This window comes from Rhodococcus sp. 05-2256-B1, from assembly GCF_002258465.1.
Lineage (GTDB): Bacteria > Actinomycetota > Actinomycetes > Mycobacteriales > Mycobacteriaceae > Rhodococcoides > Rhodococcoides fascians.
This window is the reverse complement of the sequence record NZ_NOZA01000038.1, coordinates 1-56,947: the sequence shown is the minus strand read 5'-3', so window position 1 is coordinate 56,947 and position 56,947 is coordinate 1. Positions and strand designations below refer to the sequence as shown.

The window sequence follows — 56,947 nt, the reverse complement described above, 5'->3', positions numbered from 1 at the left end:
GACGACCTGCCGGCAGCTCGCGCGTTCTACGCGGACACCCTCGGTCTGGAGGTGACCGAGAACGAGATGGGGATGCTCGAACTTCACCTGGGAGCGGCGACGGTACTCATCTATCCCCGGCCCGGTCACGTGCCGGCGCAGTACACCATCCTCAACTTCCCGGTGGTCGACATCGAGGCCGCAGTCGATGCATTGATCGCCAAAGGGGTGGTGTTCCACCAGTATCCGGACATGGGCACCGACGAGAAGGGGATCTTCCGGCACGGCGGACCGCTCATCGCCTGGTTCACCGATCCGGCGGGCAACGTGTTGTCGGTGCTGCAGGACTGAACTCGACCGCTCAGGCAGCCGGGGTTCCTTCCGCCAAAGCCGTTGTCGCGGAACGTCGTACGCCCCGGGGATCGACCCACTCGATGACGGCGACATCACCGGGGTGACGTCCGATGAGGGCCTGGGCCAGATCCGACGACGAACCGACACCGGCACCGTCGAAGGCGACGATCACATCGTCGCCGGACAGTCCGATTGCCGAGGCCGGAGAATCGGTAGCCACCGTCACCACCTCGGCACCCATCGCCGGCTTGTTGTCGAACACGGACACATCTCGCACCGACACCCCGAAATACGGGGTCGGGCCCACATGAACCGTCCCGCCGGACTGCCCCGCGACGACCTGGTCGAGCACGGCAGCAGCCTCCGAGATCGGAACCGCATACGCCTCGGGTGCCTGCGGGGGCCTGCTCTCGGAGCCGGTGCGCGCCTCGTCCGAGAGGCCCGCTGTATTGACGCCCACCACACGACCCCAGGCATCGAACAGTGGGCCACCCGAATCACCCGCTCGCACATCGGCATCGACTCGAATCATCCGATCCAGAGTGTTCCGCGAACCGTCCACCGAACTACGGGTACGCACCTGCTGATCCAGAGCCGTCACCGCACCCGGGGCAGGCACCAGAACACCTGCGCCAGCGGCATTCCCGACGGCAGTGACCGCATCCCCCACCTCGGGAGGTGAGTCCGAAGCGAACTCGACCACCGGCAGGTCGGCCGCGGAAATCAACTGCATGACCGCCAGATCACGAGATTTGTCGTAACCGAGCACGGTGGCGTCGTAGATCAGTCCGTTGCCCATGTGCACGGCGCTGATCTCGGTCGCGTTTTCGACGACGTGGAAGTTGGTGAGCACTAGGCCGTCCGGGGCGACGACGAAGCCGGTACCTGCGACGCCGGAGTAGCCGGCCGTGGCGGAGATCGTGACGACGGTGGGGTTCACTCGCGCCGAGAGGTCCTCGAGAGTGAGCGGGGGCGGCTCAACGACGGGGACAGGCGTGACCTCGGGGGCCTGCAGCTGGACGTCGGTGCCGACAATTCCGGGACTCAGCACTCCGGGACTCAGCGGCGTGGCGAGGAACCAGACACCGGCGGCGACCAGCGTCAGTACCCACGCTCGCCCACCCGACTGCATGAAAATCGATTATGGTCCGATGCCGAGCACCGTGCCAGTCAGTCTGCGATCACGGCTCGGGGAACGTCGGCGCGCAGTGTGAAGTCGGTGACGAATTCGCCGTCCTCGGGGCCGTATCGATTCTTGATGTCGTAGCTCTCGACGTCGAACGCGTCGAGGGACGGCGAATGGGTGGTGACGGCCATCGAGCCACCGTCGACGTCGAACTGGAGCAGGCGTTGGAAGCCGGTGCTGCGTTCGCCGTCGACCTCGAAGTACTGATAGTCGGCCAGCAGCTGCACGACGGAGCGGTCGGTCTCTCCCACGTGCTCGTCCACGACCGCGACCTGGCCGTCGACGTGCCCGGACAGGACGAGGAAGACGGTCTCGTGTGGAACGACCAGTCGATTCCAGATCTGCTGGCCGGAGCTCGACCCGATGTCGCCGAACCCCATCAGTTTCTTCTCGCCGAGTTCGTCGAGGTAGTAGTGCGTGCCGATGACGACATTGCGGTCGGGGTTCTCGTCGAGAACTCGTTCGGCCCACTGCATGACCTTTTCCGGCGGGTTGTAGCCGATGTACAGCATCAAGAATTTGGCACCCGCGATGTCGACAAGGTCGTAGTGCGCCGAATTGTCCTCGTCGGTGAACGAACCGCCCCAATAGGGTTGATCCCGATAACGCTGAGGGCCGAAGTACTCGTTGTAGAGCGCGTGGTTCTTCTCGTGCTCTCCGGGAACCAATTTGCCCGCGACGTTCCAGATGTTGTCGTGGTTACCGGGCAGAACGCCGTGGGCGATGCCGGCATCCTCGAGGATCTGCATCGATTCGCTGGCGGCCTCGAACTCCTTGCGCGCCTGAGTATCCGGACGCCCCGGGCTGATCCAGCTCTGAATCAGGTCGCCGGTGTGCATGCTGTAGTCGATCTTCAGCTCGTCGGCGTTGTCGGCGGTCCACTGCGTCATCTCCGAATACACACCGGGATCGTCGCGGGCTATGTACTGCGTGTCGGTGATGTGCTGGAGCGCGAAATCGTACGTGCTCGGATCGGCGAAGCTGCTGTCGGGGCGCGCGTTGGTCTCGGCGAACGAACGATCCGCTCGGGGACTGTCGATGACCAGTACTTCGACAGTGCCTCTCTCGGTGGAGATCTCGGCACTCAATTCCACCGAACCGCCGGGCGCAACCGGGTCGGCCGTCGCAATGGCCGGACCCCACGTGTTGCCCGACTCGTTCCACACATGCAACGCCAGATCGTTCGTGTTCACCGATCTGCCCGACCATGTCAGTGTCGCCGTGTCCGTACCGGGCGCGAACGTAGCGGTGTAGCGGAGGTAGGGGTATTCGTCCCACCCCGAGGTACGCATCTCCGTCGTCGACGACTCGACTCCGACCTCGTGAGTCGGCGGATTCGGTGCGTCTGCGACACCCGCGACCATGGACGTGGTGATCGCTGCGGGAACCGTCGTCAATCCGATCCCCGGTACCGCAGCCGCCTGGCGAGGCGTCGGCTGGTCGCGGCGCTCGGCAGCCGCATCGGCACCGGTGAGGGCGAGCAGCACACAGGTCAGCGCCAGGGAGCCGAATGCCGATGGGCGCTTCATGCCATCGAGGCTACCGATACCAGCGCCGGAGCCGCGGAAACCGCTGAGCTGCCCGGCTACAGTCGGCTCATGTCCGCGCAGCTTCGCCCTCGGGTTCTGATCGGTATCTCCGGCTGGACGTACGCGCCGTGGCGAGGGGATTTCTACCCGAGCGGTCTCGCGCATCGCAAGGAGCTCGGGTACGCGTCCGAGCACCTGACGTCGATCGAGATCAACGGCACGTTCTACGCGATGCAGAAGCCGTCGAGCTTCACCAAGTGGCACGACGAGACTCCCGACGACTTCGTGTTCTCCATCAAGGGTGGGCGGTACGTCACGCACATCAAGCGGCTCGTCGGTGTCGAGTCGGCATTGGCGAATTTCTTCGCCACCGGGGTCCTCACCCTCGGTGACAAGCTGGGGCCCTTCTTGTGGCAACTCCCACCGAATCTCGAGTTCGACGCGCAGAAGATGACGGACTTCTGCGCCCTGTTGCCCAGAACTGTTTCTGCTGCAGTAACTCTGGCGGAGTCGCGGGACGACAAACTGGCCGAGGATCGAGTGCTGTTGCCGGCTGCGTCGTCTCGGCCACTGCGGCACTGTATCGAAGCCAGGCATGCAAGCTTCGCCTCCGACGAGGCAGTGGAACTGTTGCGCGAGAACGATATTGCGATCGTGGTTGCCGACACCGCCGGAAAGTACCCGTACATCGACACCCCCACAGCGGATTTCATGTATGCCCGACTGCACGGAGACGAAGAGTTGTACGCCAGCGGCTACACCGACGACGCTCTCGATCGATGGGCCACCAAGATCTCCGAGTGGACGTCGGCGGGCCGGGACGTCTTCGTGTACTTCGACAACGACATCAAGGGCTACGCACCCTTCGATGCCATGAAACTCATCGAGCGCGTCGGTAGCTGAGTATTCGTCTCTCTAGGATCGAAGCTAGAGGAGCGAATACTCGTGTAGCTACTGACTCGATGCAGGTAGAGCCTCTGCGACACGTGAAAGGCTGCGCGCCGCCGCGAGAATTGTCTCCACCTTGTCCGCCAAGGCGTCGCCCTCGAATGTCTCCACGCGGCCACCGACGCTGATCGACGCGACGACCACCCCGTCGCGTCCGAGAATCGGTGCGCCCACCGCCGCGACGCCGGCCAGGTAGTCGGAGTTGCTCAGCGCGTATCCCTGCGTTCGGATCCGGTCGAGATGATCCATCAACTGGTCGGGTGACGTCAGTGTTCGGCTCGTGTATGCAGCAAGCTCTCCGCCGAGCCAGCGGTCGCGAATGCGAGCGGAGAACGCGAGCATCGCCATCGGCCCGGCCGTCGCGTGATACGGAAGAACGGATCCAATCGAAATGCCCGCTACCACAAGGGGATTGCTGCCCTCGTGGCGGTCGATGCACACCGCGCCCTCGTCAGCGGGAACCATCAGATAGGCGGTGTCGCCGAACTTTTGGGCGATGTCCGACAGATACGGCTGGGCGGCACCGCGGATGTCGAGCTGTGTCAACGCGGACGATCCGATCTCGAACATCGGCATGGCGATCCGGTACGAACCCTCCGCTGTTCTGTCCACCCAGCCGGCATGGATCAACGTCGTCATCAGACGATGCACGGTCGTCTTGTTCATTCGACTCGCCGTCGTCAGGTCGTTGAGCGTCCACACAGGATGCGTCGTGTCGAAATGGTCGAGCAGAGCGCATGCCTTCACGACGGCACCGACGATGTCGCGGCCGGCCTGGGCGTCGGACTCGGTGGGAACTGCCACGAGTTGTTCCTTCCGGTCGGGTGGAGCGTCGTCGCCATCCTACGAACCGACGCGCGATGCGCTATCGATCCACGGGTATTGACTTGTGATCCGAGCCACTCTAAATTCGGAAGGCGTTCCGCAATACGAAACGGAGAGTGCTCGTGACGATGACTTTGAGAGGCCTGACCGAACAAGGCCTGGTGTATGCGCCCGGCGTCTGGGACGGGTTGACGGCCAAGCTGGCCGAGCAGGCGGGCTTCTCGGCGCTGTGCGCGTCCGGCTTCGCCGTATCGGCTGCGCTCGGACTGCCCGACGCCGAGCTGTACACCATGACCGAGAACCTGCAGGCCGTCCGGACCATTCGCGAGGCATCGTCTCTGCCCCTCGTCGCGGACATCGACACCGGCTACGGAAACGCCGTCAACGCCGCGCGCACCGCGACGCGGTTCGCCGAGGCCGGCGTCCAGGGTGTGTTCATGGAGGACCAGCTGTCGCCGAAGAAATGCCCGATCTGCGTCGGCGAGCCGGTGGACTTGATCTCCGTCGAGGAGGCGTCGGGCAAGGTTCGGGCGGTGCGTGATTCCATGCCGGACGACGTTCTGCTCATCGCACGCACCGACGCACGTGGCGACGAGGCGATCATGCGCGCACAGGCCTACGTCGACGCCGGAGCCGACATGATCATGCCGGTGACGAAGACGTTCGAGACCGTCGAGCAGTGGGAGAACTGTCACCGAGCGGTCGGGGTTCCGCTGATGGCCACGCTCACCGCGTCGACCTGGACCGAGCGGGAGTTCACTCCGGAGGTTCTGGCACAGATCGGAGTGCGGCTGGCCCTGCTGCCCACTCAGGTGCTGATGGCCGCAACCGGTGCCGCACGCGAGACTCTGCGTCGCCTGGCCGCAGGCGAAGCTCCCGCCGACGTCAGTGCCGACGCGCTGCAGCACCACGAGTTCGTGGACCTCATCGGTTTTCCCGAAGTCGAAGCGCAGCAGCGTAAGTACCTTCCTGCGGAGGCGAATCGATGACATCGGCCGCGTTCACGATGGTCGAGAAGATCCTCGGTAGGACCTGTGGCGGTGATCCAGTGCGTGCCGGTGAGAACCACGCGGTTCGACCGGCTCGGATGATCGCGTACGACTTCCCCGGGTACACCGATGTGATGTTCCGGCAGATGCGCGACGACTTCGGTATCACCTCACTCGAGGACCCGTCTCGGTACGTCGTCTTCATCGATCACATGTTGACCAAGCGCAACGACCGGGAACAAGAAGTACACCAGGTCACTCGAGACTGGTGCGAGTACTACGGAATCGAGCTGCACGGGGGCCGCGGCATCGGGCACCAACTCACCGCCGAACTCGGCCTGGCCATCCCCGGTGACTTCCTCGTCCACTTCGACGGCCACATCAGCGGAATCGGGGCGTTCGGTGCGCTGGGCTGGGGTATCCGCCGCGATCTGATCGAGGCATGGGTGACCGGCCAACTCTACGTGGACATTCCAGCGACCACGCGGTTCGACCTGTACGGAGAATTCGCGCCGGGAGTGGACAGCCGCGATCTGGTGCACACCATCATCGACCTCGTCGGGGCCGACGGGTGCGCACACCAGGTGATGGAATTCGGTGGCCCCGGTGCCCGGTCGATGAAAATCGATCACCGGCAGGGGTTGTGCGGCATGGCGATGTTCACCGGAGCCGTGTCCGCGATATTCGAACCGGACGAGACCTCACTCGCCTACGCCAACGATGTTGCGCGACAGTCGTTCACACCGGTCCACCCTGACTCCGATGCGACCTACGCAGCCCGGCACACCATCGACCTCGCCCAGATCGTGCCGCAGGTCGTGCAGCCCGGCTCGGCGCGTGCAGCCAACACCCACACAGCAGCCGAACTCGCCGGCACTCCGATCACCAAGGCGTTCATCGGATCCTGTGCCAGTGGACGAATCGAGGATCTGCGGGCCGCGGCACTCGTGCTCGACGGACGCACCGTGGCTCCCGGTGTGGAGCTCAATGTCGTGCCCACGTCGCAGAAGGTGCACGATCAGGCCGAGCAAGAGGGGCTGCTCGACGTACTGCGCGCGGCGGGTGCGCACATTGCAGTGTCGAGCTGCGACTTCTGTTTCGGCTATCAGAAGCCGTTGGCGGCGGGCGAGAATTGCATATCCACCGGCGTGCTCAACATCTCCGGCCGGATGGGTAGCTCGGACGCCAACATCTACATGGGTTCTCCGTACACCGTCGCCGCCAGCGCGCTGGCCGGCACGATCCAGCAGGTGGGCTCGTGAGCGCCTACCCGCCCCCGCCCGACGTCATCTCCGGCCGAGTTGCCTGGGTCTTCGGCGACGACTTCGACATCGATCTCGTTGTCGGCGTTGCGAATATCAAGTCGTACGATCCCGAACACCTGAGGTCGGTCTGCATGACCGCATACGATCCGGGTTTCGTCGATCGTGTTCGGCCGGGCGACATCATCGTCGGCGGCCGCAACTTCGGGTACGGTCACCCGCACTATCCGCCGATGGTGGCTCTGCGCAACGCCGGTATCCAGGCCATCGTGGCCGAGTCGTTCTCGCCGGGATTCTGGCGCGGAGAGACATTCAACGGAGTACCCCTCATCACCATTCCGGAAGTCTCCGGCGCGGTCGTCACCGGTGATGCCGTCGAACTCGATTGGCGACGAGCAGCATTGACCACTGCCGATGGTCGATCGATGGTGGGCAGTGCGCCCAGCCCTCGTACTGTCGCAGTCATCGAGGCCGGCGGATCGTACGAACTACTTCTGGCCGAACACCGAAGCAAGCAACCACTCACAGGACAGGGAACAGCGCGATGACGAACGTCGACCAGCCTTCTGCGGTCACCAGCGCACCGAAAGCCGACACCACCACCGCGCGCCGTGCCGCGCTCGCCGGTGGCGTCGGCACGCTCATCGAGTATTACGACTTCGCCGTCTACGGATTTCTCGCCGTAGTCATTGCGCCACTGTTCTTTCCGTCCACGAGCCCCGGCGTGTCCATCCTCGCGACCCTGGCAGTATTCGGCGTCGCATACGTTGCACGTCCGCTCGGAGGCATCTTCTTCGGCCGCCTCGGCGACAGAAAGGGCCGTCGGCAGGCTCTGGTCGTGACAGTGGTCTGTATGGGTATCGCGTGTGGAGTCCTGGGAATGCTGCCCACGCACTCGAGTGTGGGCGTGCTGGCACCGATTCTGCTCGTCATCATCCGACTCGCCCAAGGATTCTCTGCAGGAGGTGAAATCGGCGGTGCAGCAACCTATATCGCAGAGTCTGCACCGCCGAACCGTCGCGGCTTCTTCGGATCGTTCACGCCGATCGGTTCCACCCTCGGGTTTGCGGTCGCCGCAGCCGTCGTCGGAGTGGTCGCCCTCATCACCACCGACGACCAGATGTCGTCGTGGGGCTGGCGCATTCCGTTTCTGCTTGCACTTCCCCTCGCTCTGGTCTGTCTGCGAGTGCGGCTGAAGCTCGAAGACAGCCCGGAGTTCGAGGAAATGGCGGCGAAGAACGAGGTCGCGAAGAGCCCGTTGAGCGATGTCGTGAAGAAGCAGCCGTGGTCGGTGTTGCGCGTCGTGGGCATCGCCATCGCCATGAACGGATCCGGCTACATCGGTCTCACGTACTTCAGCGTGTACCTGATCAACGACCTCGGATTCTCCAAGGACTCGGTCTACTGGACATCGGCGATCGCAATTGCGTTGGCCTGTGCGACCTTCCCGCTCAGCGGCATGCTCACCGACAGATTCGGTCGCAAACCGGTACTGCTCAGCGGCTACGTTGCGTATGTCGTCATTGCGTTGCCGGTGTTCATGATCCTCGGTGCGACGTCGTCGATCATCGTGGTGGGCTGTGTGTACTTCGTCTACATGGTTCTCAACGGAGTCGTGCAGGTACCCGCCTTCCCACTGTTCACCGAGCTGTTCCCTCGGGCGGTTCGATACACCGGAGTGTCGTTGGGCTTCAACATCGGCACCATCGCCGCAGGCGGAACGGCACCGTACGTCGCCGCTCAACTGGTGGAGTCGACCGGTAACGCCATGTCACCCGCCTACTGGGTCATGGGTGTCTGCGTGATCGGCGTACTCACGGTGCTGACCATCAAGGAAACCGGACGCGAGAAACTCCCGGTGTAGTGCGGCGTAGATGCCGGCCGTAGTTCGGGACTCGCCCCACCACGTGCGCTCGACGTGGTGGGGCGTCCCGCGTGTGTGCGGTCGAGGGACGCAGCCGACCGGGGTGACAAACGCGAGCGCACTTGCCAGATGCGCGCAGAATAGCGACGTGATCGGTGTCTAATTTGTGCGCGTCTGGCAAACGCGCGCGCGTTTGCGGAAATGGGGGCCGCTACCCCAGTATTCCGCACTCTTGCGTCAAAGCTAGATATGGATAGGCAGCGCTACGGAGCGCAGAGTCGACGCACGGCGGCTTCGATTTTCGACGCCCGACGCTGAATTTCGGCGTCGTCGGCAGGCTCGCATTGCAGGCTCGGCGCGGTCATCCACGCCGAGGTGATGCCGAACATCATGGTGATCAGATCCTCGACGGTGAAGGCGTCGGAGATCAGTCCGTCTCGCTGGGCGTCGGCCATGGCCCTGTGTCGCTCGGCGATGACAGAGTGGATGTCGTCGGTGCCCGAGGTCGCCATACCGCCCTGAAGCTGAGTCCACAGCAGGAGGCGGTGTTCCTCGGGATGCGCAGCGAGGTGCAGGTATTCGCGCGCTGCGTATCCGCCGAGGTCGTCGACGGCAAAGGGCACTTCGTCGATGAACCGCGCGAACCCGTCCTCGACGACGGCCCGGAACAGGGCTTCCTTGTCCCCGAAGTAGGCGTACAGACGTTCTTTGCTGGCCTTGGCCGCGGCCGCGATCCGATCGACGCGGGCCCCGGCCAGCCCGTGTACCGAGAACTCGTCCCGGGCGGCGACGACGATGCGGGCGCGGGTCGCACTGGCGTCAGGTTTCATGGCGGTCACCATACCCCCAACCAACTAGTTCGTTTGACTATTGGCTCTGGGTCGCCTACCTTTTTGCTCGGGACATTTTTCGTGCCCAGAATCAACGAGTACGAGTGGGGTAGAAACATGTCGCAGCTCTCCGAGCGCGAAGCGCCGGATCTGAATCCGAACTACGAGCGCCGATGGCTGGTGCTGTGCATCGTCGCCATCACGCAGCTCACGATCGTGCTCGACGGCACGATCGTCAACATTGCGCTGCCGCAGGCTCAGCTGGACCTGGGCATCAGCGACAGCAGCCGCGCCTGGGTCATCACCGCCTACGCGTTGTCGTTCGGCGCACTGCTGCTGCTCGGCGGACGCATCGCCGACTACTGGGGACGCAAGCGCTCGTTCATCGTCGGCATGGCAGGCTTCGCCGTTGCCTCCGCTATCGGCGGACTCGCTCAGGAAGGCTGGCAGCTGTTCATCGCGCGCGCCGGCCAGGGTGTGTTCGCTGCGCTGCTCGCCCCGGCAGCACTGGCCATCCTGACGGTGACGTTCACCGACACCAAGGAACGCGCCAAAGCGTTCGGCGTCTTCGGCGCCATTGCCGGTGGCGGCGCAGCGGTCGGCCTACTCCTCGGCGGAGTGCTCACCGAATACGCGAACTGGCGCTGGTGCCTGCTGGTGAACATCCCGGTCGCAGTGTTCGCTATCGCCGCAGCGGTGCCGCTGGTGAAGGAGAGCAAGGCTCACGGAGACACCCGCTACGACCTGCCCGGCGCGATCCTCGTCGCTCTCGGTCTGGCATCGCTGGTCTACGGCTTCACCGAGGCCGAAGACGGCTGGGCGACGGTACCCACCATCTCGTTCATCGCGCTCGGCCTCGCTCTGCTGGCCGCGTTCGTCGTCGTCGAGTCCAAGTCCGCCAACCCGCTGCTGCCCTTGAGTGTGTTGCTCGACCGTGACCGCGGTGCTGCGTACATCGGCTCGGCCGTCATCGGCGCTGCTCTACTCGGTGGCACGTTGTACCTCACGTTCTACTTCCAGATCGTGCTGGAGATGAGCCCGGTGATCGCCGGCGTCGCGTCGCTGCCGATGACCGGCGGCATTTTGATCACGGCCGCGCTCGCTTCTGCACTCGTGCCGAAGATCGGACCCAAGCCGCTGATGGCCGTCGGTCCGGTCGTGTCCGCAGTCGGCCTGCTGCTGCTGACCCAGATCGGCGTCGACACCTCGTACTTCACGCACGTCCTGCCGGGCGTCGTACTTCTCGGTCTCGGCCTCGGTCTGCTGATGGTCCCGATGCAGAACGTCGCACTGATCGGCGTTCCCGATCACGACGCAGGTGCCGCATCGGCGTTGATCAACGCCACCCTGCAGGTCGGTGGTGCACTCGGTGCTGCGGTGTTCACCACCGTCTACACCTCGTCCAAAACCTCGTACCTGTCCGAGAATCCGGCACCGACTCCGCCCGCCGGAGTTCCCGCGGAAGCTCTCGCCGGCCAGGAAGTGCCCAGCGACGAGATGTTGGCCGCGCTGCCGGAGCCGATCCGCAACTTCGTGCTCGCGACCATCGACCACGCGTTCTCGGCCGAGGTCTCCGGCTACGCCTGGGCATTCGGTACCGCCGCGATCCTCGTCGCGCTGGTGAGCCCGGTCGTGTTGCTGCTCGTCCGCGCGAAGAAAGACGACCTGCCCGTCGGCGACACCCCGGTACACATCGGATAACGCAGGCACGAACCGAGGACCCCGCTGCTCAGCCGTCGAGCAGCGGGGTTCTGCTCTTCGAAGGCATCGTCAGTCCGGGTCGATCGCTTCGGCCTGCGCGGTGAGCAACATGTGCAGCAGCTCGGGAGGCAATGCCATCGGAGGCATCGCGCCGAGAGTGATGGAGTTGTCGGAATCGCCGTTCAGTTCCTCCACCTCGTCGTGCAGGCTTTCCATCTTCTCGTCCAGTGTGTTGGCCGTCTCGGCGGCCTCGGTCAGTTCCGCCAACAGGGTGGGCGGAATCTGGCCGCGGTACTTGTAGAAGATCTTGTGCTCGAGGCTCGCCCAGAAATCCATGGCAATCGTGCGGATCTGGAGTTCGACCAGGACCGGTTGGACGCGATCGGACATGAACACCGGAATTTCGACGATGAGGTGCAAACTCTTGTAGCCGTTGGCTTTCGGGTTCGCGATGTAATCCTTGACCTCGACGACTCGAACGTCGGTCTGACTACTGAGCATGTCCGCGATGCGGTAGGTGTCGGAGATGAAGCTGCACGTGATGCGGACACCGGCAACGTCGAAGATGTTCTCGCGAATGGCGTCGAGCGTCAGTGCGCACTTCTTGCGCTGAGCCTTGTCGACGATGCTCTCGGGCGTCTTGAGTCGCGACGAGACATGCTCGATGGGGCTGTAGCGGTGGATGTGGGTGAATTCCTGCTTCAGGATGTTGATCTTGGTGATCAGTTCGTCGATTCCGAACTTGTAACTCATCATGAAGCGGGTGAAATCGTGCCTCAGCTGCACCAGGTCGACGACGGCTTCACTGTTGCTCATGCCCCCGATTGTCCACGATCGCCGGACGTGACCGCGCCGCGCGAGAATCGAAGCTGGCGTCGCTGCACGTGGCACCGAGTTCTGGGGTGAACCGCACGAGATTGCACCTCTGGCACTGATGGGTACGGTGATGCCCCCGCTCACACGAGCAAGCACGTGAACCCACCAATACCGAACCGGCGACAAGCGGATGGCCGTTGGTGCAGTGAGTAGGTGCTCGTTCTGCCCACCGATCGCCGACGCGGTAGAGCGACCCGGCAACCGGGTCGGTGTCGCGCTCGTCGGATGCCATCGCGCGCAACCGCCTTCGACACTGTCTACCGCCCGATATGGACCGCCCGAAGTGGCTCCGCTGGCCGCATCGCCAACTCCGGGGGCCCGCTCAGACTAACAGAAATCGAACGTATGTTCTAACGTGGATGTCAAAACCACGTCTTGCGGCCACCGACTGCGCGCCCCATCGAACCGAGCAACGTCAGAACCGCGCCGACGACCACCAGAATGATGCCGATAGTCGTCAAAATTGAAATGCCGGCGAAATAGCCGATGAGGGCGAGGATGATTCCGAGAACGATCATGACTACTCCTGGTGCCAAAGTGAGCCCACTATCGACGAATTGTCGATGGGACCGAACCTACTCGGGCGCGTGGACGATTGCTCACAATTGTCGCTATTTTCCGGCATCCACTTTCGCCGCGAGGAAAGCCTCCGGATCGATCAGATCCGCCTGCCCCACGATCGATCCCAGATCCGCGATGCGCTCGATCCCGGTGAGCACCATCTCCTCCTCGACGGTGCCCTCGGCGTAGCCGTAGTAGCAGGTCGACGTGGTGTGGTTGTGGTCCTTGTCGATGCGGTTGGCGCGGCCCTCGATCTGCCTGATGTCGATGGGTGTCCACCGAGGATCGTGAATCAGCGTCACGCGCGGTGCGAGTGTGGAGACCGTCCCCTCCGGGAGCAGTAACTCGTTGGTGTGCAGGTTGATCGCGCTCGTGGTGGTCGAGACGATGACCGACGCGTCGCCGGTCTGAAAACGGCGGATCGACGCCTCCTGCTCGGGACTGCTCATGCTCCCGTCGACCACGGCGACCTCGAGCCCCTCGTCTCGAAGTGTCTGGGCCAGAGCAGCGACCGACTCGCGGTAGAACATCGAGACGAACACCTGATTGCCTGCCTTGACCCACGTCCGGACTTGATCCGCAGACGCGGGAATGCGCAGGTACGAGCACTTCTGGCGAAATCGCAGCGTCGCCGCACGGGTACTCGGATTCTTCTGCAGCACTCGCTTTCCGCCGACGGCCTTCCAGATCGGCAGGCCGACTTCCTTGCGGTAGTCCACCCACGCCGAGTTGTACAGCCGCTTCTGCGCGGCCGTGAGTTCCTGGCCGAGGGGCTCCCGCGGAGTCGGCGGTGACGGTCGTGAAATCGACCACGGCACAGCGCCTCCCGACAACCAGCCGTGCACAGACGCGATGTCGCGGGCTCGCGTCGTCGCGTCCTCGGGCTCCCACCGCCACGTGGTCAACCCCGTCGTCGCCTTGCCTGCCTTGACGGCGAAGCCGGACTCGATGAGGAACTCCGCCCACTTCATCGTCACGGCATAGCCGAGATACTCGTCGTCACCGAGGATCTCGACGCCGCGGCTGCGTTCCACGGCACGGGCCATGTACGCGAAATGCAGCGGCTGATAGCCGGGAGTGGCAGACATCCACACCACGGATCGAGCCGCCTCCTGATACCGCCAGAGGATCTGCGACTGCTGCGACTCGATGTTCATCAACGCATGCGACTCGTCGGCGATCACCACGTCGATGTCGAACCGCAGCTCTCCCAGCGAGATGGTCCGCTTGTTCTGCGTCCGTTTACGTTTGCCCAGATCGGTCTCGGGGGGAACCGACAGCAGTTTCTTGGTGGACTGATAGGTGATCAGCAACCAACGCTTGCGGTCGGACGGCTCGATGTCGGCCTCGCTGTCTGCAATGGTGCGACGCCACCCCGGCAGCGCACCCTTGGGTGCCACCACCAGAACCGTGCCGATCTCGGCGGCCGACATCTGCCGCACGGCCTCGCACACGGCCAACGTCTTTCCCAGACCCGTCGAATCCATCTGCGCGAAGTACGGGAAGCCGGCGTCGAGCGCGGCCAGATGGCGTCGGACCGATTCGAGTTGGGTGTCGCGAGGCTGCATCGCCCGTTCGCGCACCTCTTCGTCGCGCCAACTGTCGTTCGCGTCGTCCTCGAGCCACCGCTGCAGGCTGTACGGCATCGATTCGTACGGCTGCAGGTACTCGGGCAGTTCGGTTCCGTAATACGCGAACACGCGCGGTCCGGGGTACCAGCGCGCTCCCGCTGCGCCCGCCGCGGACCGATCCTCGAACGGCACGTCCAACACCCACACGCGCTCGCCGGGATCGGGCACCCGAAGATCGGGGGCGGCGGACTTGCGGGGCGACGTCTTGCGCGGGGCTGCTCTCTTGCGAGGTGCGGCCTTCTTCGGGGCAGCTTTCTTCGCCGCAGGCTCACCGTTCTTCGCGGCCGCGAACTTTCGCGCAGCGCTGCTCTGCCCGGCCTTGACGGTGCGGGCAGTGGTGGATCGGGCAGTGCGTTTACGAGGTGGCATCGGATCCAGTCTGTCGTACGGTGTGCACGAACACCGTAAAGGAGCCCTGTGACATACCCGAACGACCCGCGCGCCGTAGTTCTCGTCCACGACCGGGACCCGTCCCTGGCGCGTCGCGATATCGGCACCCTCGCCGCCGAATTGCGCACCAGGGGTTTCCTGTTGGACGTGCATTCCTTCGACCACAGTCCCGATGTCGCACCACCGACGCTGTCCGACGCGCAGGTGGTCGTGGTCATGGGCTCACCCGACGCCGCGTACGACGACACGCTGACCTGGCTCGCGCCGGAGATCGCGTACGTGCAGCAGGCGATCGATGCGCAGGTCCCGGTTCTGGGTGTGTGCTTCGGCGGCCAGTTGCTTGCTCGCGTGCTCGGCGGATCCGTCCGCAAGTCCGAGTACCCAGAGTACGGATTCGTCGACGTCGAGACCTCCGATACCGAGCTCGTCGCCTCGGGCCCGTGGATGGAATTCCACGGCGACACGTTCGTCGCGCCGCCGGAGGCCACGGTCATCGCCCGCAACGCGGCTGCGCAGCAGGCCTTCGTCTGCGGCCCGCACCTCGGGTTGCAGTTCCACCCCGAGATAGACCTCGACACCTACGATGCATGGGCGGCGGCGTGGCAGCGCGACGGCGTCGAACACGCGGTGGACGTGCACCAGATCAGGCAAGACATTGCCGACTCCGAAGCAGCAGCTCGCAATCGGTGTTCGGCCCTGCTGGACGCATTTCTCGCCCGATCCTCGGCGGTGCCCCGGTAGGGTCGAACGATGACCGAGGCCAGGCCCAGCAACTTCAGCGATCACCAACTCGGCATCTACGCCGCGGGGATGTTCGCTCAGCAGACACCGTCGATCACCACCAACCTGGCAAGGCTGGAGGACCAGGCTGCCGAGAAGCTCTCGCCTGAGGCGCTCGGCTACATCGTCGCCAGCGCGGGCAGTGGCTCGACGGCGCGGGCGAACCGGGCCGCCTTCGACAGGTGGGCCATCACGCCGCGGATGCTGCGCAGCTCGGCCTCGCGTGATCATGCGTGCACCGTGCTCGGCACCGACATGCCTGCACCGCTGCTGATCGCTCCGGTGGGTATTCAGACTCTCGCCCATCCCGACGGTGAACTCGCGACGGTTCGCGCGGTTGCGGAACTCGGTGTGCCGTACATACATTCGACGCAGGCATCGCATTCCTTCGAGCAGATCGCCGAGGCGGGCGGAGATGCGCCGCGCTGGTATCAGTTGTACTGGCCGACGGACGAATCGGTACTGCTGAGCTTCCTGCAGCGCGCGAAGGACACCGGATTCACCACGCTGGTGCTGACGCTCGACACCACGTTGCTGGGCTGGCGGCCCGCCGATCTCGACCGCGGGTACCTCCCATTCTTGGCGAACCTCGGCATCGAGAACTATCTGAGCGATCCGGCGTTCCAAGCCGGACTCGCTCAGCCCGTCGAGGAGAATCCCGTTGCGGCCGCCATGCATTGGGCGCAGATGTTCCCCAATCCCGGCCTGTCGTGGAAGAACCTGGCGTTCCTGCGCGAGCATTGGGACGGTCCCATCGTGCTCAAGGGCATCTGCACCGTCGGCGACGCCCGAGAAGCGGCCGCCCACGGAGTCGACGGCATCGTGGTCTCCAACCACGGTGGACGTCAGATCGACGGTGCCAGGCCGTCTCTCGACGCATTGCCGTCCATCGTCGAGGCTGTGGGCGACGAACTGACGATCCTGTTCGACTCCGGTGTGCGCACCGGTGCCGACATGGCCAAGGCGCTGGCGCTCGGTGCCGATGCGGTTCTCCTCGGCCGCCCGTTCCTGTACGGTCTCGCCCTCGGCGGGCAGGAGGGTGTTGCGCACGTATTGCGTTGCCTGCTGGCCGAATTCGACTTGGTGACCAGCCTGTCCGGCCATACCGGCGCGGGCGAGCTCGGTCGCGACTCGATCGAGGCGTCCTGATGGAGTGGACGAAGCATGCCATCTGGTGGCACCTGTACCCGCTCGGCTTCACCGGCGCTCCGGTGCACGGATGGGACGGTGAATCCCAATCGGATCTGCACCGGCTGAACAGAATCGAGAAGTGGCTCGACTACGCAGTCGAGCTCGGTGCCTCGGGCATCGCCCTGGGGCCGATCTTCGAGTCGGAGAAGCACGGCTACGACACTGTCGACTACTACCACGTCGACGGTCGGCTCGGCACCGACGAGGATATCGATTCGCTGATCGCTGCGGCGCATTCCCGCGGTCTGAAAGTGATGTTCGACGGCGTCTTCAACCATGTGGCGCAGAGCTTTCCGAAGTTCCGTGAGGCCCTGGCCGAGGGCCCGGATTCCGAGGCCGCGGAGTGGTTCCACCTCGACTGGTCCGGCGACGAGCCGACGCATCGCAACTTCGAGGGCCACGACGAACTGGTCGCGCTCAACCACGAGAGCCCGCACGTGCAGCAGTACGTGGTGGACGTGCTGTCGCACTGGCTCGAACGCGGCGTCGACGCCTGGCGGCTCGACGCGGCCTACGCGGTACCGCCGCGCTTCTGGGCCGCGGTGCTGCCGAAGGTTCGTGAGAAGCATTCGGACGCATACTTTCTGGGCGAAGTCATCCACGGTGACTACGACCGGATCGTCTCGGCCTCCACGTTGGACTCGGTGACGCAGTACGAACTGTGGAAAGCGATCTGGAGTGGGCTGAGCGAGCTCAACTTCTTCGAGCTCTCGCACGCGTTGGAGCGTCACAACGGCTGGCTCGACGCCTTCGTGCCCGCCACGTTCGTCGGTAATCATGACGTCAATCGCATCGCCAGCGTCATCGAGGACGAGCGACATCTGCTGCACGCGTTGGTGGTTCTGTTCACCGTGGGCGGGATGCCGATGATCTACTACGGCGACGAACAGGCCTTCCGCGGTATCAAGGAAGATCGCGTCGGCGGTGACGACGAGGTCCGTCCCGAATACCCCGACACCTCCGAGGATCTGGCACCGTACGGCTGGCCCGTCTACCGAGTGCATCAGGAGCTGATCGCAGTTCGGCGCCGCAATCCGTGGTTGTACTCCGCACGCACCGAGACACTCGAGCTCACCAACACCGCGCTGCTCTACCGCGTGTACGCGGACGACAATTCCATGACGGTGGCGCTCAACCTCGGCGACGAGGGCATCGACTACCCGGCCCAGGGCAGCGAAGTACTGGCCGGTGAGGCGCACCTGAACGACGGACGGGTAAGCGTTCCTCCCCACGGCTGGGCTGTCATCGGCTGATCGCTGCATATGGTTGTGTTCGGCTGTCTACGTCGAGCGCAAGAAAGCAGTAGAGAGACCTACAGGTACAGTCGACCGCGACACGGGGTGCCCGTCAGGGCTGAGATCACACCCGTCGAACCTGATCTGGTTAGGACCAGCGAAGGGAATGTCGTGATGTCTCGGTATTTCCTGTCCCTCGTGACGGTCCCGACCTCGAACGAGAGGCGTAGCGCATGAGACTCGACGAGCAGACAGTGTTGATCACCGGCGGTGGACGCGGGCTGGGAGCATCGATCGCCGCGGCGTTCGCCGGCCAGGGTGCACGCGTGGTGATCGACTACCGCACCAGCAAAGATGCCGCCGAGGCGTTGGCGGACAGGCTCGGCGACCGTGCATTTGCTGTTCAGGGCGACGTGACCGACGAGAGCGCGGTGGCCTCGGTGTTCGACTCGGCCCGTGCGCATTTCGGCGCCCCGATCACCACCGTCGTCAACAACGCACTGGCCGATTTCTCGTTCGACGGGGATGCTCGACCGAAGGCCGACACCATCACCTGGGATCGGTTCGACGCTCAGCTACGAGGCAGCGTTCGCGCGGCACTGCTCACCACGCAGGCGGCCCTGCCGGGAATGCGTGAGGCGGGCTTCGGCCGAATCATCAACGTGGGCACCAACTTGTTCCAGAACCCAGTGGTGCCGTACCACGACTACACCGCCTCCAAGGCCGCACTGCTCTCGCTGACCCGCACTCTGTCCGCCGATCTGGGCGCAGACAACATCACCGTCAACATGGTCTCGGGTGGACTGCTGCGCACCACCGATGCCAGCGCCGCGACCCCGGCCGAGGTGTTCGACTTCATCGCGGCCTCGACCCCGCTGCAACGCGTCACCACGCCCGAGGAGTTCGCCGACGCTCTGCTGTTCTTCGCCTCGCCGTGGGCGCGGTCGGTGACCGGCCAGAACCTCGTCGTCGACGGCGGCCTGGTCAAGAACTGACATGCACCTCAACGCGTTTCTGTACGGCTGCGGACATCACAGCGCAGCGTGGCGGCACCCCGATTCGCGAGTGGAGGACCTGGGCAACATCGCGTACTACGAGGAACTTGCGCAGCTGGCCGAACGGGGCAAGTTCGACGCGGTGTTCTTTGCCGACGGGCATTCCGTTCGCGATCCGGCCGGCGCAGGAACCTGGTTTCTCGAACCGATCACGGCGCTGTCGGCCATGGCCAGAGCGACCACCCACATCGGTCTGGTCACGACTGTGTCGTCGACGTTCTACACCCCGTTCCATGCCGCGCGCATGCTGGCGTCGTTGGACCACATCAGCGGCGGCCGAGCCGGCTGGAACGTCGTCACCTCCATGTTCGACGCCGAAGCACGCAATCACGGAATGGACGCCATCCCGGCTCGGGAGGAGCGCTACGCACGCGCAGCAGAGTTCGTCGATACTGCACTGGCACTCTGGGATTCGTGGGAGCCCGATGCCCTGACGCTCGATCGCACCGGGATGTACGCCGACCCGGCCAAGGTGCACTCGATCGACCACGACGGCAAACACTTTCGAGTCGACGGCCCGCTGACGGTGCCGCGGTCGCCGCAGGGCAGGCCGGTTCTGTTCCAAGCCGGGGCGTCGGGCCCGGGCCGCGACCTGGCGGCGAAGTATGCCGAGGCGATTTACGCCGTCGCCTACGATCTTGTTGCCGCGCAAAGCTATTACGACGACGTGAAGACGAGAATCGATCGAGCCGGTCGTGGCAGCGCGGCAGTGGGCATCATGCCGGGTCTGGTGACGTACATCGGATCGACGATGGAGGAGGCTCGCCAGAAGAAGGCCGAACTGGACGTCTTGCTGCCGACGGAACAATCCCTGGCGATGCTCTCGACGTTCACCGGGCAGGATTGTGCTGCTTGGGAACTGGATGAGCCGGTGCCGCCGCTCCCGCCGGCGGCAGAGTTCGCCGGACCGCAGGGCCGCTACGAGACGATTCTGCGCATCATCGAGAAGGACCGGCCCACCGTGCGTCAGTTGCTGGGCACCCTCGCGGCCGGTGGCGGGCACGCCACGATGATCGGCACACCGGATTCCATCGCCGACGAGATGGAATCGTGGATCGGCCGCGGTGCCGACGGCTTCAACCTGATGTGCCCGCGCTACCCGGACTCACTCGCCGACTTTGTCGAGCACGTGATCCCGATTCTGCAGCAGCGCGGCCTCTTTCGATCCGAATACACGTCGTCGACGCTGCGCGGGCATCTGACCGGATGACCTGAAGGTTCAGTCCAGCGAGTCGATGAATTCCGTTGTCAATCGGGCAATGTCGTCCGCATGTGAGATCGGCGACCAGTGTCCTGCCGGAATGTCGTTGCGCGTGAGGTTCTTCACCCACTTGCCGGTGTCGTCGTAGTGGTACGGCCGCACCGCGACGTCCTCGGTGTTGACGATGAGGTGCACCGGGATGTCGATGTACCGATCGCGCGGATTGGTCAGCAGCGGAATGATGTTGGCGCGGTACAGCTTGGTGCCGTTGGTGGCGTCCGACCACAGCGTGGGGTTCTGGGTGACGAGCTTCGGATCGACTCCCGAGAACTCCTGGAGAAATGCCGGCCAGCCCTTGGCGAACTGTCGCTTGATGCGCAGCGTCGACAGGCCGGGAATGTGGAAGGTGACCGTGTACCAGGATGCTCGCGTCTGGGCGAGGACCTGCTTGATGCCGGTGAGGGTGGGACGACGCAGGCGCGACTGCGACCACTTGCCGAGGTGATCGAGGTTCGGCCCCGAGATCGATGTGTACGAACGGATTCGATCCTTCGCCTGGGGCTGGGCTGCAGCCTCCCAGACCTCGACGGCGCCCCAGTCGTGCGCGAGCACGTGAACGGGAGCGTCGGGGCTGACCGCATCTGCCACGGCATAGAAGTCCGCCGCCAACCGGGCCAACTTGTACGCCGACTGCTCGACCGGCACCGTGCTCTCGCCGGCTCCACGCGAGTCGTAGCTGATCACCCGAAAACGGTCTTCGAGTTGCGGCACGATGTGGCTCCACAGTTCGTGAGTATCCGGCCACCCGTGAACGAGGACGATGGGTTCGCCGTCGGGGTTTCCGCTCTCGAACACCGCCAGCCGAATGCCTTCGTTGACGACCGTCGTACGGACTGCGTTGCTGCTCACTGTCTTTCCGTTCTATAGATCGAGTACGAGACGACTGCTGCGTGCGCGGGAGACGCAGATGAGCATGTGGTCGCGCTGCTCTTCCGGGGTCAATCGCGATTCCAGATGTTCGGGCTCGCCGGACAGCACCCGCACCTTGCAGGTACCGCAGAAGCCCTGTTGGCACGAGTACGCGATATTGGGCTTCTGTTCCTTGACTGCGGTCAACACGGAGGCATCGGCAGCCACGTCGAGCACAGCGCCCGTGCTGATCAGCTGCACCTCGAACGGTGTGCCATCGAGGATCGGCGGCGGACCGAAGCGCTCGAAATGCAATGCGGTGGCAGGGCACTGGCGGAAGTCGCGGCGGACGGCGTCGAGCATGGGGGTAGGGCCGCAGCAGTAGACGGCACCGCCTGCGGGCGCGCGCTGGAGCAGTTCACCCTCGGTGGGGTACCCGTGCACGTCGTCGGTCCGGACGAACACGCGATCCGATTCCCAGCTCTCGATCTCGTCGAGAAAAGGCATCGTGTCCCGGGAGCGACCGCAGTACACGAACTGCCAATCCATCCCGAGAATCCGTGCGGCACGGACCATCGCGATGATGGGGGTGATGCCGATGCCGCCGGCGACGAACAGCGCGCTGCCCTCGGCGACGAAGGGAAAGCCGTTCCGTGGGCCACGTACGGTGACCTCGGTTCCGGGCTCGAGTGCATGCATCTCGATGGATCCACCTGCGCCGGTGGGGATTCGGCGCACGGCGATCCGGTAGCAACTGCGGTCGGACGGATCGCCGCACAGCGAGTACTGTCGACGGCGACCCGACGGCAGATGTAGATCGAGGTGGCAGCCGGGATGCCAAGTCGGCAGCTGCTCCCGCGTCGGCGAGGCGAGAGTCAGAGCGGCGACGTTCTCGTCCTCGGCGATGATCTCGCGGTCGACGACCACCAACCGCAGCGCGGAATCGGGATTGTGGCCGGCTACCGCGTCGTCGTACTCCTTGCCGGCAGTCGCATGCATGTAGCCGTTGAGGAACGTTCCGAGCATCTGCATCGAGCGATCGGCGCGAGGGCGTCCGCGCAGATCCGGTGGCGCGTCCTTGGGTAACAGCCGCGGAACGCGACGCGTCGAGAGCTTCACCGCGCCGCAGCCTGCGCGGCCGGGGACGACGCCAGGTAGCGCACGGCCTGAGCCGTCGAGCCTTCCTGGCTCGGGTGATACGACTTCTTCAGGTAGCGAGACATACTGCGGCCGACGTGCGTCAGCGCGGGCAGGGTGCCGCGGCGAACAGACTTGCGCCACAGGGCCGATCGGGGCTTGCGGACCGACTTCGGGGCGCTCTGCAGCTCGGGGTCGTTCTTCATCAGGAAGATGATGCCGCGCATCCAGATGTACCCCATCAACGGAACGACCACGACGAACGTGCGCAGGCGACGTACCTCGCGCTTGTCGAAGTAACGAAGGGTGTCGTACGCAACCGAGCGGTGTTCCACTTCCTCGGCACCGTGCCACCGCAGCAGATCGAGCATCGTCGGATGGATGCCGGCGCGGTCGAGACCGTCGGCATTCAGTACCCAATCACCGAGGAACGCCGTCACGTGCTCGATGGCCGCGATGAGGGCCAGCCGCTCGACGAGGTTGTTCTTCGACCGCAGACTCGTCACCGAATCGGATCCGAGAACCTTGCCGAAGGCCCATTCCATCTGATCGGTGAACGGAGTGGGGTCGAGTCCGTTGTTCTGCAGATGCACGAGGACGCCGGTATGAGCCTCGGCGTGCACGGCTTCCTGCCCGATGAAGCCGATGACGTCGTCGCGCAGCTTCTCGTCGTCGATGTAGGGCAGGGCCTCTTTGAACGTGTCGACGAACCAGTGTTCGCCGGCCGGGAGTAGTAGATGCAGCACGTTGAGGACGTGCGTGGTGTACGGATCGCCGGGCACCCAGTGCATCGGCAGATCGCTCCAGTCGAACTTGACGTTCCTGGCCTGAAGCATCACTTCGCCTGGGTCCGATGCGACGGCGTTGCGCTCGTTCATCGAGTCGACCTCCTCCACGTCCGCACTGTGGCCGCTGCCACAGTGCGCGACTTAGTATAAACATCGGTTACAGGTAAAAGGAACCATGTCGGTAGACAGTGAGAGACTTCTGCGATGACCGACCCCTCCCCAGAGGCTGTTCCCCCGAGCAGCGTGCCCGTGGCCTGGCCCACCGAGTGGCCCGTCGATGTGCGTCGAATCGCGGACGCCACAGTCGATGCCCTTGCTGCTGTCGTGGCGCAGGATCCGATCGCGTTCGACGAGGCCGTCGAACTGTTGGACCGCTCGGACGCGGCCAAGGCCGGGAACGTGCATGCGGAGATGGTACGGAGTTTGCTCGAAGAGGTATACAGCGATGGCTTGACGGGGGAGAACGTCCAGGAAGTACTCGGCCGAACAGTCCGCGGAGCCGACTGGCTTCCGAGCGTGGACATCGCCGGATTCGTCGAAGTGCTCACCGGCGCGCTGGGTGTGACGGACGTCGACGAACAATCACGTTCGCGGCCGCGGCCCGCACATGCCCTGTTGGTGGTGGCGGATCTGCTCGCCGTTCGGCGAAGCCGCGCCGAGACGTATGTGCGCCGCGCACTCGCCGAGATTCACCGCGCCCAGACGGTGGAGATGCCCTAGCAAGATATTCCCCTCTCTTGCGCCGATGCTAGAGAGTCGTAGAAGGCACTACCGACGCCGACGGCGAACTCGAAGTTATGGACACTTTTCGACGGATTTTCGTCCTCAACTTCGAGTTCGCGGCGTCGGACGTGGCTATCGATGCAGCAGATTGGCCCCGGCGATGATGGCCCGGATCGACGACAGGGTTGCGTCGGGCTCGATGGACATCGACCATTCGCGGCGACCGTCGTGCTCGGCCAGGACGAAGGTGGCGGTCTCGTCGCCGATGATCTGCTGGTGGAACGAGAGGATCTCGATGCGGAATCCGGCGTCGTGGAGCATCGACGTCAACGCCTCGATCGGTCCGTATGTTGTTGCGGCACAAGCGAAGATGGTGTCACCGATGCCAAAGGTGGCGTCGAACGACATCTTGCCCCCGGTGGCCCCAGTGCCGGACCAAGAGCCCAGCCGGAGGGGCCCGGTGGTGGGCGAGAAGCGGTCGACGAAGGCCGTCCACGACATGTGTTGCCCGGAGATCTCGTCGCGCATCGTGCGCGGCAGGGCGCAGCCGAAGCGAGCATGGAACGGATCTGTGGCGAAAGTCGAAGCGAGTGAATTCATGAAGGTGGTCTTCCGAATGTGAAGGGAGGACCGAGAGAGCACGACGACCCGCAGCGAGGGGTCGGTCCGAATCAGACCCCGCTACGGCGGCGTACTACGAGAATGCGCTTCACGGAGCCGACAGTAGCCCCGGTCTCGGGCGTCCCGCAAGTATCGAACGAATACGGATCTCTAGGACACGAGCTAGATGTCCGCATATATCGCACGATTCGTTGTAACTTTGGCCCCATGGATCCCGTGCGTAACCCTTACGCTCCCGGCGCCGGCCAGCGCCCACCCGAGCTCGCCGGTCGAAAGAAGCAGCTCGACGCCTTCGACGTCGTACTCGAACGGATCACCCGAGGCAGGCCGGAACGCAGCGTCGTGCTCACCGGGCTGCGCGGCGTCGGCAAGACGGTGCTGCTCAACCACCTCCGATCCGCGGCCATCGCGCGCGGTTGGGGCACCGGGAAGATCGAAGCTCGTCCCGACCAGGAACTGCGCCGGCCCCTGTCGTCGGCGCTGCACATGGCGGTACGCGGCATCGCGGCCTCGCATCGAGACCCCGAACGCGTCGACGAGTTTCTCGGCGTCCTCAAGGCCTTCGCGCTGCGCGCCACCGCGGACAAGGGGATGCGCGAACGGTGGCAACCGGGCATCGACGTCCCGGCGAAGACCGGCCGCGCCGACTCCGGCGACATCGAGATCGACCTCGTCGAACTGCTGCTCGACGCCTCCGCGCTGGCCGGGGACGTGGGTGTGGGTATCGCCATCTTCATCGACGAGATGCAGGACCTAGGGCCCGCTGACATCTCCGCACTGTGCGCGGCCTGCCACGAACTCAGTCAGGACACCGCGCCGCTGATCATCGTCGGGGCCGGACTACCGCACCTACCGGCTGTGTTGTCGGCATCCAAGAGTTACTCCGAGCGCCTGTTCAGCTACCACCGAATCGGCAGGCTCGAGCGAGCCGCAGCAGACCTCGCGTTGATCGCGCCGGCCGACCGCGAGGACGTCGAATTCACCCCCGAGGCACTCGACGCGCTGTACGCAGCCGCCGACGGCTACCCCTACTTCGTGCAGGCCTACGGCAAAGCGACGTGGGATCTCGCCGCCGACAGCCCGATTTCCGCCGAGGACGTGCGTGTTGCCGCTCCGACAGCAGAGGAGGAACTGGCCGTCGGATTCTTCGGTTCGCGCTACGAACGCGCGACGCCCGCCGAACGCGAATACATGCGCGCGATGGCCGAACTGTCGGTGGAGGACGGTTCGGTGCCGACTTCGGCCGTGGCCACCGAGCTCAAACGCAAGCCGGCATCACTGTCGCCTGCCCGCGACGGCTTGATCAAGAAGGGCCTGATCTACTCGGCCGAGCGCGGCACGATCGCGTTCACGGTGCCGCATTTCGGGCGCTACCTGAGAGCACAAACCGACGAGCCCGCCGCGGTCTGAGGCGTCGACGCTACGACTGCGCCCGCGCCTCGCTCAGCTTGTCGAGGCGACGGACCGCTGTGCGATCGGCGCGGTCGACGTTGACGAGGCTCGGGTCGCCGTCGTAGAAGTCCATCAGGCGCTGATCCATCACCTTGCGCCACAAGGGCGGAACCATCGCGCAGAAGATCATCACCGCGTATCCGGCCGGGAGTTGCGGAGACTCGTCGACGGTGCGTAGTGCTTGGTAGCGGCGTACCGGATTCGCGTGATGGTCGCTGTGGCGTTGCAGGTGGTACAGAAACAGGTTGCTCCACAGGTGATCGCTGTTCCAGCTGTCGCGGTGCGAGGGCTTGGCGTAGCGACCGTCCGCACGCCTGGTGCGCATCAGGCCGTAGTGCTCGAGGTAGTTGGCCGCCTCGTACAGGACGATGGCGATGACGGCCTGAATCAGTAGGTACGGCAACACGATCCAACCGAACACTGCGATCAGTACCCCGAACAGAACGATGCTCATCGCGGCCGCGTTGAAAAGGTTGTTGCGCAGCGTCCACGGTGACGAGCCCGACCGCGCGAGTCGACGGGTTTCGAGATCCCAGGCCGAATGCAGACCGTGAAACATCGTGCGTGGCAGAAACTTCCAGAACGATTCACCGAATTTCGCCGACGCCGGATCCTCGGGGGTGGCGACGCGCAGATGGTGGCCGTGGTTGTGCTCGACGTAGAAGTGGCCGTACAGCGTCTGCGCCAGAGTGACTTTGGAAAGCCACCGCTCGACGTTCTCGCGCTTGTGCCCCAGTTCGTGCGCGGCGTTGATGCCGACGCCGCCGACGACGCCCACAGTGACGGCCAGGCCGATTCTCTCCGGTGTGCCGAGTGGGCCGTGGGCCCACAGGTAACACGCGGCCACGAGTCCGGCGTACTGCAGCGGGAGGAAGAGGTAGACGCACCACCGGTAGTACTTGTCTTTGTCGAGTGCTGCGAGAGCCTCGTCGGGTGGATTGCTGCGGTCGACGCCGGCGAACTTGTCGACCAGGGGCAGCGCGATGCCCATGATCATCAGCCCGAGTGCCCAGAATGCGCCGGGTCCGAGGAGTGTCACCAAGCCCCACGCCAGGAACGGGCTCAGCGGAATCGTCAGGCCGAGCGGCCAGAGATAACGCTTGGGATCGCGCCACGTCGGCGAGGCCCCTGCGGCGTCCTTGTCGGGCATGCGTGAACTCACTCCTGATCTTCGAGGCTGCCCACGCGGTACGAGGGGGTGCGGTGGTGGTCTGTCACAAGTACATCGCCACGCCTCTGAGGATAGTTACCTAGACGAATCTGTGGGGTTCGAGCGATGGGCCGTCGAAGGCGTCGCGGTCCTTGTACGGTGACCGAATGCAGCATGTCGAGTCGTCGTTCGCCGGGGTACACGGAACTCGCATCGTCTACGACGTCTGGACCCCGGACGTCGCCGCCGATAATTCGCCCACCGGCGTTCTGGTGCTGGCCCACGGCCTGGCGGAGCACGCAGGACGGTACCGACACGTGATCGAGCGGCTCGGCTCGCTCGGCCTCGTCGTCTACGCACCCGACCACCGCGGGCACGGGCGATCCGGTGGCAAACGAGTCTCTTTGGCGAAATGGTCGGACTTCACCGACGACCTGCACACACTGTTCTCGATCGCGGCGGAGGAGCACCCCGGCAGCCGCACCTTCCTCCTCGGACACAGCATGGGCGGTGCCATCGCACTGTCCTACGCCCTCGACCATCAGGGTGATCTGGACGCACTGATGCTGTCCGGGCCTGCGGTCAACCCGTCCGTGGGCCAGCCGAAAGCGTTGGTCGCGGTCGGTGCAGTCCTCGGCAGGTTCCTGCCGTCGCTGCCGGTGCTGAAACTCGACCCCAACGACGTCTCCCGCGACAAAGCCGTCGTCGACGCCTATGTCGCCGATCCGCTGGGCTATCACGGCAGCGTCACGGCCGGGCTCGCTGCAGCGTTGTTGCAGGAGAGTCGTACGTATCCCGCCAGATTGCCGTCGCTGACCATTCCGGTGTTGCTGCAGCACGGAACCGCAGACCGGTTGGCCGACGTCTCGGGCAGCGAGCTGATCGCCGAGCTGGCGGGATCCGAGGACCTGACCTTGAAAACCTACGACGGGCTGTTCCACGAAGTCTTCAACGAGCCGGAGCAGGAACGCGTGCTCGACGACCTGATCACGTGGTTACGTCCGCGGGTCGGCGGCGGGGCTGTAAGTTCCTGACGGGTCCAGCGGAAGAACGGGGTTACGACCATGGCCAGACGAGCGCTCGTATTGGGCGGCGGCGGTGTAGCGGGCATTGCGTGGCAGACAGGCGTCCTTCTGGGACTGGCCGAGGCCGGGGCCGATGTCAGCGACGCCGAGATGTTGCTCGGAACGTCGGCCGGTTCTTCGGTGGCTGCTCAGATCTCGAGCGGCACCCCGGTGTCGGAGTTCTTCGAGCGTCAGGCGGACGAGTCGAAGCAGGACAACGAGCCACACGCCGAGGCCACCATCGACGAGCTCGTCACCATGTTGGCCCGAGCAGCCCAGAACTCGGACGGCAGCGCGCTCGACACCCGCAGGCGCATCGGCGCCGAAGCTCTGGCGACAGCGACGATCAGCGAACGGGAACGACGAGCCATCATCGCCCGTCGACTGACGAAGCACTCGTGGCCCGACCGTGATCTGCGGATCGTCACCGTGGACGCCCTGACGGGGCGCCATCGAGTACTGGACCGGGGATCGGGCGTCGAGCTCATCGACGCCGTGGCCGCGAGTTGCGCTATCCCGGGCATGTGGCCGCCGGTGACGATCGGCGATCACCGCTACGTCGACGGCGGTATCCGTGCGAGCGAGAACGCCGATCTGGCGGTGGGTTTCGAGAAGGTGCTGGTGCTCAAGGTCGGCGCACTCGACCTGGAAGGCGACCCCTTCGAGGTCGAACGGGGAAAATTGGTCAAGGGCGGCTCGAAGGTGGAAGTGATCGTTCCCGACGCGGCTTCGTCGGCTGCGATCGGACCCGACCCCACCGACATCGCCGTGCGCGCAGCGGCGGCAACAGCGGGCCGGGCGCAGGGCACCGCCATCGCCGAGCGTATCGCCGAATTCTGGGTGGGCTGAGACCCGCGAACGGGACTCAGCCGAACAGGGCCGCGCCGTTGCTCCAGCACACGGCGCGGACCCACTCGTCACCGAGTCCGAGACGGCTCACCGCCTGCAGCGAGTCCAGGTAGGGGTACGGGATGTTCGGGAAGTCGCTCCCGAACAGAATGCGATCCTGTAGGTCCAACAGCCGCGGCATCTCGTGCCGGGGAAACGGCGCAGCGGCTTCGGAGAAATCCGTGAAGGCCATGGTGGTGTCCAGACGTACGTTCTCGTATCGATCGGCCAGATCGAGAAAGTCGACGTACTCGGGCATGCCCATGTGCGCGACGATCAGCGGTAGCGTCGGAAACCGCTGCAGCAGAGCGGCGATCGGCTCGGGGCCGGTATACGAGCCGGGTGCCGGTCCGGAGCCGCAGTGGATGACCACCGGAATCTGCGCATCCGAAATGGTGCCCCAGACGCCGTCGAGCAGCGGGTCGTTGGGCGAATAGTTCCCGACCTGAATGTGCGACTTGAAGATTCGGGTTCCGTTCGTCACCGCCTGCTCGACGTACTGCGTTGCTCCGTCCTCGGGATAGAACGTGGCAGTCTGCAGGCAATCGGGGGTGCGAGCCGCGAAGTCGGCGCCCCAGGAGTTCAGCCAGGCCGCCATCGCAGGTTTGTGCGGGTAGATCATCGACGTGAATCGCTGCACGCCGAACCCTCGAATCACCTGCAGCCGCCGGTCTTCGGCGAAGCGGTACGAGATGGGCCAGACGCTGCCCGTCAGCGGGCCTGCGCTGTCGAAGTAGCTCCATACCTTGTCCATCACGTTCTTCGGCATGAAGTGCGTGTGGACGTCGAACAGACCGGGCAACGCCAGCTCGGTCCAGAACGCGACGATGCGTTCGGTCTCCTCCGCGAGTTCGGCGTCGGAGCGAGGGTGCTCAGCGTGCGACATGCGCGTCGAACCACTCGAGGGTCTTGGTCCACGCGTCGCCTGCGGCTGCGGCATCGAACACGGCAGGGCGGTCGTCGCAGTGAAAGCCGTGCTTGCCGTGGGGGTATCGGGTGATCTCGGTGCCGACCGGTGCCGTGGCGGTGACCTCCCGCAGTGTCTCGACGTCCTGGAACGGAATGCCCTCGTCCAGATCTCCGAAGAAGCCGTGCCACGGTGTCTGGAGGGCGTCGCCCACCGAGGCCATCGCGGGAAAACCGAAGCGGCCCTTCGTGATTCCGCCACCGTAGAACGTGGCGGCCGCACCGAGTTGCCGTCGAACCGCGGTGTGGAAGGCCACGGTCCCGCCCATACAGAAGCCGACGATCGCGATGGACGAGGGCTCGAACCCCAGTTCGGCCAGCGCACTCGCCGCCGCGTCCACGTCGGAGTCCACCTCATCCGCCTCGAGTTTCCCGATGGCCGCCATGGCGGAATCCATATCCGAGTAGTCGAGCACGCTCACACCTTCCTGCCGGTGGAACAGATGCGGAGCCACGGCTACCCAGCCTGCGGCCGCGACCCGGTTGCAGACGTCGACGATGTGGTCGGTGACCCCGAAGGCTTCTTGGATGACGATGACGCCGCCGCGGGCGGTGCCGTCGGGCGAGACGACGGTGAGGGGAGTGGTGTTCACCCCTCGATTGGAGCACATCACCAGGAGTGGATGCCGGTAGCGGCGGTGAGTACGGCAGTTTTGTACCGTGGCAGGCAGGGAACGATCCCGACCGAGAGGACACTTCATGCGCGCGGTACAGATCTCCAGTCTCGATGGACCCGATTCGGTGACCGTTGCCGATATCGACGAACCCACCGCGCGTGATGGGTCGGTGGTCATCGAGGTCAGGGCCGCGGGCGTCGCGTTCCCCGACGCGTTGCTCACCCGTGGGCTGTACCAGTACAAGCCCGAGTTGCCGTTCGTTCCGGGCAGCGAGATCGCCGGCATCGTGCGGTCGGCTCCGGCGGATTCCGGCTTCTCGGCCGGAGACCGCGTGGCAGCGTTGACGGGGCTCAGCGACGGTATGGCAGAAGTCGCCGTCGTCTCGCCCGACACTGTGTTCGCATTGCCCGAGTCCGTGTCGCTCACTGCGGGTGCCGGCTTGCTGTTCAACGATCTGACGGTGCACTTCGCGTTGCGCGAGCGCGGCCGGTTGGCGCAGGGCGAGACGGTGTTGGTGCACGGCGCGGCGGGCGGGATCGGAACCTCCGCTCTGCGAATGGCTCCGGTGCTCGGGGCAGCACGGGTGATCGCAGTGGTGAGCTCGGCAGCCAAGGCCGACATCGCGCGAGCCGCCGGGGCCACCGACGTCGTACTGGTCGACGGCTGGAAGGACGCGGTCAAGGAGCTGACCGGCGGCCGTGGCGTCGACGTGGTCGTCGATCCGGTGGGCGGTGACCGGTTCACCGACAGCATCCGTTCGCTCGCGCCGTCGGGCCGAATCCTGGTGCTGGGCTTCACCGGTGGCGAGATCCCGACCGTCAAGGTCAACCGGTTGCTGCTCAACAACGTCGATGTCGTCGGCGTCGGCTGGGGTGCATGGTGGATGACGCGCCCGGGCTACCTGGCCACTCAGTGGGCCGAGATCGAGCCACTGCTCGCGGACGGTTCGCTCGTGGCTCCCGAGCCGTCCGTCTTCCCCGTCTCCGACGCGGCAGCAGCGATCGCCTCGCTCGAAAACCGAACGGCAGCAGGGAAAGTGGTTCTCGACTTCAGTCTGTGATCGGGTGCGCGGGCTGCCGGATCACTCCGGTAGCTCGATGCCCCGTGCCTCGGACAGCGCCGCGATCTCGGCGGGAAAGACGTTCTTGAACACGAACGGGTCGGTGCCCAACGCCCAGTTCGGTGCGAGTTCGATGGCATACCTCTCGAAGTAGCCGAGCTGCTTGGCCACCAGGATCAGCTCCTCGGGGCTCGACGTCTTGTACTGCTTGCCCATGCCGACCAACGCCCGGATGAAGTCCGCCAGGCTGAAGTGGGCGAGGGTGGCCGAGAGCATCGGCGCGAACACCGACTGCAGAATCGCGCCGACTTCGGCGTCCGAACCCATCTGCGGGGCAACGATTCCCAGACGTTTGACGGTACCGGCGAGGCGGGTGAAGTCGCCGTCGATCACCGTGGCGTGGAAGAGGTCGAGCAACAACGCGCGCCACTGCTCGTCCACCTCGCCCATGACGCCGAAGTCGAGAAAGGCCACTCTGCCGTCGTCGAGCACCCAGACGTTTCCCGCGTGCACGTCGCCGTGGAACAGGCCGTGCAGTACCAGGGCCTCCATCCAGACCTTGGCGGCACGGCGGACGATCAGCTCCGATTGCTCACCGGGCCGGTACCGGTCCAGCGGCGAGCCGTGCATGCGTTCCATGCAGATCACGCGTCCACCGCAGTAGTCGAGAAACACCTCGGGTGCGGTGACGTGCTTGTTGTCGCCGAATGCCCCGATTGCACTGCGAAAGCTGTGCTGTCGCTTGGCTTCCACTGCGCTGTCGAGTTCTGCGAACGTCGCGGCGTGCAGGTCGACGATGATGGCCGACGCGTTGGCCGTGGCGAAGAACGGAATGAACTTCTCGAGACCGCGCGCGATGAGATATGCGATTCGCAGGTCGATCTTCATGCGATGGTAGATGCCTCGCCGCTGCACCTTCATGACCACTTCGCGGCCGTCGTCGCGGCGCACGCACAGGTGTACCTGGGCGACCGACGCCGACGAGAGAGGTACGTCGTCGAACGAGGAGAACAACTCCTCGACGCTCCGGCCCAGGTCTGCCTCGATCACCGCGCGGGCCTGCGACCCGGGAAACGGCGGCACCTCGTCCAGGCATCGCAGACAGGTGTCGGCGAGGACCTTGGGAAACAGTCCGGGCGACGAACCCATCAGTTGCCCCACCTTGACGAAGGTGGGGCCGAGCACGAAGAACGCGTCGACGACGGCTTTGGAGGCGTGAACCGGCCAGCCGCGCCGCGGCGCACGAACCCAGCGGCCGACTGCGATGAACTGAAAGTACGTCAGCACCGATCCGATCACGATCAGTCGCAACAACTCTCGTATCCCGAAGGTCTTCAGCTCGGGTGCCGGCTTCGGCGTCGTGTCGTCAGGTGTCATGCGTGCACTCCCGCCGACACGCGTGCGGCCGAGGCTTCGAGTCGGGCCAGCACCCGGTCGAATCGTGTGGCATCGTCGAAAGCCCTCGCCAGCACCAACGCCCCCTGGATCCCGGCGACGATCTCTTCGGCCAGTTCGGCCGCCGCGTCGCCGTGTCCGAGCCGCTGCAGCACCGGAGTGAGTGCCTCGATCCACTGGGTGAAATGCGCGGCGACACGGCTGGAGAAGGTGGCACGCTCGAGCCCGAGCGTGAACGCGCCGAACAGGCACACCAGGCGATTGGATCGAAAATAGCGGGCGGTCTGCTCGAACATGTCGTGGGTCGTCGACGCCGCGTCGTCTCCGTGCCGCAGCGGCTCGAAGACGTTGTGGTGGAACCACAGCTCGACGTCGTCGAGGACTGCCTCGGCCATTTCCTGCTTTCCCCGCGGAAAGTAGTGGTAGAGACTGCCTTTGCCGAGTCCGGTGCATCTGCTGATGACCGCGAGGGACGACCCGTCGAACCCGTGGTCGCGGAACACTCCTGCGAGTATCGGCACCACGTCGTGGCGATCGCTCATGAGCCGGTACTGTACCAATCGGTACAAGCCCGGTGCATCGGGGTCGCCGGGAGTGGAGCCTGCAGAATGACCCATCGGGTATCGGGCAGTGAATACTGCAGTGGTGAAGCGATCGACAGTTCTGGCCGCCGCGGCGTTCGTCGTCGGTGGGTGTACCTACCTCGCTGCCGAAGCGATTTCGGCGCTGGGCTGGACCGACCGACCGTACAGCTACGCGCGCAACAACATCAGTGACCTCGGCATCCCAGATCTGTCGCCGCTGCATACGGTGATGAATGCCGGCTTCGTGGTCGACGGCACGCTGTTCGTTCTTGCCGGCCTCGGATTGTCGGTGTTGTTCGAGGGGCGAGCGCGCTGGATCGTGCTGGGCACGTCGGTCGTGCACGGCGTCGGCAGCATCGTGGTCGGGCTCGCGCATGCTTCGGTCGACGGAGCATCGACTCCGCATGCAGCGGGCGCGGGTATGGCGATCATCGGTGGAAACCTGGTGCTCCTGGCTGCAGGCCGGTACGGCGGACGCGTCGGCGCACCTCGGTGGTACACGGCGGCCAGCGCCGTCGCCGGTGTCGCGGGGCTGGCCGGTTTCGCATTGTTTCTCGCCGATACCGGCATCCTCGGCGGTGGAGCGTTCGAGCGGATTTCCGTCTACACCATCATCGGATGGGAGATCGTCACCGGTGCAGCACTTCTCGCGCGGGCCCGGCTATCGAAAGTTCGGTGATTCCTTGGCGAGGAAGGCCCGTACGCCCTCTCGGCCGTCGGCCGACTCGAAAGCTTCCTCGAACACCGGCAGTGCGCGTCGTGCCGGTTCGTGTGGTGACTGCCCGAACGTGAGCGCGAGAGCGCGTTTGTTCGCGTGCACGGCCGAGCGGGACTTGGCGGCCAGCACGTGTGCCAGGTCCAGTGCCACCGACAAGGACCCACCGCGGGGAGCCACTCGATTGATCAGACCCCACTCCAGTGCGGTTTCGGCAGAGATGGGCTCGCCGAGCAAGACGAGTTCGGCTGCGCGCGACTGACCCACGCGCCGTAATGCACGCATGGTGCCGCCACTGCTGGGGACGAGCCCCAGATCGATCTCGGGCAAGCCGAGGCGGGCACCCGCGTCGGCGACGACGAGATCGCAGCACAGCGCCATCTCGAGCCCACCGCCCAGGGCGAACCCGTCGATGGCTGCGACCGTCGGGAGCGGTAGGTCGGCCAGTAATTCGAGGGTCGCGTTCTCGACATTGCTCTTGCGTTCGAGGACGTCGCCTGCCGCCTGCATCGCGGGCATTTCGGAGATGTCCGAACCGGCACTGAACACCCGGTCGCCGGTGAGCACGACGGCCCGGACGGAGGAGTTCTCGGCCAGCTCGCGAAACATCGCCCGCAGACGTCGCGTCGCAGACTGGGTCAAGGCGTTCACCGGAGGGTTGCTCAGCGTGATCTGTACGACCGCCTGGTGTGGAAAAGACAGGACGGGTGACGACTCGGTGGGCATGAAAGAACCGTAGAGCGTTGACCTGGCGATTGGGAGTCTGCCACGACGGCATGTACCGTGGGTATCACCCGACGCGGGGTGGAGCAGCTCGGTAGCTCGCTGGGCTCATAACCCAGAGGTCGCAGGTTCAAATCCTGTCCCCGCTACTACGAAGATCAGGCCCGGCACCGATGGTGCCGGGCCTGATTTCTTTTCTGGGTTCGCCGGGCTGGCTCCGGTCAGGGCTGAAGTCTGAATTGCACGACGGCCGTGACGTTTTCGATCGCGTCGTCGAGTGCCTTCAAGCGCGACGGGGCGTCCGGTGCCGACAGGATGTCGAGTCGGTCGGACTGGCCCATCGGGATCAACGAGGCCAGCGACCACATCTTCTCGGCCGCCGAAATCGGGAGGCTCAGAAAATCCGGAACGCCCGGCGTCACGATGTCCCCGGAGGATTCGAGCCGACCGATCAGTTCGTACAGATCCTCGACCTTGGCCCAGGTAGCGGCGAATTGCGTGTCGGCGATGACGGCATCGACGTCTGCGTCGGGCCATGCGCGGACGTCGGCCAGTGGGTAGGGGTCGTCCGGGAGCCACGCGTCGATGCGGATCCGTTCGCCGCCGACGCACTCGAGTAGATACCTGCCGTCTCCGATGGCCTCGTGACCGATGATGTGGGCAATCGTCGCCACATCGTGTCGGACGTCGCCGCCGCCTGCCTCGTGCCCCCGGGCAATGAGAACGACGCCGAAACGGGGATCGTCCATCTTCAGACAGTCCTGTACCAGTGCCTGGTATCGAGGCTCGAAGATGTGCAACGGGAGACGTTCGCCCGGCAGCAACACGCTGCCGAGCGGGAACATCGGGATGACGCTCACGGGCGCTGCAGCGGCATGGCTGCCGGGGTGATCTCCGTCGGCGCGCCGGTGTCCGCGTCGCTCGAGTCGGTGTGGTTGGCGGCCAAGAACTCGTCCAGCAGCCGGAAGAGGAAGTCCGGCTCGTCGAGCTGCGGGAAGTGGCCGGCGTCGGGAAAGATCTCGACGCGACTGTTGGGTACCTCGCGTCGGATGTTGTCCGCATGCTTGGCGGGAATCATGCGGTCCTTGCCGCCCCAGATCAGCAGCGAGGGAATGGACTCGAACTTCTCGAAATGTTGCTTGGCACTGACGGTTTGGCCGCGAGGACCCACGACGGCCCGCGTCGACGCCAGAAATGCCTCCCGCGTCGATCGGTCTGCGACCGATCGGAACGAGCGCCACGTCTCGGCCATGCTGGGGCCGGGCTCTACCGGAACCCCCCACTTGCCCAGTCGAGCCAGCACACCTTCGGTGTTCCTGCGGAACCAATCCGAGGCCAACATCGGAAGCACCAGTTCGCTGCCGGGTAGCGTCGCGGCTTTGAGTAGCAAGCTGACCTCCGGGCCGAGCCCGCCGCTGCTGACCAGCACGAGGCGATCGACCCGTTCGGGAAAGAGGTACGTCATCTGCATGACGATGCCGCCGCCGAGCGAGTGGCCGACCAGTGGTGCCGAGTCGATGTTCAGGTACTCCATCAGGTCGCGGATGGTGGCCGCGTGCGAACTGAGCGAATAGTCGCCGGACGGTTTGTCGGAGTCACCGTGCCCGAACAGGTCGGGTGCGATGACCCGATACCGGTCCGACAGTCGCTCGATCTGCGGGCCCCAGGACTTGTGCGATCCGAGCAGCCCGTGGACGAGAATCACGGGCGGCCCGTCGCCGATATCGACGTACCGCAAGACGTCCTTGTGTAGTTCCACCGACTGCAGTTCGTACGATGCGCTCATGGTCGACCTCCCTGTCTCGGTTCGGGCCGGTGGCTCGGCTAATTAGCCGTCCGGCACAAACGTACAAGCTGTGCCGCCACCGCGACAGGCCGTCGCGGGTGATATTCCCAGTCAGCGCGCGTTGTCGACGGTGTCGTCGATGATGTCGGCCAGTTCCTTCGCCATCGGTCCGCGCAACATGTTCGCGTGGTGGCCGGTGATATCGACGAATGTCAGCTCGCCGTGAGCGACTGCTCGCCACGACCGGAGGTCCTTGACGTTCTCGGTGGTGCGAACCACAGTCATCGACCCCGACCACGGAGTCGGCACATGCTTGTTCAACGCCACGTACCCGATGCTGGCGAACACCAACCATTCCATGGTCGTCGGATACCGCAACAGCCCAGCGAATTGCATACGCAGCCACAGCGCAGCCGTACCGGCACGGCCCAGATGGAAGCCGGCGTCTTCTCTGGTCGGTGCGGGCGGCGCTGCCGGGACAGACGTACCCCCGGGAAGCCGGTCCAGGAGATGACGGAACAGCCGGGTGTCGAGAAGTAGCAGATGCGGGGTACCGACGCCGGAATCTCTGATCTTCTCTGCCATCGCGATGGCGATCCAGCCGCCGAGCGAGTGGCCGACAAGATGGAACGGGCCGTCGGGGGCCACCGTCCGGATCGCGTCGACATACCGTGCCGCAGTGGCTCTGATGGTCCGGTCCGGTCGCCCGCGTGTGCCTCGGCCGTGTGCCTGCAGGGCATAGACGGGACGGTCTGCGTCGAGGTGCTTGACCAGATCGAGAAACGCCATCGCGCCCACGCCGGCACCACCGATCAGGAAGATCGGAGCTCCGGTACCCCCGGTGCGCAGCGGGACCAGAACGTCGTGGACACCGGACGAGCTCCGACGTGCGGCGGCGGTGTCGCGAAGCCGAGCGTCGACGGTGGTCGCCAGCGTTCGCACGGTGGTCGACGCGAACACGTCCTGCGGATCGAGGTCGATCTTCAGGTTCTCGCGCAAGTGGGCGAGCATCGCCGTCATGGTCAGCGAGTTGCCACCGAGTTCGAGGAAATCCTCGTCCCGCCCGATGGCGTCCAGTCCGAGTGCAGTGCGAGCGGCCTCCGCGACGATGTATTCGGTGGGGCCGACCGCGGTGCGTTCGACGCGTCGGTCGGACGGCTCGGGCAGTGCTCTGCGGTCGATCTTGCCGCGTTCGTTGCGGGGCATGGCGTCGAGCGCGACGAGGTGGGTGGGCACCATCCATTCCGGCAGGGTTCGGCGCAGGGCGGCCCTGATGTCGGCCTGGCTCGCCCGGACGGTGCGGTCGGAGCAGATGTACGCGACGAGGTCGGTATCGGTGCCGGATCTCCTGCCGATCACCACGGCATCGTCGATGTTCGGCAGCGCGCGCAGTGCTGCCTCCACCTCGGCCGGTTCGACGAGGTAGCCGCGTACCTTGACTGCGTCGTCGATGCGCCCGGCGAGCTGCAATGTTCCGTCCTGATCGAACCGGCCCAGGTCGCCGGTGCGGTAGCGGAACAGGCCGTCGCCGAGGGCGGCGAATTTCTCCGAGTCCACGCCGACATCCTCGAGATAGCCGTCGGCCAGGCACGCCGACGTGACGCGCACCTCGCCGATGACGTCGGGTTCGCACGGGGAGCCGTCAGCAGCAACGACCTCGACGAGCTTTCCTGCGACGGGAGTGCCCGCGGGCAGAAAGCCGGACGGTAGCGCACGGTCGAGGGGGTACTCGCTGAACGCGACGGCCCCGGCCTCGGTGGTCGCGTACCAATTGACGAGTGTGGCGCGGTTGTCGGAAGCCAGGCGGAAGCGGCGCGCGTCGTCGGCGTGCAGAGATTCTCCGTACGTGGTGACGACGCGCAGCGTGGGTACGGTGACCTGGCCCGCGACGGCGCGCAGCAGCGACGACGAGCAGTGCAACGTGGTCAGCGAGTGCTCCGATACCCACTCTGCGATGCTGCCGACCGTGCCGGATCGAGGGTCACGGCAATGAACGGTGGCACCGCTGAGCAGCCCGGCGAACAGAGTGTTCAGGCCCGCGCCGAAACTGACGGGAAGGGCATCGCCGACGCGATCGTGGGTGCCCAACCCCAGCGCGGTCGACACCTCGTACGCCTTGGTCAGGCACATGCGATGACTGAGTACGACGCCTTTGGGCGTACCGGTGGATCCGGACGTGTAGTTGATCACCGCGGTGTGGCCGCCCGAGACCGTCGGCAGCGGTACGCAGGAATCGACCGCTGCGTCGACGGTCGCCGAATCGAGGGTCGAGGCCTTGGCCTGTTCGACGATGCGGTCGCGGCGCTCGTGGGGGAGTTGCGGATCCAGCGGAACCAATGGATGGCCTGCGGCGATGACGGCCAGCATCAGCACGATCGAGTCGACCGACGCGTCCGCCTCGACGGCGACGGGGCGATGATCGGACGGGCGCAGGGCAGCAATCTTGCGGGCCTGCGAGTACACGCGATGCAGCAGCTGGTCGAAAGTCAGTGACGTCCCCGCCGCGTGCAACGCGGCCGCATCCGGCATGGCGTGGGCTACCTCGCGGTAGCGCGCCATCAGCGTGTCGCGGCCGTCGGGACGACACAGCGGGGCGAGCGCGGATCGTGCCGGTACAGGTCCCGTCGACACAGCTCGGCTCGACACGGATACCGTCGGCACAGATCGGGTCGGCGCGTACGCGTCCTGAATCGTCATGATTCTCCTTGCACGAGCCCGACCCGCGAGGTAAAGGTTCGTTTGCGGTACACAAACCTACTTGAAGACTGTTTTACCACCCCTAAAGTAGACGCGGGCCGTCTTTCCGCGCAAGCCGAAAACCGGACATTTCGTAACGAACGGGTGTCGTTACGAAATGCCCGGTGTCGGGGCGACCCTGATCAGAGGTCGGCTATCGCCGACCCCGATCAGAGGTCGGCTATCGCCTCCAGCGGTTTGGTGCGCGCGGCCCGAACGGCAGGCCACAGAGCAGCCAGCACTCCGACCACCGCGGACCCGAGAAGCATTGCGACGACCTGCCCCCAGGGCACCGTCATGGCACCCAGGCCCTCGTCGCGCAGGGTCTGGACGAAGCCCCACCCGAAGGCGATGCCGAGGGCGACGCCGACGATGGCACCGAACAGGGCGATGAGCAGCGACTCGAGGTAGATGATGCGCCGCACCTGCGGTCGCTGCATTCCTATCGCCCTGAGCATGCCGATCTCGCGTCGACGTTCGACGACCGACAGCGCGAGGGTGTTGACGATGCCCAGCACCGCGATGACCACGGCCAGGGCGAGCAGTCCGTACAGCACCGCGAGCAGTGTGTCGATCTGCTGGCCTTGGCTGCCCTTGAATTCTTCGACGTCCTGTACCTGCACCACCACGGACGGTTTGGTCGCAGCCTCGAGGTCGGTGCGCAGCGTACCGAGGTCGGTTCCGGGCGCGGCTTTGACGAGGACCAGCAGATCCGACCGCGTGATGGACGGCGTCACCTTCTCGTAGATGTCGCCCGAGACGATCCAACTGCCGATCAGTGGGTTGTCGGTGAACACACCGGTGACGGTGACGGGAACCGAAGCTCCGTCGACGGAGTCGAACACGACCTGGGTGCCGATGTCCCAGCCCTTGGTGGACGCTTCGGTCTCGGACACCGAGAAGCCGTTGCTCTCGAGGTCTGCGGTGCCCCGAACCATGGACAGGTCGAGCAGCCCTTCCGGGGAGCCGTCGATGGCAGCGCCGAATTCTTCTTCTCCGGCGATCGTGACGAACACCGGATGCAGCACAGCGGTTCGTTCCACCCCGTCGACCTGTTGTGCGGCCGCCGTGGCTCCGGCCGGGACACCGATCGACTGTGGACCGGACAGGATGTAGTCGGCTTCGACGCCGGTGTCGACGAGTGAATCGACACTCGCCTTCGCCGTCGACCCGAGTACCCCGATGACGGTGACGAGCATGAGGCCGAGCATCAACGCGAATGCGGTGGCTGCCGTGCGGCGCGGATTGCGCACCGAGTTGGTTCTGGCCAAGCGACCGATCGCACCGAACGGCCGGGTGAGGACGGCCCCGAGCGCTCCCACGACGGGCCGTGACAACGACGGTGCGGCCAGGGCCGTGGCCACGATCGCCGCCACCGCGCCGACGCCGACGGTTGCTGCGGCAGCGCCGCCGGTCGACTGAGCGCCGATGACTATCGCTGCCGCTCCGGCAATACCCAGTCCGACGCCGATGAACGTCCGGGTTCGCAGGGTGTCGCCGGCGGACGCGAACTCCTCGCGCATTGCGGCCACCGGTGGAATCTTGGCTGCTCGCCGCGCCGGTGCGTAGGCGCTGAGGACGGTGACGATGATGCCCACCGCGAAGGCGACGACGACGGTGCGTGGTTCGAGGGCGAGTGGGCCCGACGGCAACCCGAGGTCGAAGGCATTGAGCAGAGCGCGCAATCCGTACGCCAGTCCGACGCCGCCGGCGAACCCCAGCACACTTCCGATGACGCCGACGACGACCGCTTCGAGTACGACCGAGCGACTGACCTGCCCACGGCTGGCTCCGATGGCGCGAAGCAGCGCCAGTTCGCGTACCCGCTGAGCGACGATCATCGAGAACGTGTTGTAGATGATGAACGTGCCGACGAGCAGTGCAATAGCGCCGAACGCGAGGAGGAAGTACGTGATGAACGACAGTGCCGACTCGACCTCGGCCTTGGTTTCGGCCTGGACGTCGGCAGCGGTCTGCACTTTCAGATCCGGGAACGCGGCGGCGATCTCGTCCCTGAGGTCGCTCTGCGTCTTGCCCTGTGCGGCGAGATCGTTGCCCGCGACGTCGATGTACTGCACGTGCGCACCGTCGGTGAACAACTCGTTCGCCTGGCTCTGCACAAACTGAACCCCGATGAAACCACCGGATTCTGTTGCAGTGGAATAGATTCCGGAGATCGTGATGTCGGTGATCCCCTTGGACGGCACGAGTACCTGGGTCGCGTCGCCCACCGTCAGGCCCGCTCGATCGGCACCACCTGCGTTGATCGCGACCTGGCCGGGCGCGGTGGGGGCCGAGCCGGAGACGAATGTCGCCGGATCGCCGAGCCGCTGCTCGTCCGGCAGGTAGGACTCGCCGATCGTCGGTGCTCCGCCGGATTGCACTGCGGCACCGTCTTTACCCAGCAGAACGAGTTGTCCTCCTACATACGGAGAGACAGCACGCACGCCGGGAAGCGCCGAGATGGCGGCGATGTCCTCGTTGGGTACTCCGCTCGATCGCGCATCCTCGGGGGCGACTCGAACGTCGGCTCCCTGTGCGGTGTCGGCGAACAGTGACGAGAACGTGCGCTGCAGCGTGTCGGTGAAGACGAACGAGCCTGCGACGAACGCGGTTCCGAGTACGACGGACAGAACTGTCAGTGCCAGCCGAACCTTGTGGGCGGCAAGGTTTCGCAGCGACACCTTACGCATGGGGTTGCCCGACGCGGCCCGCGTCGGGGCCTTGTCGGGATTCGATTTCTTGGCGACCGAGTGCGACATCAGTGGACCGTTTCCAGCTTCTTCATGCGCTCGAGGACGGCGTCGGCGGTGGGCGATGCCAGTTGATCGATGACAGCTCCGTCGGCCAGGAACACGACGCGGTCGGCGTAACTGGCCGCTCGTGGGTCGTGGGTGACGATGACGACGGTCTGATCGAATTCGTCTGCGGCCGTGCGCAGAATCGACAGCACCTCACCGGACGAGCGGGAGTCCAGGTTGCCCGTCGGCTCGTCGCCGAACACGATGTCGGGTCGACCGGCCAGTGCACGAGCGCACGCCACGCGCTGTTGCTGCCCACCCGAGAGTTCGCTCGGGCGATGGCCCAGGCGGTCGCGCAGGCCCAGTCGGTCGACGACGGTATCGAGCCAGCCCTGATCCGGGGTGCGTCCGGCGATGTCGAGCGGCAGAGTGATGTTCTCGAGCGCGGTCAGGGTGGGCACCAAATTGAAGGCCTGGAACACGAAACCGATTCGGTCCCTTCGTAACCCGGTCATCTCCTTGTCGGACAGCGCCGTCAGCTCGGTGTCACCGATCGTGACCGTGCCCGAGGACGCGGTGTCCAACCCGGCCAGGCAATGCATCAGTGTGGATTTGCCCGAGCCGGACGGGCCCATGATGGCGGTGAATTCTCCGCGGGCGAACTCGACGTTCACCCCGGACAGTGCGTGCACCTGGGTGTCGCCAGAACCGTAGACCTTCGATACGTCGACCGCACGTGCGGCAATGTCGCTCATGGGTGCCAGTGTTTCAGTGTTCGGGCCCGGTCGCTATCAGGGGAGACCCTGAACTCGACCCCTATGATGGGCGTCATGCGCATCGGAGCACATGTCCGCGACAGCAGCGACCCTCTGGGCACGGCCGAGACGCTCGGCGTCGACCTGGTCCAGATGTTTCTGACGGATCCGCAGAAGTGGAACAAGCTCACCCCGCACCCCCAAGGTGAGGCTCTGTTGACCGGAGACGTCGATGTGGTGGTGCACTCGTCCTATGTTCTGAACGTGGCGAGCCTGAACAATCGCATCCGAATCCCGTCCCGCAAAGCGGTCGTCGAACAGGCCGCAGCAGCTGCCGAGATCGGTGCGATCGGTTTGGTGGTGCACGGCGGTCACGTCCGAGAGGGCGAGGACACCGCCAAGGGAATCGACAACTGGCGCAAGCTGTTCGAGCGTCAGGCCGAGCAGGGTGGTTTCGGCGTACCGATCTTTGTCGAGAACACTGCCGGCGGAGACTCGGCGATGGCGAGGCGCTTCGACGACATCGCGCGGTTGTGGGACGCCATCGGGGAGTTCGGTGCCGGTTTCTGTCTCGACACCTGTCATGCGTGGGCCGGCGGCGAAGACCTGATCGACGTGGTCGATCGCATCAAGGCGATCACCGGACGAATCGACCTGGTGCATCTGAACAATTCGCGCGACGAGTTCGACTCTGCCCGCGACCGGCACGCGAACCTGGGCACCGGAACGATCGACGCGGACATTCTGACGGCCGTCGCGCTCGCCGCCGATGCACCGGTGATCCTCGAAACCCCGGCCGAGGGAATCGACGACGACGTGAGGCTGCTGAAAAGCCTGTAGCGAATCCGGCTGTTACGAGGGCACTGCCGTCAGCTCGGTGGTCGCTGCGGCCCACAGCCGGACCAGTTCGTCCATTCCCTCGATGCCGGTGGACCAGGTGATTCGGGCCGACACGAGCCCTGATTCCGTCTCGCCGATCGCGATGTCGATGGCGTAGCCGCTGGGCTCGCCATGGCCGGCGTCGGCTTCGGATACATCGTGGCGGAACAGAATCTGCGCTCCCGGGCGGCAGGCCAGCGCGGGGTAGTTCCGGGTCAGCGGGTAGTCGCGGCCACCGTGAGGTGCCGAGTCCAGCCGTCTGCAGACGTCGTCGACGAGGTACGAGGCGCGGGCGGATTCGGTGAGGGCGTCGACCGGAACGGCGGGGAGCCGGACGGGATGGACGAATCCGGTGTCGTCGACGTCGATATCGACCAGGACGCCCGACGACGAGCCTCGGCGGTTGTCTCGCTGCCACGTGGACACCGCAGATCCGAGCGCGGCGAGCAGCCGAGCGTCGAGCCGGAGGGTGTTCGCGGGAACGGGCAGCGTGACCGTGGTGCGCTCACGGAGCGGAGACGGCGTGACCTGCAGCGGACGTTCGGCCGGGGTCAGGACAGCGACCCAGTAGGGAACCTGTTCGGCGACCTCGGTGCAGAAGGTACGTCCGAGCTGAGCTGGGCTGATCGTCTCGCGATGGGCGAGTTTCAGCGGTGCGAACACGGTCACGCCGAGGAACCCCACTTCCGGTGAAGATTGTCCTAGCCTTACCTAATTCCCTCAGGCTAGCTCGAGTCCGGCCGGTGCGCCAGGACGCCCCCGTCGGATCCCGATTCCACCGCCCGGCGCAGTACGGGAACGCCTGGTGAGCTCGGTAGCGTTCCCGTCTCCAGGTCCTCGAGCAGGTCCTCGGACCAGCCGAGCAGACCCGTCACGTCGATCCGGTGCGGGGGCTCGACCTCGTAACCGATCAGGCGGTCGTGTCCTTGGCGGAGCAACGAAGCGGCACCTACGCGGTTTCCTCGCATCAGGTGCGTCAATCCGACGGCCAGTTGCGCGAGGCCCTGCCACAGCTCGCGTTCGTCCGGGACGCAGCTCTTCCACGTGCCCTCGAGTACCTCGTGGGCGTGAAACGGCATACGTGCGTCCAGGAATCGCTGCGCTTCGGTGAGGGCGGCGTCCGGTGGAAGACGGAGATCGTCGGGAACCCGGGGTGTTCCGGTACCGCCGCGGGCCAGCGGGCGGCCGAGGCCGTCGCGCGGCCGGGCGTTGAGGGGCTTGCCCTGCGGGTCGCGCTCGCGTTCGGCCATGGCGGTCACCCTAGTGGGGTGACCGCCATGGCCCACACGATGACGCGAGTGAGGTCATCGACGTGCGGACAGGACGGTCACCGACCCGAGTGCGATCAGCGCCGCCGCCGAGGTGGCGACCATCGTCGTCGAGACGGCGATCGCGTCGTTGCCCAGTGCACCGACGATCGGTGCGACGATCGCCCCGAGCCCGAACTGCGCGGCACCGAGTAGTGCAGCTGCGCCGCCTGCCGCTTCCCCGTGGCGGGACAGCGCCAGCGCGGGCGCGTTGGGCATGACGAACCCGACGGCCCCGAGTACGAACCACAGCGGGACGACGAACCCAGCCATTCCGCCGACCCCGGTGACCGCCAGGACGACCATGACCGCGCCGGCGACGACGCCGAAGGACAGCGCCGACAGGACGATCTGCACCGGTGCGAAGCGTCCCAACAGCAGGACGTTGAGCTGGGATGCACCGATCAGAGAGATCGCACCGGCCGCGAAGACGATGGCGAATTGTTGCTCGTCGAGGCCGAACTCCTCCTGCAGGACGAACGACGAACCGGCGACGTACGCGAAGAGTGCCGACATGGCCAGGGCAGCGACCATGACGAGGACGACGAACTGGGTGTCCCGCAGCAGCGATCGGTAGGTCCGCAGAACCGGCATGACGCCACTGGCCCGACGACGCTCGGGCGGCAGGGACTCGCGCAGCGACACGATTGCCAGCGTCATCAACGCCACGCCCATGATCGCCAACGCTGCGAACACGAGCCGCCAGGAACCGACGAGAAGTACCGCACCGCCGAGCGACGGTGCCAGCACGGGAGCGACGCCCATGACGAGCATCAGGCGAGACAGGACCGTCGCGGCGGCGCGCCCGCTGAACAGGTCTCGAACGATGGCCATGGCGACCACGGCAGCAGCAGCGGCACCGAGACCCTGAATCACACGCAGGCCGCCGAGCACGGCGATGTTGGGAGCAACGATGCAGGCGAGCGACGCCAGAATGTGCACTCCGGTGCCCACGATGAGGGGCAGTCGTCGGCCCATGATGTCCGACAGCGGCCCGATGACCAGCTGGCCGAGCGCGAGGCCGACCAACGTACCCGCGAGCGTGAGCTGCACTGCAGACGACGGGGTGTTCAGATCCTCGGCGATGGCAGGAAGTGCCGGCAGGTACATGTCGATGGTCAGTGGACCGAGGGCGATGAGCGCGCCGAGTACGAGGATCACCCGGAGGCGCTCGCGTGACGTCGGCTCGGTTGTAGGAGCCGACGTGCTGCTCTCGCGCGTGTCGGTCACCTGCGCGCTGGTTACGGATGTGTTCGATGCTGGGGCCACCCGAAGGTCAGCAGCGCAGGAGCTGATTCTGTTCCCGTTGCTGACTACAACTTTCGTGTCCTATGCCACCGCGTCGGACAGTCCGGTGAGTGTATCCACCTCGTGGCTGGTCAGACGCAGTGTCGGCGCGTCGAGCAGAGCCGGTACCTGGGCGAGCGAGCTCGCGCTCGCGATCGGTGCGGTGATGCCCGGTCGAGCGAGCAACCAGGCGAGAGCCACACTCGACAACTCGGCCGAGCGGGAATCGGCGATCTCCTGCAGGCCCTGCACCACAGCCAGGCCTGCCTCGGAGAAATAGCCCGTCGTCAGTCGCTCGCGCTGGGTACCGGCCAGATCCTCCCGGGTGCGGTACTTACCCGTCAGGAAGCCGGCGGCGAGGGAGAAATACGGAAACACCCCGAGGCCGTTGTCGACGGCGATGGCGATGGCTTGCAGTTCACCCTCGTAGTCGCGACGGGCAACGAGGTTGTAGTGCGGTTGCAGTGCGATCGGTGCCGCAAAACCGTTGTCTTTCGCCAGGCCCAGCCACTCGCGGACCCGCGCGGGGGAGTAGTTCGAGATGGCGACGTGCCGAACTTTGCCTGCCCGGACCAGGTCGTCGAACGCGGCCAGGGACTCGACCAACGGCGTCTTGTCGTCGTCGTAGTGGGCGTAGTAGACGTCGATGTGATCGGTCTGCAGCCTGGCCAGGGAGGCGTCGGCTGCGGCCCGAATGTTGCCCGGTGCCAGACCGCGGAACTCGGGATGCTGGCTCACCTTGGTCGCGAGAACGACGTCGTCGCGGTTGCCGCGGGCCGTCATCCATTTGCCGATGATCGTTTCGGATTCGCCGCCGGAGTTGCCGTCGGCGAACGCCGAGTACGAGTCGGCCGTGTCGACGAAATTGCCACCTCCTGCGGTGAACGCGTCCAGGATGTCGAAGGACGTGTCCTCGTCGCTGGTCCAGCCGAAGGTGTTCCCGCCGAGGGCAAGCGGAAAGATGTCCAGATCGGACGTACCGATAGCAACCACGAACTACTCCTTAGGTCGGCGAACAACTCGACTGTACGAGCAGGCCGGGATCAGTGCCAGGTGTGGTCCACCAGCGCGGTCCGTGGCCCGAATTTCGGCTTGGTCGCCTTGCCGCTGAGATACAGGAGCCGAATCGCGCGATGTCGATGTGGTGCCAAGGGCTGCAGATACTCGACCATCTCCGCGTCGTCGATCGGTCTGCCCAACAGCGACCACCCCACCACCGCGGCCAGGTGGTAATCGCCCACCGACAACGCGTCGGGATCCCCCAGGGCGCGCTGAGCGGTCTCGGCCGCGGTCCAGATGCCGACGCCCGGGATCGCGCGCAGCCTGCGTTGCGCATCCTCGCGCGTCATGTTCGACGCCTCCTCCAGGCGTCCGGCTGCGCGCGCGGCACGGACTATGGTCTTCGACCGAGCCGGGTCGACGTTGGCGCGGTGGTAGTCCCAGGACGGGATGCGTCGCCACACGTCGGCCGTGGGAAACACGAACATCGTCTTCGGGGTCGGGCCCGGTGCGGGGTCGCCGAACTTGCTCACCAGGTACCGCCACGAGCCGAACGCCGAAATGCCGTGTACGCGTTGCTCGATGATCGCCGGTATCAGTGCCTCGAGCACCAGACCGGTCCGGCCGAGGCGTAGGTGCGGAAGTTGTCTGTGTGCCTCGCGCAGAATCGGATGCTCGGGCGCGAAGCTCGAGGCGTCGTCGTCCCGGCCGAGCAGAGCCGGGGCAGCGTCGAGCAGTTCGTCGGCACCGGGTCCCCAGGCTCGCACCATGACGCTGCTCGGTGAGGCCTGCACCAATCGGTACGTGACCGGGCCGGAAATCATGCGCGACGTCCGCCACACGGCACCGTCCGGCGTGGACTCGTAGGTGGGGTCGCCGCGGCCCCGACGCAGCGGTGACAGGGACATTCGGATGTCGACGCGCTGCTCGAAGTCGACGAGGCGGGTGACGCCGTGATCGGTAGGGCCGGAGGAGGCGTTCTCGGTCATCGCTCGGGTCACCTCCGTCGCAGTCGTGGTCGGCCGGTTCAGTGTGTCCCTGCCAGGGCCATATTCAACACCCTTGCGCAGACACGGGTGAAAATATATTGGACGAATGCCCACATCACCGGATCGCGACGCAGTGCTGCGTGAGGGCCGCTCGTGTTTGTCCGCTTCGCCGAAGAACCGGCGGATCCTGGTGATCTCGGGTGCACGGGGCATCGGCAAGTCCACGGTTGCCAACACCATCGCGGACGAGGCGACAGCGCTGGGTTTCCGGGTGGTGGATCTGCCGTGCCTCGCGGGGCTGCTCGATGAGGGGCTGTTGGGTGATCTGGTGGCGGCAGACGTAGATGTGAAGCCGACGCTGCTGGTGATCGAGGACCTGCATCTGTTGCCCGCAGGCTCGCGCGACCGACTCGCTCGTGCGGTGAAGACGGCGGTACGTAGCCCGCATGTCCGGTGTATCGCCACGACCGTCGACACCGTCCCGCCGCCGTTGTGGCGGGAATTCGCCTTCCACCGTGTGCGACCGCTGCCCGACGACGCGGTGCGCGATCTGTTGAACGGAACGGAAACGTCAGTGGCGCAACGGCAATCGATCATCGAGCTGTCGCAGGGAAACCCTCTCGTCGCGACCGAACTCGCTCGCGCTGCGCCGATCTGGAGCCGGGATCCATCCGTCGGCGGTGCGATGCTCGACCGCGCCCACCTCACCGATACTCTCGCCGACATCGGCGCGTTCGAGGTCGCCGCGCTCGACGAGAAGTCCAGGCGTCACATTCTCGGCGATGCGGTGCGACACATCGTCTCTCGCGAGCACGGTGGCGACTCCGCGGCCGCCCACCCACATGGCGACACTGTCGCACAACTGTGGATTCTTGCCTCCTCGACCGCCGAGGAGCGCATCGCCGTTCACCTCGAATCGGCTGTGGACAGTCGGCTGACGCCCGACGAGCGTCTGGTGCATCGGGCACTCGCAGCCCGAGCGCCCGATGCGCACCTCGTCACTGCACTCGACGAGCGGGCGCACGACCTGGCGTCGCTGCAGCGCTACCGCCGGGCAGTGGCGTTGCTCTGCCGTGCAGTAGCGCTCGAATCCGATCGTGGACGCGCCCAGGCCCTCGAGGTGCGGGCGGCGTCCATGGCGGCATTCGCCGGCTTCGTCGATCTCGCGGTAGCGATCTTGGACCGGATGCGGTCGGGACATCCCGATGCGGCCCTGTCCGAGACCGTTCCGGCCCGAGCCTTTGCCGCCGTGGCCCGGGGAGGCGACCCCCGTGCTGCGTTCGGCGTCGTCGTGCAGGCTCTCGATCGATTGCCGGATGCGGTCGCCCCGGACGTCGTCGACCAGTTGATCGGTTCGGTTCTGGCGTACAGCGCACTGACGGGTGACAGCGAACTGGTTGCGCAGGCCCTGCAATGGGCGGTCAAATACGAACAGCATCTCGATCCGGTCAACGTGCTCGTCGCGCGGTCTCTCGGCGTCTCGGGTTCGAGAGTGCACGTGCGGGCATTCGACAGCCCGGCGCTGCTGGACGCGGTACGAGCCTCGCTGCGCACCGGAGACCCGTGGAAACCGGTACTGCTGCAGCTGGCGTTGCCCACCTTGCTGTGGGATCCGAACGACAGTTGTCGGCTGTCGGACGTGGTGGGCCCTGTCGCAGCTGGGTTTCCGGCCGCCGAGTCTCTGACCCGGCTGCGGCACCTCGCCGCACTCGCCGCTCGAGGACAGTTCTCTGCGTTCGCCGAGGCCGTCTCCTCGGGACTGCCGGATGGCCTCTTCGGCGAGCAGGAGGGCCTGCTGAAATCCTCGGTGGCAGCTGTCGCTGGTTGCGAGAAGAGCTGTACTGCAGCCGAATCGGTGGCACTGGGCCGCTTCGACGTCGCCTACGAGCGGATGCGCCGCCGCGATCTCTCGGCGGAGCGCTGTTCGATCACTCCGTACGGACCACTCGAAATACTGGACTACGTCGAATCCTGTGTACGGCTGCGGCGGTCGGACGAGGCGCGCACGTATCTCGACCGACTGCGCCGAACCCGGCCCGATTTCTGGGGAGCCCGCCACAGTGCGCTTCTGGCTGCAGCCGAAGCGATGCTGGCGGAGGCCGGAGCCGAGGCGCTCTTCGAGGCGAGTCTGCATGAACTACGCACCGCTGGATGGTGTTTCGATGCGCCGCGGGTTGCGCTGGTCTACGGCGAGTGGCTGCGCCGCCACCACCGGGTGATCGAAAGCCGCGGTCGGCTGAGGTACGCCGCAGATCTGTTCGCAGAACTGGGTGCACGCACGTGGCTGCGCCGAGCCGAGGACGAACTACAGGCTGCAGGAGCCGGCCCGCACCCGCGTGAGGGCGATGCGGGCTCGGGGTTGACCGGGCAGGAACTGCGCATCGCGTCGCTTGCCGCCGCCGGTCTGACCAACAAGGAGATCGGCGAACAGCTGTATCTCTCGGCTCGTACTGTCGGCGGTCATCTGTACCGAGTGTTTCCCAAATTGCAGATCACCACGCGGTCCGCGCTGCGGGACGCACTCCTTCGTTACGAGGGCGGCGGACGGTGAGTGAGCACGTACTCGCCGGCTCTGGTTCGATCTCCTTGTCGACGGCACAGGACGGACGGCCCTTGCAGAACAGGAGATCAGCGTGACCCGATCGGACGAAAAGTCGTCGCCCCGCATGTCGGTGTCGAGTGCGACGGCATTCGTCGGAGTTGCGTTCGCGTTCGTGGTGGCGATGATGGGCACCACCATGCCGACGCCGCTCTATGCGCTCTACGAGGTCGAGTTCCACTTCTCCGTCTTCGTCGTCACCCTCGTGTTCGCGGCGTATGCCGTCGGTGTACTCGCAGCTCTGTTGGCGTTCGGCCGCTGGTCCGACTCGTTGGGACGACGCCCGATGCTGTTGGCGGCCATAGCATTCGGATTGATCAGCGCCGTGGTGTTCGTCACCGCCGGCTCGCTGACGGCCCTGGTGATCGGCCGTGTGTTGTCGGGAATCTCGGCCGGCATCTTCGTCGGTACCGCGACGGTGACGTTGATCGAGTTGGTACCCGACCGATGGCGTGACCGTGCATCCGCGATCGCTACCGCAGCGAACATCGGGGGCCTCGGCCTCGGACCGTTGGTGGCCGGATTGCTCGCGGAGTATCTACCGCAACCATTGCGTCTGACGTTCGTCGTCGACATGGTTCTGCTGGCTGCGGCAGCAGTGGCGGTGTTCCTCGCACCGGAGACGGTGCGCGTGGACGGCGGAGCACGCCCGCACATGCAGCGGCTGTCCGTTCCACCGGAGGTGCGCGGCACCTTCGTGCGCGCCTCGATCGGAGGATTCGCGGGGTTCGCCGTACTTGGCCTGTTCACTGCCGTCTCGCCGGGATTCATCGGCAGTGTGTTGGGAGTCGACAATCACGCCGTCACCGGGGTAGTGGTGTTCACGGTCTTCGCTGCGTCGGCGACAGCCCAGATTGCTTTGCGCGCTGCCGATCCCGCGTCAGCGCAGCGGTGGGGATGCGCGCTGCTGCTGCTCGGTCTGGTGTTCCTGGCCGCGTCGCTGCTGCTGACCTCGTTGGTCATTCTGGTGGTAGCGGCGCTGCTCTGCGGCGTCGGTCAGGGCATGACATTCGCCAACGGCATGTCCACGATCGGTGCCGAGCTTCCTCCGCACCGTCGGGCAGAGGTCACCTCGACCTTCTTCGTCGTGTTGTACATCGCGATCTCGGTACCGGTGATCGGGGCCGGAGCCGTGGCGACCGGATGGGGCCTGGTGACGGCGGGAGTGGTGTTCGCCGTCGTGATTGCGGTGCTCGCGGCGGTGGCGTTCGTGCTGTTGACCATCGATCTGCGCAAGTCTCGGGCTGTCGTGTCCTGAAACGGTCGACAGTGGGCCGGATTCGTACTCGATTCGGGACGGCGGGTAGGAGATGATGGTTGTCGACAGGAGGTCCTGACGATGGCCGAACGCTCGTTGCTTGCGGACTTCCTTCGGGTGCGCCGGGAATCGCTGCAACCCGAGCAGGTGGGTCTGGTGCGCGACGGCAACCGCCGAGTGCGCGGACTGCGGCGAGAAGAGATCGCCCGGCTCGCCGATATCAGCGCCGACTACTACCTGAGGCTCGAGCAGGGGCGCAATCATCAACCCTCCGAGCAGGTTCTGGCTGCGCTGAGTCGGGCTCTGCGTTTGGACGAGGACGAGCGGGCGTACTTCCACCGGGTGGCGCGCGCGCAGTCCGGCCCGGCCGTGGTCGAGGCGCTTCCGCCGCGAGTGACCGAGGCGTCGGCCCGGGTGTTGGAGCAGTGGGTCCACACGCCGGCGTACATCACCGACCGCCATCACGATCTGCTTGCGCTCAACGGTCCGGCTGCGCTGATGACGCCGGGCCTGAAAGTGGGCACCAACCTGATGCTCGATGTGTTCGCGCACGAGCACAGTGCCGCCTCTCCGGAGGACTGGGCCGTCACGGCGCAGCGAATGGTGTCGGCGCTGCGATTCCACGCGGCACCGGGTCACCCGCGACTGACGGAGTTGGTGGGCCGATTGTCGGTGGAGAGCCGCGCTTTTCGCAGGATGTGGGCCAAACACGACGTACGGCCTTTGTCGTCGAGCATCTCCGTCGTCCCGGTGGAGCCGTTCGGTCTGGTCGAATTCCGTTCGCAGACTTTGGAGATCGTCGGCGAGGGTGGGCAGTTCATCACCACCTACTTCGCCGATCCCGGTAGTCGGTCGGCATCGGCGATCCGGCATCTGGTTGCCGGAGTCCCCAGCCGCGACACTCAGTTCGTTGTTCCTCGGTCCGATTCGGACGATCGGACCGCGTCGGCCAGTTGACGTAGAGCTGCCCTCGACTGTGCTGTTCGGGGCCGCAGCACCATCAGGACGTGGTCCTCGGCGGCAGGCATCAACAGGTAGTCGAGCATCAACGGACCGACGACGGCATGTTCGATCGTCACGGTTCCGGTTTTTCTCGCGCTGGTCTCACCGGCCCACTTCTGCGCGAATGCCGAACTACGGGTGGATAGTTCGCCGACGATGCGGCGAAAGGAGTCGTCTGGCTCGTGCCGATCCAACGACTCACGAAGCATGGCGACCACCTGATCCGCCGACGATTCCCACCCAGTAGGCGGGTCGGCGGCGGGATCGTCTCGATCGCTGCAGAGCGAACCGGCGTCGACGAATGTGAACACGGCCAGATTGACCCCCTCGGCGAAGCTCGGCGACACCGCACGAGCGAGCATCGTGGACGATTCGACGGTCAGATGCCGATCCAGCAGTACCGCAGGCGAATACGCCCAGGACTCGAGCGCCTCCACGTTGTGCATGATTCGACCATAGATCCAGGCGGTTGCCGGTCCGGTAACCCTGCCAGGGCCACCTTCGACCGGCGGTGTTCGATCCTCCCGAGGTGAACGAAAGCGTTGGGGCCGACTATCACTGGGCTGGATCGGTCGTGCGGAACTTTCTCTGGTAATCCGACGGTGTCACCCCGAACTTGGTGACGAACGCACGCCGAAAAGCAGCGGGCGTGCCGAATCCTGCGTCGGCAGCGGCCCGGGCCACGGAATAGCCGGACTCGAGTGCGGCTACCGCGATATCGAGACGCATCGCGGTCACGTAATCGAGAGGCGTCGTGCCCAGTTCCTCGCGCACGATGCGATTGAGATGTCGCACACTGACATTGGCGTGTGCCGCGAGAGCGCTCAGGTTCGCGGGTCGTGTCGGGTCGGCATGGATGTAGTCGGTGATAGCGCGAGAGACCTGGGTCCGCGGCGGCGGACCTTTCAGCGACACCGAATACTGCGACTGGCCGCCGGAGCGCTGCATGTACACCAGCAGTAGTTGCGCGACCGTTCTGGCTATCGGGGCACCGTGATCACTTTCGACCAACGCCAACGCCAGATCGATTCCGGCAGCGACCCCGGCCGAGGTGTAGATGTCGCCGTCGCGAACGAAGATCGAATCCGGTTGGACACGCGTGTCGGGAAAGCCTTCCGCCAGAGCCGACGTGAACTTCCAGTGAGTGGTCGCACTCCGGCCGTCGAGCAGACCGGATCCCGCCAGCGCGAACGCCCCACTGCAGATAGACGCCACCCGCCGCGCTCGGGGCGCGAGCAGCGCCACCGCGTCGAGCAACGCCGGGTCCTCGAAGACGGCCGGAGCCGATTCGCTACCGGGAACGATGAGGGTGTCGAAGTCGCCGCTGTCGGCGACGGCGGCGTTCACCGACACCGTCATTCCCATCGAGGTCACCACGTCACCGCCGTCGATCGAGAGGAAGACGATGTCGTAGCCGTCGACTCGCTGGTTCGCTTCGAGGAAGACCTCGGCCGGGCCGACGAAGTCGAGCATCTTGACCTGGTCGAAGAGCAGAATGCCGATGCGCCGACGCTGGGTCGGACCACGCCGAGACGGGTCGTCGTTCACCCGAGTGGTCGAACGCGTCACGATGCTCGGATTCCGGCCTTCATGCCCACGGCACCCGCTTCACCGCGGGTCTTGACCTCGAGCTTCCTCAGGATGCTTGCGACGTGGAACTTCACCGTGCTCTCGCCGATGTTGAGGCTCGCGGCAATGTCCTTGTTGCGCTTGCCGTATGCGAGGTAGCCGAGAACTTCTCTCTCGCGACGGTTGAGGGCGGCGAGAAGTTGTTCGTCGGCTCGTGCGGGAGGCGGGTCGAGAGGAATCGCGATGCTCACGCGTGATCCCCACCCGGCGGTGGATTCGAACGAGATCGATCCCCGGAGGGTGTGCACGCGTCCGGAGAGCTGTTGGGTCAGAGTCTCGGTGTCGCAGGCGTGCAGGCCGTCGTTGCGGACTTCGAGCAGCAGGTTGGTTCCGTCGCAATCCCACGCGATACGTACCCGTCGAACATCCGGCTGAGCCACGTAGGCGAGTACGACGGTCCGAACCACGGCTCGCGCCGCGCGTGCGATCTCGCCGGGGACCGGTCTTCCGTCGACTGGGGGAGCGACGTATTCGACGTCGATCGAGGACTGGTCCAACACAGTGGCGAGCTCCCCCTGCAGCCTGGCGAAGGCGGTGGTCACTGCTTCCTGCCCCAGCTCACGGTTGGCTTCTTCGATGGAGCGAAGCTCGATCAGTGCCGCCGACGCGGTATCGCTGGCGGTTGCGCGTGCTCGCGCGTCATCGAGGTCCTTCGAGCGCAGCGTGGACAGCACGGACGTGAGGGTATCGACGTGGGCGTCGACCATCTCCGAGATCACCCGAGCACGCTCGCTCGAGGCCGCCAGGGATTCGGCGAGATACGCAGGACTCGCCTGGACCACCTGATGGCGTATGGAGGTGGCTACGATTCCGAAGGCAACGCCGACGTCGGAGTCCGGATCGAACTGCGGCGCAGCCGATTTGGGCACCATGACCAGCAGGGTGTCGGTCGTGTCGTCGAGTTGCGTCGCGAGACGTCGCTGTGCACCGGCCAGGCGCCCCGGGCCGTCCAGAGCTCGGCGCCCACTCTGCTGCACCGACTGCTTGAGGTCGTCGAGCTCCTTGATCGTCACGCGGCTCGTCATCGACTCGTCGCCACTGACTTTTCTCGGACGGCCGGTGCATTCCCTGGTGAAAATGATCATCGCCGAGTGCGGATACCGCTGCGACGACCACCACGAAAAACGAGCAGCTATCTCGACCAGCGGACCGGTCAGGACCTCCCGAAGCGCGGCGAGCGAGTCGGTCGGTTCGGACCTGGCGGGGGTCGACGGGGCAGAGCTGCTCACGTGCGCATCCTAGTACTCGGAGCGGCGTCGTGTGATGTCCGTTCGGCCAGTGATTGCTAGCCGTTGTGCGTGGTTCTTTTCTCGCGGTAGGACGACAACCTGGACATCGGATTCATCGACGAAGGGAACACCGTTGAGGACGACCACCGAAACCCTCGCGTCGACTCTCGGCTGCCCGGAAACGAAGCGCATGATCGACTTCGCGACCCGGTGGATGCCCTACGGCGGCGGGCCGGCCGAGGACATTCTGGTCGGGTTCGGAATCAGCCCGACCGAATACTTCACCAGGCTCGCCGCAGTGCTTCGCGAACCCGACACAGAATCGACCCTCGACCGCGACACGATGTCCGCGTTGCTCGAGGTGTGCCGCCGCAGGCTCTGGCTCGGCGAGTGAATCGTCCTCCGTACATCACCTGACCTCAGGAGTGCTTGTGTCACAAACCGTTCATGCCGTCGTCGCCAAGGCGAAGGGTGAGCCCGTCTCGATCGAGACGATCACCATTCCCGATCCCGGCCCGAACGATGTCGTGGTCACCATCGCCTCGTGCGGGGTGTGTCATACCGATCTGCAT

Annotated in this window: 53 protein-coding genes, 1 tRNA gene, 1 pseudogene and 1 riboswitch (1 of these 56 cut by a window edge); of the genes and pseudogenes, 25 read left to right on the top strand and 30 right to left on the bottom strand. The window is 65.3% G+C overall.

The features are described from left to right. Window positions 1–330: the 3' portion of a VOC family protein gene (locus CH285_RS24575; protein ID WP_032369976.1), read on the top strand. Its footprint begins 48 nt before the window's first position; 330 of the gene's 378 nt are visible here — the last part of the coding sequence; its start codon lies beyond the left edge, outside the window; it ends in the stop codon at window positions 328–330. A 10-nt stretch (window positions 331–340) separates the two neighbouring features. Here CH285_RS24575 and CH285_RS24570 read toward each other — a convergent pair whose 3' ends face one another. Together CH285_RS24570 and CH285_RS24565 are read right to left on the bottom strand one after the other, a co-directional pair. Continuing rightward, window positions 341–1,465 (bottom strand): S1C family serine protease, encoded by a 1,125-nt coding sequence (locus tag CH285_RS24570; protein ID WP_032369975.1) that lies wholly within the window; start codon window positions 1,463–1,465, stop codon window positions 341–343. Between the two features lie 38 nt (window positions 1,466–1,503). Continuing rightward, on the bottom strand, window positions 1,504–3,048 hold the full coding sequence (locus CH285_RS24565) for a metallophosphoesterase (protein ID WP_032369974.1): 1,545 nt from the start codon (window positions 3,046–3,048) through the stop codon (window positions 1,504–1,506). 69 nt (window positions 3,049–3,117) lie between these two features. On the opposite strand from CH285_RS24565, the gene CH285_RS24560 reads away from it, so the two are divergent. Next, window positions 3,118–3,951: a DUF72 domain-containing protein gene (locus tag CH285_RS24560; protein ID WP_032369973.1), complete on the top strand. Its 834-nt coding sequence runs from the start codon at window positions 3,118–3,120 to the stop codon at window positions 3,949–3,951. A gap of 48 nt (window positions 3,952–3,999) precedes the next feature. Here CH285_RS24560 and CH285_RS24555 read toward each other — a convergent pair whose 3' ends face one another. Then, the gene (locus CH285_RS24555) at window positions 4,000–4,800 is read right to left on the bottom strand and encodes an IclR family transcriptional regulator (RefSeq protein WP_032369972.1); all 801 of its coding nucleotides are present in this window, start codon (window positions 4,798–4,800) and stop codon (window positions 4,000–4,002) included. 149 nt (window positions 4,801–4,949) lie between these two features. Here CH285_RS24555 and CH285_RS24550 point away from each other — a divergent pair, with 149 nt between their 5' ends. The 4 genes from CH285_RS24550 to CH285_RS24535 are packed head-to-tail and all read left to right on the top strand — an operon-like array spanning window position 4,950 to window position 8,936. Beyond that, window positions 4,950–5,810 carry an isocitrate lyase/PEP mutase family protein gene (locus tag CH285_RS24550; protein WP_027495170.1) on the top strand — a complete coding sequence of 287 codons (861 nt, stop codon included), beginning with the start codon at window positions 4,950–4,952 and terminating at the stop codon, window positions 5,808–5,810. After that, complete coding sequence (locus tag CH285_RS24545) at window positions 5,807–7,072, top strand: 3-isopropylmalate dehydratase large subunit (RefSeq protein WP_371828000.1); 1,266 nt, start codon at window positions 5,807–5,809, stop codon at window positions 7,070–7,072. Before CH285_RS24550 ends, CH285_RS24545 begins: the two co-directional genes overlap by 4 nt. Further along, window positions 7,069–7,620, top strand: a complete 552-nt coding sequence (locus tag CH285_RS24540) for a 3-isopropylmalate dehydratase (protein ID WP_032369970.1) — start codon at window positions 7,069–7,071, stop codon at window positions 7,618–7,620. The genes CH285_RS24545 and CH285_RS24540 overlap by 4 nt, the downstream gene beginning before the upstream one ends. Further along, entirely contained in the window at window positions 7,617–8,936 is a 1,320-nt protein-coding gene (locus CH285_RS24535; protein WP_032369969.1) for an MFS transporter, read from the top strand. Before CH285_RS24540 ends, CH285_RS24535 begins: the two co-directional genes overlap by 4 nt. Window positions 8,937–9,199: 263 nt before the next feature. On the opposite strand, the gene CH285_RS24530 is transcribed toward CH285_RS24535, so the two are convergent. Beyond that, window positions 9,200–9,766, bottom strand: coding sequence for a TetR family transcriptional regulator (locus tag CH285_RS24530; RefSeq protein WP_032370056.1), 567 nt, complete (start codon window positions 9,764–9,766; stop codon window positions 9,200–9,202). An 81-nt stretch (window positions 9,767–9,847) separates the two neighbouring features. Here CH285_RS24530 and CH285_RS24525 point away from each other — a divergent pair, with 81 nt between their 5' ends. Then, window positions 9,848–11,467, top strand: a complete 1,620-nt coding sequence (locus CH285_RS24525; RefSeq protein WP_230592945.1) for an MFS transporter — start codon at window positions 9,848–9,850, stop codon at window positions 11,465–11,467. Window positions 11,468–11,536: 69 nt separating this feature from the next. Here CH285_RS24525 and CH285_RS24520 read toward each other — a convergent pair whose 3' ends face one another. From CH285_RS24520 to CH285_RS24510, 3 genes are all read right to left on the bottom strand, one after another. Beyond that, complete coding sequence (locus CH285_RS24520; protein ID WP_027495176.1) at window positions 11,537–12,283, bottom strand: GTP pyrophosphokinase; 747 nt, start codon at window positions 12,281–12,283, stop codon at window positions 11,537–11,539. Between the two features lie 422 nt (window positions 12,284–12,705). Beyond that, window positions 12,706–12,861 (bottom strand): DUF6131 family protein, encoded by a 156-nt coding sequence (locus tag CH285_RS28085; protein ID WP_094611554.1) that lies wholly within the window; start codon window positions 12,859–12,861, stop codon window positions 12,706–12,708. 93 nt (window positions 12,862–12,954) lie between these two features. Continuing rightward, window positions 12,955–14,904, bottom strand: a complete 1,950-nt coding sequence (locus tag CH285_RS24510) for a helicase-related protein (protein WP_255032303.1) — start codon at window positions 14,902–14,904, stop codon at window positions 12,955–12,957. A 48-nt stretch (window positions 14,905–14,952) separates the two neighbouring features. On the opposite strand from CH285_RS24510, the gene CH285_RS24505 reads away from it, so the two are divergent. The 5 genes from CH285_RS24505 to CH285_RS24485 all read left to right on the top strand — a co-directional run bounded on the left by CH285_RS24505 (window position 14,953) and on the right by CH285_RS24485 (window position 20,396). Next, window positions 14,953–15,666: a type 1 glutamine amidotransferase gene (locus CH285_RS24505; RefSeq protein WP_032369966.1), complete on the top strand. Its 714-nt coding sequence runs from the start codon at window positions 14,953–14,955 to the stop codon at window positions 15,664–15,666. A gap of 9 nt (window positions 15,667–15,675) precedes the next feature. Continuing rightward, window positions 15,676–16,854 carry an alpha-hydroxy-acid oxidizing protein gene (locus tag CH285_RS24500; RefSeq protein ID WP_032369965.1) on the top strand — a complete coding sequence of 393 codons (1,179 nt, stop codon included), beginning with the start codon at window positions 15,676–15,678 and terminating at the stop codon, window positions 16,852–16,854. After that, the gene (locus CH285_RS24495) at window positions 16,854–18,149 is read left to right on the top strand and encodes an alpha-amylase family glycosyl hydrolase (RefSeq protein ID WP_032369964.1); all 1,296 of its coding nucleotides are present in this window, start codon (window positions 16,854–16,856) and stop codon (window positions 18,147–18,149) included. Before CH285_RS24500 ends, CH285_RS24495 begins: the two co-directional genes overlap by 1 nt. A gap of 73 nt (window positions 18,150–18,222) precedes the next feature. Continuing rightward, window positions 18,223–18,315: riboswitch (TPP riboswitch) on the top strand. Window positions 18,316–18,364: 49 nt separating this feature from the next. Continuing rightward, a complete protein-coding gene (locus tag CH285_RS24490; RefSeq protein ID WP_032369963.1) occupies window positions 18,365–19,126 on the top strand; it encodes a 3-oxoacyl-ACP reductase in 762 nt (253 codons plus the stop codon). A 1-nt stretch (window position 19,127) separates the two neighbouring features. After that, window positions 19,128–20,396 carry an LLM class flavin-dependent oxidoreductase gene (locus CH285_RS24485; protein ID WP_032369962.1) on the top strand — a complete coding sequence of 423 codons (1,269 nt, stop codon included), beginning with the start codon at window positions 19,128–19,130 and terminating at the stop codon, window positions 20,394–20,396. 9 nt (window positions 20,397–20,405) lie between these two features. On the opposite strand, the gene CH285_RS24480 is transcribed toward CH285_RS24485, so the two are convergent. The 3 genes from CH285_RS24480 to CH285_RS24470 all read right to left on the bottom strand — a co-directional run bounded on the left by CH285_RS24480 (window position 20,406) and on the right by CH285_RS24470 (window position 23,311). Continuing rightward, window positions 20,406–21,296 carry an alpha/beta fold hydrolase gene (locus CH285_RS24480; protein WP_032367749.1) on the bottom strand — a complete coding sequence of 297 codons (891 nt, stop codon included), beginning with the start codon at window positions 21,294–21,296 and terminating at the stop codon, window positions 20,406–20,408. 12 nt (window positions 21,297–21,308) lie between these two features. After that, window positions 21,309–22,328 carry a PDR/VanB family oxidoreductase gene (locus tag CH285_RS24475; protein WP_230591057.1) on the bottom strand — a complete coding sequence of 340 codons (1,020 nt, stop codon included), beginning with the start codon at window positions 22,326–22,328 and terminating at the stop codon, window positions 21,309–21,311. 83 nt (window positions 22,329–22,411) lie between these two features. Beyond that, a complete protein-coding gene (locus tag CH285_RS24470; RefSeq protein ID WP_027495186.1) occupies window positions 22,412–23,311 on the bottom strand; it encodes a metal-dependent hydrolase in 900 nt (299 codons plus the stop codon). Window positions 23,312–23,425: 114 nt separating this feature from the next. Between CH285_RS24470 and CH285_RS24465 the strand changes: the two genes are divergently transcribed. After that, entirely contained in the window at window positions 23,426–23,941 is a 516-nt protein-coding gene (locus CH285_RS24465) for a hypothetical protein (protein WP_094644078.1), read from the top strand. Window positions 23,942–24,076: 135 nt separating this feature from the next. On the opposite strand, the gene CH285_RS24460 is transcribed toward CH285_RS24465, so the two are convergent. Continuing rightward, entirely contained in the window at window positions 24,077–24,544 is a 468-nt protein-coding gene (locus tag CH285_RS24460; protein WP_094644123.1) for a 2-isopropylmalate synthase, read from the bottom strand. A gap of 228 nt (window positions 24,545–24,772) precedes the next feature. On the opposite strand from CH285_RS24460, the gene CH285_RS24455 reads away from it, so the two are divergent. Continuing rightward, window positions 24,773–25,975 carry an ATP-binding protein gene (locus CH285_RS24455; protein ID WP_094644077.1) on the top strand — a complete coding sequence of 401 codons (1,203 nt, stop codon included), beginning with the start codon at window positions 24,773–24,775 and terminating at the stop codon, window positions 25,973–25,975. A 10-nt stretch (window positions 25,976–25,985) separates the two neighbouring features. On the opposite strand, the gene CH285_RS24450 is transcribed toward CH285_RS24455, so the two are convergent. Beyond that, the gene (locus CH285_RS24450; protein ID WP_094644076.1) at window positions 25,986–27,167 is read right to left on the bottom strand and encodes an alkane 1-monooxygenase; all 1,182 of its coding nucleotides are present in this window, start codon (window positions 27,165–27,167) and stop codon (window positions 25,986–25,988) included. Between the two features lie 167 nt (window positions 27,168–27,334). Here CH285_RS24450 and CH285_RS24445 point away from each other — a divergent pair, with 167 nt between their 5' ends. Together CH285_RS24445 and CH285_RS24440 are read left to right on the top strand one after the other, a co-directional pair. Beyond that, window positions 27,335–28,201, top strand: a complete 867-nt coding sequence (locus CH285_RS24445) for an alpha/beta hydrolase (protein ID WP_032369959.1) — start codon at window positions 27,335–27,337, stop codon at window positions 28,199–28,201. Between the two features lie 30 nt (window positions 28,202–28,231). Further along, window positions 28,232–29,080 carry a patatin-like phospholipase family protein gene (locus CH285_RS24440; RefSeq protein WP_032369958.1) on the top strand — a complete coding sequence of 283 codons (849 nt, stop codon included), beginning with the start codon at window positions 28,232–28,234 and terminating at the stop codon, window positions 29,078–29,080. A 16-nt stretch (window positions 29,081–29,096) separates the two neighbouring features. On the opposite strand, the gene CH285_RS24435 is transcribed toward CH285_RS24440, so the two are convergent. Next, window positions 29,097–30,005: an amidohydrolase family protein gene (locus CH285_RS24435; RefSeq protein ID WP_052068783.1), complete on the bottom strand. Its 909-nt coding sequence runs from the start codon at window positions 30,003–30,005 to the stop codon at window positions 29,097–29,099. Further along, a complete protein-coding gene (locus tag CH285_RS24430; RefSeq protein ID WP_230592944.1) occupies window positions 29,992–30,678 on the bottom strand; it encodes a dienelactone hydrolase family protein in 687 nt (228 codons plus the stop codon). Before CH285_RS24430 ends, CH285_RS24435 begins: the two co-directional genes overlap by 14 nt. Before the next feature lie 106 nt (window positions 30,679–30,784). On the opposite strand from CH285_RS24430, the gene CH285_RS24425 reads away from it, so the two are divergent. Beyond that, entirely contained in the window at window positions 30,785–31,762 is a 978-nt protein-coding gene (locus CH285_RS24425) for an NADPH:quinone oxidoreductase family protein (protein WP_032369956.1), read from the top strand. Between the two features lie 21 nt (window positions 31,763–31,783). Here CH285_RS24425 and CH285_RS24420 read toward each other — a convergent pair whose 3' ends face one another. Continuing rightward, complete coding sequence (locus CH285_RS24420) at window positions 31,784–33,139, bottom strand: ABC1 kinase family protein (RefSeq protein ID WP_032369955.1); 1,356 nt, start codon at window positions 33,137–33,139, stop codon at window positions 31,784–31,786. After that, window positions 33,136–33,699: a TetR/AcrR family transcriptional regulator gene (locus CH285_RS24415; RefSeq protein ID WP_048318808.1), complete on the bottom strand. Its 564-nt coding sequence runs from the start codon at window positions 33,697–33,699 to the stop codon at window positions 33,136–33,138. Before CH285_RS24415 ends, CH285_RS24420 begins: the two co-directional genes overlap by 4 nt. 103 nt (window positions 33,700–33,802) lie before the next feature. Here CH285_RS24415 and CH285_RS24410 point away from each other — a divergent pair, with 103 nt between their 5' ends. Then, entirely contained in the window at window positions 33,803–34,420 is a 618-nt protein-coding gene (locus CH285_RS24410) for a DUF998 domain-containing protein (RefSeq protein ID WP_032370051.1), read from the top strand. On the opposite strand, the gene CH285_RS24405 is transcribed toward CH285_RS24410, so the two are convergent. Continuing rightward, the gene (locus CH285_RS24405) at window positions 34,403–35,182 is read right to left on the bottom strand and encodes an enoyl-CoA hydratase/isomerase family protein (RefSeq protein WP_052068781.1); all 780 of its coding nucleotides are present in this window, start codon (window positions 35,180–35,182) and stop codon (window positions 34,403–34,405) included. The two genes, CH285_RS24410 and CH285_RS24405, sit on opposite strands and share 18 nt — an antisense overlap. Before the next feature lie 72 nt (window positions 35,183–35,254). On the opposite strand from CH285_RS24405, the gene CH285_RS24400 reads away from it, so the two are divergent. Then, window positions 35,255–35,328, top strand: a tRNA-Met gene (locus CH285_RS24400). Between the two features lie 72 nt (window positions 35,329–35,400). Here CH285_RS24400 and CH285_RS24395 read toward each other — a convergent pair. The 5 genes from CH285_RS24395 to CH285_RS24375 form a co-directional block, all read right to left on the bottom strand. Further along, window positions 35,401–36,039 (bottom strand): LON peptidase substrate-binding domain-containing protein, encoded by a 639-nt coding sequence (locus tag CH285_RS24395; RefSeq protein ID WP_032369954.1) that lies wholly within the window; start codon window positions 36,037–36,039, stop codon window positions 35,401–35,403. Continuing rightward, on the bottom strand, window positions 36,036–36,965 hold the full coding sequence (locus CH285_RS24390) for an alpha/beta fold hydrolase (protein WP_032369953.1): 930 nt from the start codon (window positions 36,963–36,965) through the stop codon (window positions 36,036–36,038). Before CH285_RS24390 ends, CH285_RS24395 begins: the two co-directional genes overlap by 4 nt. 111 nt (window positions 36,966–37,076) lie before the next feature. After that, window positions 37,077–39,662 (bottom strand): alpha/beta fold hydrolase, encoded by a 2,586-nt coding sequence (locus CH285_RS24385; RefSeq protein ID WP_080729180.1) that lies wholly within the window; start codon window positions 39,660–39,662, stop codon window positions 37,077–37,079. A gap of 209 nt (window positions 39,663–39,871) precedes the next feature. After that, window positions 39,872–42,394, bottom strand: coding sequence for an ABC transporter permease (locus tag CH285_RS24380; RefSeq protein ID WP_032370048.1), 2,523 nt, complete (start codon window positions 42,392–42,394; stop codon window positions 39,872–39,874). Between the two features lie 68 nt (window positions 42,395–42,462). Then, window positions 42,463–43,197, bottom strand: coding sequence for an ABC transporter ATP-binding protein (locus CH285_RS24375; RefSeq protein WP_032367760.1), 735 nt, complete (start codon window positions 43,195–43,197; stop codon window positions 42,463–42,465). A gap of 75 nt (window positions 43,198–43,272) precedes the next feature. Here CH285_RS24375 and CH285_RS24370 point away from each other — a divergent pair, with 75 nt between their 5' ends. Then, entirely contained in the window at window positions 43,273–44,037 is a 765-nt protein-coding gene (locus CH285_RS24370; protein WP_027495204.1) for a deoxyribonuclease IV, read from the top strand. Between the two features lie 12 nt (window positions 44,038–44,049). Here the strand turns inward: CH285_RS24370 and CH285_RS24365 are convergent, their stop codons facing one another. The 5 genes from CH285_RS24365 to CH285_RS24345 all read right to left on the bottom strand — a co-directional run bounded on the left by CH285_RS24365 (window position 44,050) and on the right by CH285_RS24345 (window position 48,658). Further along, window positions 44,050–44,745, bottom strand: coding sequence for a hypothetical protein (locus tag CH285_RS24365; protein ID WP_141214566.1), 696 nt, complete (start codon window positions 44,743–44,745; stop codon window positions 44,050–44,052). 56 nt (window positions 44,746–44,801) lie between these two features. Then, on the bottom strand, window positions 44,802–45,326 hold the full coding sequence (locus CH285_RS24360; RefSeq protein WP_052068798.1) for a DUF309 domain-containing protein: 525 nt from the start codon (window positions 45,324–45,326) through the stop codon (window positions 44,802–44,804). A gap of 54 nt (window positions 45,327–45,380) precedes the next feature. After that, a complete protein-coding gene (locus CH285_RS24355; RefSeq protein WP_032369952.1) occupies window positions 45,381–46,613 on the bottom strand; it encodes a multidrug effflux MFS transporter in 1,233 nt (410 codons plus the stop codon). Between the two features lie 99 nt (window positions 46,614–46,712). Then, window positions 46,713–47,663, bottom strand: coding sequence for an aldo/keto reductase (locus CH285_RS24350; RefSeq protein WP_032369951.1), 951 nt, complete (start codon window positions 47,661–47,663; stop codon window positions 46,713–46,715). Window positions 47,664–47,713: 50 nt separating this feature from the next. After that, complete coding sequence (locus CH285_RS24345; protein ID WP_032369950.1) at window positions 47,714–48,658, bottom strand: DNA-3-methyladenine glycosylase family protein; 945 nt, start codon at window positions 48,656–48,658, stop codon at window positions 47,714–47,716. 106 nt (window positions 48,659–48,764) lie between these two features. On the opposite strand from CH285_RS24345, the gene CH285_RS24340 reads away from it, so the two are divergent. The 3 genes from CH285_RS24340 to CH285_RS24330 all read left to right on the top strand — a co-directional run bounded on the left by CH285_RS24340 (window position 48,765) and on the right by CH285_RS24330 (window position 53,472). Then, window positions 48,765–51,209: a helix-turn-helix transcriptional regulator gene (locus CH285_RS24340; RefSeq protein ID WP_080729179.1), complete on the top strand. Its 2,445-nt coding sequence runs from the start codon at window positions 48,765–48,767 to the stop codon at window positions 51,207–51,209. A gap of 115 nt (window positions 51,210–51,324) precedes the next feature. After that, window positions 51,325–52,515, top strand: coding sequence for an MFS transporter (locus CH285_RS24335; RefSeq protein ID WP_032369948.1), 1,191 nt, complete (start codon window positions 51,325–51,327; stop codon window positions 52,513–52,515). A gap of 81 nt (window positions 52,516–52,596) precedes the next feature. Continuing rightward, on the top strand, window positions 52,597–53,472 hold the full coding sequence (locus CH285_RS24330) for a helix-turn-helix transcriptional regulator (protein ID WP_052053602.1): 876 nt from the start codon (window positions 52,597–52,599) through the stop codon (window positions 53,470–53,472). Here CH285_RS24330 and CH285_RS24325 read toward each other — a convergent pair. The 3 genes from CH285_RS24325 to CH285_RS24315 form a co-directional block, all read right to left on the bottom strand. Next, the gene (locus tag CH285_RS24325; protein ID WP_032369947.1) at window positions 53,418–53,963 is read right to left on the bottom strand and encodes an MmyB family transcriptional regulator; all 546 of its coding nucleotides are present in this window, start codon (window positions 53,961–53,963) and stop codon (window positions 53,418–53,420) included. The two genes, CH285_RS24330 and CH285_RS24325, sit on opposite strands and share 55 nt — an antisense overlap. Window positions 53,964–54,072: 109 nt before the next feature. Beyond that, window positions 54,073–55,086 (bottom strand): GlxA family transcriptional regulator, encoded by a 1,014-nt coding sequence (locus CH285_RS24320; protein WP_255032479.1) that lies wholly within the window; start codon window positions 55,084–55,086, stop codon window positions 54,073–54,075. Beyond that, entirely contained in the window at window positions 55,083–56,375 is a 1,293-nt protein-coding gene (locus CH285_RS24315; RefSeq protein WP_255032478.1) for a helix-turn-helix transcriptional regulator, read from the bottom strand. Before CH285_RS24315 ends, CH285_RS24320 begins: the two co-directional genes overlap by 4 nt. Window positions 56,376–56,508: 133 nt before the next feature. On the opposite strand from CH285_RS24315, the gene CH285_RS24305 reads away from it, so the two are divergent. Together CH285_RS24305 and CH285_RS28500 are read left to right on the top strand one after the other, a co-directional pair. Next, the gene (locus tag CH285_RS24305; protein ID WP_230074136.1) at window positions 56,509–56,769 is read left to right on the top strand and encodes a DUF3263 domain-containing protein; all 261 of its coding nucleotides are present in this window, start codon (window positions 56,509–56,511) and stop codon (window positions 56,767–56,769) included. A 37-nt stretch (window positions 56,770–56,806) separates the two neighbouring features. Beyond that, window positions 56,807–56,947, top strand: a pseudogene (locus CH285_RS28500) (S-(hydroxymethyl)mycothiol dehydrogenase); the annotation flags it as partial.

Coding starts and splice junctions, on each gene's coding strand:
- CH285_RS24455 (WP_094644077.1), top strand. CDS start 24,773: ATGGATCCCGTGCGTAACCCTTACGCTCCCGGCGCCGGCCAGCGCCCA.
- CH285_RS24490 (WP_032369963.1), top strand. CDS start 18,365: ATGAGACTCGACGAGCAGACAGTGTTGATCACCGGCGGTGGACGCGGG.
- CH285_RS24380 (WP_032370048.1), bottom strand. CDS start 42,394: ATGCGTAAGGTGTCGCTGCGAAACCTTGCCGCCCACAAGGTTCGGCTG.
- CH285_RS24465 (WP_094644078.1), top strand. CDS start 23,426: ATGACCGACCCCTCCCCAGAGGCTGTTCCCCCGAGCAGCGTGCCCGTG.
- CH285_RS24565 (WP_032369974.1), bottom strand. CDS start 3,048: ATGAAGCGCCCATCGGCATTCGGCTCCCTGGCGCTGACCTGTGTGCTG.
- CH285_RS24535 (WP_032369969.1), top strand. CDS start 7,617: ATGACGAACGTCGACCAGCCTTCTGCGGTCACCAGCGCACCGAAAGCC.
- CH285_RS24435 (WP_052068783.1), bottom strand. CDS start 30,005: ATGTCGCACGCTGAGCACCCTCGCTCCGACGCCGAACTCGCGGAGGAG.
- CH285_RS24470 (WP_027495186.1), bottom strand. CDS start 23,311: ATGAACGAGCGCAACGCCGTCGCATCGGACCCAGGCGAAGTGATGCTT.
- CH285_RS24330 (WP_052053602.1), top strand. CDS start 52,597: ATGGCCGAACGCTCGTTGCTTGCGGACTTCCTTCGGGTGCGCCGGGAA.
- CH285_RS24570 (WP_032369975.1), bottom strand. CDS start 1,465: ATGCAGTCGGGTGGGCGAGCGTGGGTACTGACGCTGGTCGCCGCCGGT.
- CH285_RS24390 (WP_032369953.1), bottom strand. CDS start 36,965: ATGAGCGCATCGTACGAACTGCAGTCGGTGGAACTACACAAGGACGTC.
- CH285_RS24385 (WP_080729180.1), bottom strand. CDS start 39,662: ATGACGATTCAGGACGCGTACGCGCCGACCCGATCTGTGCCGACGGTA.
- CH285_RS24530 (WP_032370056.1), bottom strand. CDS start 9,766: ATGAAACCTGACGCCAGTGCGACCCGCGCCCGCATCGTCGTCGCCGCC.
- CH285_RS24360 (WP_052068798.1), bottom strand. CDS start 45,326: ATGGCCGAACGCGAGCGCGACCCGCAGGGCAAGCCCCTCAACGCCCGG.
- CH285_RS24340 (WP_080729179.1), top strand. CDS start 48,765: ATGCCCACATCACCGGATCGCGACGCAGTGCTGCGTGAGGGCCGCTCG.
- CH285_RS24420 (WP_032369955.1), bottom strand. CDS start 33,139: ATGACACCTGACGACACGACGCCGAAGCCGGCACCCGAGCTGAAGACC.
- CH285_RS24445 (WP_032369959.1), top strand. CDS start 27,335: ATGCAGCATGTCGAGTCGTCGTTCGCCGGGGTACACGGAACTCGCATC.
- CH285_RS24440 (WP_032369958.1), top strand. CDS start 28,232: ATGGCCAGACGAGCGCTCGTATTGGGCGGCGGCGGTGTAGCGGGCATT.
- CH285_RS24375 (WP_032367760.1), bottom strand. CDS start 43,197: ATGAGCGACATTGCCGCACGTGCGGTCGACGTATCGAAGGTCTACGGT.
- CH285_RS24405 (WP_052068781.1), bottom strand. CDS start 35,182: ATGCCCACCGAGTCGTCACCCGTCCTGTCTTTTCCACACCAGGCGGTC.
- CH285_RS24495 (WP_032369964.1), top strand. CDS start 16,854: ATGGAGTGGACGAAGCATGCCATCTGGTGGCACCTGTACCCGCTCGGC.
- CH285_RS24485 (WP_032369962.1), top strand. CDS start 19,128: ATGCACCTCAACGCGTTTCTGTACGGCTGCGGACATCACAGCGCAGCG.
- CH285_RS24550 (WP_027495170.1), top strand. CDS start 4,950: ATGACTTTGAGAGGCCTGACCGAACAAGGCCTGGTGTATGCGCCCGGC.
- CH285_RS28085 (WP_094611554.1), bottom strand. CDS start 12,861: ATGATCGTTCTCGGAATCATCCTCGCCCTCATCGGCTATTTCGCCGGC.
- CH285_RS24475 (WP_230591057.1), bottom strand. CDS start 22,328: ATGCAGATGCTCGGAACGTTCCTCAACGGCTACATGCATGCGACTGCC.
- CH285_RS24345 (WP_032369950.1), bottom strand. CDS start 48,658: ATGACCGAGAACGCCTCCTCCGGCCCTACCGATCACGGCGTCACCCGC.
- CH285_RS24335 (WP_032369948.1), top strand. CDS start 51,325: ATGTCGGTGTCGAGTGCGACGGCATTCGTCGGAGTTGCGTTCGCGTTC.
- CH285_RS24370 (WP_027495204.1), top strand. CDS start 43,273: ATGCGCATCGGAGCACATGTCCGCGACAGCAGCGACCCTCTGGGCACG.
- CH285_RS24460 (WP_094644123.1), bottom strand. CDS start 24,544: ATGAATTCACTCGCTTCGACTTTCGCCACAGATCCGTTCCATGCTCGC.
- CH285_RS24545 (WP_371828000.1), top strand. CDS start 5,807: ATGACATCGGCCGCGTTCACGATGGTCGAGAAGATCCTCGGTAGGACC.
- CH285_RS24500 (WP_032369965.1), top strand. CDS start 15,676: ATGACCGAGGCCAGGCCCAGCAACTTCAGCGATCACCAACTCGGCATC.
- CH285_RS24425 (WP_032369956.1), top strand. CDS start 30,785: ATGCGCGCGGTACAGATCTCCAGTCTCGATGGACCCGATTCGGTGACC.
- CH285_RS24325 (WP_032369947.1), bottom strand. CDS start 53,963: ATGCACAACGTGGAGGCGCTCGAGTCCTGGGCGTATTCGCCTGCGGTA.
- CH285_RS24520 (WP_027495176.1), bottom strand. CDS start 12,283: ATGAGCAACAGTGAAGCCGTCGTCGACCTGGTGCAGCTGAGGCACGAT.
- CH285_RS24450 (WP_094644076.1), bottom strand. CDS start 27,167: ATGCCCGACAAGGACGCCGCAGGGGCCTCGCCGACGTGGCGCGATCCC.
- CH285_RS24560 (WP_032369973.1), top strand. CDS start 3,118: ATGTCCGCGCAGCTTCGCCCTCGGGTTCTGATCGGTATCTCCGGCTGG.
- CH285_RS24415 (WP_048318808.1), bottom strand. CDS start 33,699: ATGAGCGATCGCCACGACGTGGTGCCGATACTCGCAGGAGTGTTCCGC.
- CH285_RS24510 (WP_255032303.1), bottom strand. CDS start 14,904: ATGCCACCTCGTAAACGCACTGCCCGATCCACCACTGCCCGCACCGTC.